Annotated in this window: 47 protein-coding genes, 3 tRNA genes, 1 other RNA gene and 3 pseudogenes; 14 read left to right on the top strand and 40 right to left on the bottom strand. The window is 66.9% G+C overall.

The window, feature by feature from the left end:
- Positions 1 to 426: 426 nt before the first annotated feature.
- From XcodCFBP4690_RS03915 to acnD, 5 genes are all read right to left on the bottom strand, one after another.
- Positions 427 to 5,328, bottom strand: a complete 4,902-nt coding sequence (locus XcodCFBP4690_RS03915; RefSeq protein ID WP_208622685.1) for an alpha-2-macroglobulin family protein — start codon at positions 5,326 to 5,328, stop codon at positions 427 to 429.
- Between the two features lie 759 nt (positions 5,329 to 6,087).
- The gene (locus tag XcodCFBP4690_RS03920; protein WP_104539753.1) at positions 6,088 to 7,080 is read right to left on the bottom strand and encodes a nucleoside hydrolase; all 993 of its coding nucleotides are present in this window, start codon (positions 7,078 to 7,080) and stop codon (positions 6,088 to 6,090) included.
- A gap of 77 nt (positions 7,081 to 7,157) precedes the next feature.
- Positions 7,158 to 9,374, bottom strand: coding sequence for a TonB-dependent receptor (locus XcodCFBP4690_RS03925; RefSeq protein ID WP_104539754.1), 2,217 nt, complete (start codon positions 9,372 to 9,374; stop codon positions 7,158 to 7,160).
- 255 nt (positions 9,375 to 9,629) lie between these two features.
- Positions 9,630 to 10,817, bottom strand: a complete 1,188-nt coding sequence (gene prpF / locus XcodCFBP4690_RS03930) for a 2-methylaconitate cis-trans isomerase PrpF (protein ID WP_104539755.1) — start codon at positions 10,815 to 10,817, stop codon at positions 9,630 to 9,632.
- A gap of 65 nt (positions 10,818 to 10,882) precedes the next feature.
- Positions 10,883 to 13,525: a Fe/S-dependent 2-methylisocitrate dehydratase AcnD gene (acnD, locus tag XcodCFBP4690_RS03935; RefSeq protein ID WP_104539756.1), complete on the bottom strand. Its 2,643-nt coding sequence runs from the start codon at positions 13,523 to 13,525 to the stop codon at positions 10,883 to 10,885.
- A gap of 32 nt (positions 13,526 to 13,557) precedes the next feature.
- Between acnD and XcodCFBP4690_RS22660 the strand changes: the two genes are divergently transcribed.
- On the top strand, positions 13,558 to 13,836 hold the full coding sequence (locus tag XcodCFBP4690_RS22660) for a hypothetical protein (protein WP_167394466.1): 279 nt from the start codon (positions 13,558 to 13,560) through the stop codon (positions 13,834 to 13,836).
- Between the two features lie 20 nt (positions 13,837 to 13,856).
- Here XcodCFBP4690_RS22660 and prpC read toward each other — a convergent pair whose 3' ends face one another.
- Together prpC and prpB are read right to left on the bottom strand one after the other, a co-directional pair.
- On the bottom strand, positions 13,857 to 15,011 hold the full coding sequence (gene prpC / locus XcodCFBP4690_RS03945; protein WP_104539757.1) for a bifunctional 2-methylcitrate synthase/citrate synthase: 1,155 nt from the start codon (positions 15,009 to 15,011) through the stop codon (positions 13,857 to 13,859).
- 75 nt (positions 15,012 to 15,086) lie between these two features.
- Positions 15,087 to 15,983: a methylisocitrate lyase gene (prpB, locus tag XcodCFBP4690_RS03950; protein ID WP_104539758.1), complete on the bottom strand. Its 897-nt coding sequence runs from the start codon at positions 15,981 to 15,983 to the stop codon at positions 15,087 to 15,089.
- Between the two features lie 145 nt (positions 15,984 to 16,128).
- On the opposite strand from prpB, the gene prpR reads away from it, so the two are divergent.
- Positions 16,129 to 17,733, top strand: a complete 1,605-nt coding sequence (gene prpR, locus XcodCFBP4690_RS03955; RefSeq protein WP_410049730.1) for a propionate catabolism operon regulatory protein PrpR — start codon at positions 16,129 to 16,131, stop codon at positions 17,731 to 17,733.
- 132 nt (positions 17,734 to 17,865) lie between these two features.
- On the opposite strand, the gene XcodCFBP4690_RS03960 is transcribed toward prpR, so the two are convergent.
- Positions 17,866 to 18,192 carry a hypothetical protein gene (locus XcodCFBP4690_RS03960; protein WP_104539760.1) on the bottom strand — a complete coding sequence of 109 codons (327 nt, stop codon included), beginning with the start codon at positions 18,190 to 18,192 and terminating at the stop codon, positions 17,866 to 17,868.
- A 301-nt stretch (positions 18,193 to 18,493) separates the two neighbouring features.
- On the opposite strand from XcodCFBP4690_RS03960, the gene XcodCFBP4690_RS22665 reads away from it, so the two are divergent.
- The gene (locus XcodCFBP4690_RS22665) at positions 18,494 to 18,661 is read left to right on the top strand and encodes a hypothetical protein (protein ID WP_167394467.1); all 168 of its coding nucleotides are present in this window, start codon (positions 18,494 to 18,496) and stop codon (positions 18,659 to 18,661) included.
- Between the two features lie 84 nt (positions 18,662 to 18,745).
- Here the strand turns inward: XcodCFBP4690_RS22665 and XcodCFBP4690_RS03970 are convergent.
- The 12 genes from XcodCFBP4690_RS03970 to XcodCFBP4690_RS04025 form a co-directional block, all read right to left on the bottom strand.
- A tRNA-Val gene (locus XcodCFBP4690_RS03970) sits at positions 18,746 to 18,820 on the bottom strand.
- A gap of 166 nt (positions 18,821 to 18,986) precedes the next feature.
- The gene (locus XcodCFBP4690_RS03975; RefSeq protein ID WP_003483889.1) at positions 18,987 to 19,340 is read right to left on the bottom strand and encodes a PilZ domain-containing protein; all 354 of its coding nucleotides are present in this window, start codon (positions 19,338 to 19,340) and stop codon (positions 18,987 to 18,989) included.
- On the bottom strand, positions 19,337 to 20,296 hold the full coding sequence (locus XcodCFBP4690_RS03980; RefSeq protein WP_104539762.1) for a DNA polymerase III subunit delta': 960 nt from the start codon (positions 20,294 to 20,296) through the stop codon (positions 19,337 to 19,339). Before XcodCFBP4690_RS03980 ends, XcodCFBP4690_RS03975 begins: the two co-directional genes overlap by 4 nt.
- Complete coding sequence (gene mltG, locus XcodCFBP4690_RS03985) at positions 20,293 to 21,366, bottom strand: endolytic transglycosylase MltG (protein ID WP_104539886.1); 1,074 nt, start codon at positions 21,364 to 21,366, stop codon at positions 20,293 to 20,295. The genes XcodCFBP4690_RS03980 and mltG overlap by 4 nt, the downstream gene beginning before the upstream one ends.
- Before the next feature lie 60 nt (positions 21,367 to 21,426).
- On the bottom strand, positions 21,427 to 22,782 hold the full coding sequence (locus tag XcodCFBP4690_RS03990) for an aminodeoxychorismate synthase component I (RefSeq protein ID WP_104539763.1): 1,356 nt from the start codon (positions 22,780 to 22,782) through the stop codon (positions 21,427 to 21,429).
- A gap of 205 nt (positions 22,783 to 22,987) precedes the next feature.
- Complete coding sequence (fabF, locus tag XcodCFBP4690_RS03995; RefSeq protein ID WP_104539764.1) at positions 22,988 to 24,223, bottom strand: beta-ketoacyl-ACP synthase II; 1,236 nt, start codon at positions 24,221 to 24,223, stop codon at positions 22,988 to 22,990.
- A gap of 140 nt (positions 24,224 to 24,363) precedes the next feature.
- Positions 24,364 to 24,603 (bottom strand): acyl carrier protein, encoded by a 240-nt coding sequence (acpP, locus tag XcodCFBP4690_RS04000; protein WP_002814322.1) that lies wholly within the window; start codon positions 24,601 to 24,603, stop codon positions 24,364 to 24,366.
- 203 nt (positions 24,604 to 24,806) lie between these two features.
- Complete coding sequence (fabG, locus tag XcodCFBP4690_RS04005) at positions 24,807 to 25,550, bottom strand: 3-oxoacyl-ACP reductase FabG (protein WP_104539765.1); 744 nt, start codon at positions 25,548 to 25,550, stop codon at positions 24,807 to 24,809.
- Positions 25,551 to 25,629: 79 nt separating this feature from the next.
- Positions 25,630 to 26,574, bottom strand: a complete 945-nt coding sequence (fabD, locus tag XcodCFBP4690_RS04010; RefSeq protein ID WP_104539766.1) for an ACP S-malonyltransferase — start codon at positions 26,572 to 26,574, stop codon at positions 25,630 to 25,632.
- A 223-nt stretch (positions 26,575 to 26,797) separates the two neighbouring features.
- Positions 26,798 to 27,775 carry a beta-ketoacyl-ACP synthase III gene (locus XcodCFBP4690_RS04015; protein WP_104539767.1) on the bottom strand — a complete coding sequence of 326 codons (978 nt, stop codon included), beginning with the start codon at positions 27,773 to 27,775 and terminating at the stop codon, positions 26,798 to 26,800.
- Between the two features lie 90 nt (positions 27,776 to 27,865).
- On the bottom strand, positions 27,866 to 28,060 hold the full coding sequence (gene rpmF / locus XcodCFBP4690_RS04020) for a 50S ribosomal protein L32 (protein ID WP_010368401.1): 195 nt from the start codon (positions 28,058 to 28,060) through the stop codon (positions 27,866 to 27,868).
- A gap of 98 nt (positions 28,061 to 28,158) precedes the next feature.
- On the bottom strand, positions 28,159 to 28,668 hold the full coding sequence (locus XcodCFBP4690_RS04025) for a YceD family protein (protein WP_104539768.1): 510 nt from the start codon (positions 28,666 to 28,668) through the stop codon (positions 28,159 to 28,161).
- A gap of 111 nt (positions 28,669 to 28,779) precedes the next feature.
- On the opposite strand from XcodCFBP4690_RS04025, the gene XcodCFBP4690_RS04030 reads away from it, so the two are divergent.
- Entirely contained in the window at positions 28,780 to 29,355 is a 576-nt protein-coding gene (locus XcodCFBP4690_RS04030; RefSeq protein WP_104539769.1) for a Maf family protein, read from the top strand.
- A 113-nt stretch (positions 29,356 to 29,468) separates the two neighbouring features.
- On the opposite strand, the pseudogene XcodCFBP4690_RS04035 reads toward XcodCFBP4690_RS04030, so the two are convergent.
- From XcodCFBP4690_RS04035 to XcodCFBP4690_RS04045, 3 genes and pseudogenes are all read right to left on the bottom strand, one after another.
- Positions 29,469 to 31,053: pseudogene (locus XcodCFBP4690_RS04035) on the bottom strand (hypothetical protein).
- A gap of 245 nt (positions 31,054 to 31,298) precedes the next feature.
- Positions 31,299 to 32,294: pseudogene (locus XcodCFBP4690_RS04040) on the bottom strand (glycosyltransferase family 2 protein).
- An 8-nt stretch (positions 32,295 to 32,302) separates the two neighbouring features.
- Positions 32,303 to 34,144, bottom strand: a complete 1,842-nt coding sequence (locus tag XcodCFBP4690_RS04045; RefSeq protein WP_146091837.1) for a glycosyltransferase family 39 protein — start codon at positions 34,142 to 34,144, stop codon at positions 32,303 to 32,305.
- Between the two features lie 37 nt (positions 34,145 to 34,181).
- On the opposite strand from XcodCFBP4690_RS04045, the gene XcodCFBP4690_RS04050 reads away from it, so the two are divergent.
- Genes XcodCFBP4690_RS04050 through XcodCFBP4690_RS04065 form a run of 4 tightly spaced genes read left to right on the top strand, consistent with a single transcriptional unit; the run spans position 34,182 to position 38,572 of the window.
- Positions 34,182 to 35,135: an AAA family ATPase gene (locus XcodCFBP4690_RS04050; RefSeq protein WP_104539771.1), complete on the top strand. Its 954-nt coding sequence runs from the start codon at positions 34,182 to 34,184 to the stop codon at positions 35,133 to 35,135.
- Positions 35,136 to 35,140: 5 nt separating this feature from the next.
- On the top strand, positions 35,141 to 36,097 hold the full coding sequence (locus XcodCFBP4690_RS04055) for a DUF58 domain-containing protein (RefSeq protein WP_104539772.1): 957 nt from the start codon (positions 35,141 to 35,143) through the stop codon (positions 36,095 to 36,097).
- Positions 36,090 to 38,042 carry a transglutaminase TgpA family protein gene (locus tag XcodCFBP4690_RS04060; protein WP_104539773.1) on the top strand — a complete coding sequence of 651 codons (1,953 nt, stop codon included), beginning with the start codon at positions 36,090 to 36,092 and terminating at the stop codon, positions 38,040 to 38,042. Before XcodCFBP4690_RS04055 ends, XcodCFBP4690_RS04060 begins: the two co-directional genes overlap by 8 nt.
- Positions 38,039 to 38,572 (top strand): Slp family lipoprotein, encoded by a 534-nt coding sequence (locus tag XcodCFBP4690_RS04065; RefSeq protein WP_104539774.1) that lies wholly within the window; start codon positions 38,039 to 38,041, stop codon positions 38,570 to 38,572. Before XcodCFBP4690_RS04060 ends, XcodCFBP4690_RS04065 begins: the two co-directional genes overlap by 4 nt.
- 292 nt (positions 38,573 to 38,864) lie before the next feature.
- On the opposite strand, the gene XcodCFBP4690_RS04070 is transcribed toward XcodCFBP4690_RS04065, so the two are convergent.
- The 4 genes from XcodCFBP4690_RS04070 to dnaX all read right to left on the bottom strand — a co-directional run bounded on the left by XcodCFBP4690_RS04070 (position 38,865) and on the right by dnaX (position 42,346).
- Positions 38,865 to 39,215 (bottom strand): histidine triad nucleotide-binding protein, encoded by a 351-nt coding sequence (locus tag XcodCFBP4690_RS04070; RefSeq protein WP_104539775.1) that lies wholly within the window; start codon positions 39,213 to 39,215, stop codon positions 38,865 to 38,867.
- A 100-nt stretch (positions 39,216 to 39,315) separates the two neighbouring features.
- The gene (gene recR / locus XcodCFBP4690_RS04075) at positions 39,316 to 39,909 is read right to left on the bottom strand and encodes a recombination mediator RecR (RefSeq protein ID WP_104539776.1); all 594 of its coding nucleotides are present in this window, start codon (positions 39,907 to 39,909) and stop codon (positions 39,316 to 39,318) included.
- A 100-nt stretch (positions 39,910 to 40,009) separates the two neighbouring features.
- Positions 40,010 to 40,330 (bottom strand): YbaB/EbfC family nucleoid-associated protein, encoded by a 321-nt coding sequence (locus XcodCFBP4690_RS04080; RefSeq protein ID WP_104539777.1) that lies wholly within the window; start codon positions 40,328 to 40,330, stop codon positions 40,010 to 40,012.
- Between the two features lie 6 nt (positions 40,331 to 40,336).
- Positions 40,337 to 42,346 (bottom strand): DNA polymerase III subunit gamma/tau, encoded by a 2,010-nt coding sequence (gene dnaX, locus XcodCFBP4690_RS04085; RefSeq protein WP_104539778.1) that lies wholly within the window; start codon positions 42,344 to 42,346, stop codon positions 40,337 to 40,339.
- Between the two features lie 222 nt (positions 42,347 to 42,568).
- Between dnaX and XcodCFBP4690_RS04090 the strand changes: the two genes are divergently transcribed.
- Positions 42,569 to 42,661 (top strand) — tRNA-Ser (locus XcodCFBP4690_RS04090).
- A 74-nt stretch (positions 42,662 to 42,735) separates the two neighbouring features.
- Positions 42,736 to 42,832, top strand: an RNA gene (gene ffs, locus XcodCFBP4690_RS04095) — signal recognition particle sRNA small type.
- 231 nt (positions 42,833 to 43,063) lie between these two features.
- Here ffs and XcodCFBP4690_RS04100 read toward each other — a convergent pair.
- From XcodCFBP4690_RS04100 to XcodCFBP4690_RS04130, 7 genes and pseudogenes are all read right to left on the bottom strand, one after another.
- Positions 43,064 to 43,507 (bottom strand): molybdenum cofactor biosynthesis protein MoaE, encoded by a 444-nt coding sequence (locus XcodCFBP4690_RS04100; protein WP_146091838.1) that lies wholly within the window; start codon positions 43,505 to 43,507, stop codon positions 43,064 to 43,066.
- A complete protein-coding gene (locus XcodCFBP4690_RS04105; protein WP_104539780.1) occupies positions 43,504 to 43,749 on the bottom strand; it encodes a MoaD/ThiS family protein in 246 nt (81 codons plus the stop codon). Before XcodCFBP4690_RS04105 ends, XcodCFBP4690_RS04100 begins: the two co-directional genes overlap by 4 nt.
- Positions 43,746 to 44,243, bottom strand: coding sequence for a cyclic pyranopterin monophosphate synthase MoaC (moaC, locus tag XcodCFBP4690_RS04110; protein WP_104539781.1), 498 nt, complete (start codon positions 44,241 to 44,243; stop codon positions 43,746 to 43,748). The genes XcodCFBP4690_RS04105 and moaC overlap by 4 nt, the downstream gene beginning before the upstream one ends.
- A 27-nt stretch (positions 44,244 to 44,270) precedes the next feature.
- Positions 44,271 to 44,432: pseudogene (locus XcodCFBP4690_RS22670) on the bottom strand (DUF4440 domain-containing protein); the annotation flags it as partial.
- Positions 44,433 to 44,647: 215 nt separating this feature from the next.
- Positions 44,648 to 45,679, bottom strand: a complete 1,032-nt coding sequence (moaA, locus tag XcodCFBP4690_RS04120) for a GTP 3',8-cyclase MoaA (protein WP_104539783.1) — start codon at positions 45,677 to 45,679, stop codon at positions 44,648 to 44,650.
- Complete coding sequence (locus XcodCFBP4690_RS04125; protein WP_104539784.1) at positions 45,679 to 46,428, bottom strand: MBL fold metallo-hydrolase; 750 nt, start codon at positions 46,426 to 46,428, stop codon at positions 45,679 to 45,681. The genes moaA and XcodCFBP4690_RS04125 overlap by 1 nt, the downstream gene beginning before the upstream one ends.
- Positions 46,428 to 47,177, bottom strand: a complete 750-nt coding sequence (locus XcodCFBP4690_RS04130) for a 3-deoxy-D-manno-octulosonic acid kinase (RefSeq protein ID WP_104539785.1) — start codon at positions 47,175 to 47,177, stop codon at positions 46,428 to 46,430. The genes XcodCFBP4690_RS04125 and XcodCFBP4690_RS04130 overlap by 1 nt, the downstream gene beginning before the upstream one ends.
- A gap of 20 nt (positions 47,178 to 47,197) precedes the next feature.
- On the opposite strand from XcodCFBP4690_RS04130, the gene XcodCFBP4690_RS04135 reads away from it, so the two are divergent.
- The gene (locus tag XcodCFBP4690_RS04135) at positions 47,198 to 48,247 is read left to right on the top strand and encodes a glycosyltransferase family 9 protein (protein ID WP_104539786.1); all 1,050 of its coding nucleotides are present in this window, start codon (positions 47,198 to 47,200) and stop codon (positions 48,245 to 48,247) included.
- A gap of 219 nt (positions 48,248 to 48,466) precedes the next feature.
- On the opposite strand, the gene XcodCFBP4690_RS04140 is transcribed toward XcodCFBP4690_RS04135, so the two are convergent.
- Positions 48,467 to 48,871, bottom strand: a complete 405-nt coding sequence (locus tag XcodCFBP4690_RS04140) for a DUF6165 family protein (protein WP_104539787.1) — start codon at positions 48,869 to 48,871, stop codon at positions 48,467 to 48,469.
- Between the two features lie 164 nt (positions 48,872 to 49,035).
- Positions 49,036 to 49,126: transfer RNA gene (locus XcodCFBP4690_RS04145), tRNA-Ser, on the bottom strand.
- A 196-nt stretch (positions 49,127 to 49,322) separates the two neighbouring features.
- Here XcodCFBP4690_RS04145 and XcodCFBP4690_RS04150 point away from each other — a divergent pair.
- Positions 49,323 to 50,027, top strand: a complete 705-nt coding sequence (locus tag XcodCFBP4690_RS04150; protein ID WP_104539788.1) for a PP2C family protein-serine/threonine phosphatase — start codon at positions 49,323 to 49,325, stop codon at positions 50,025 to 50,027.
- Between the two features lie 165 nt (positions 50,028 to 50,192).
- Here XcodCFBP4690_RS04150 and dnaQ read toward each other — a convergent pair whose 3' ends face one another.
- The 3 genes from dnaQ to XcodCFBP4690_RS04165 are packed head-to-tail and all read right to left on the bottom strand — an operon-like array spanning position 50,193 to position 52,076.
- Positions 50,193 to 50,927: a DNA polymerase III subunit epsilon gene (gene dnaQ, locus XcodCFBP4690_RS04155; protein ID WP_104539789.1), complete on the bottom strand. Its 735-nt coding sequence runs from the start codon at positions 50,925 to 50,927 to the stop codon at positions 50,193 to 50,195.
- Positions 50,928 to 50,936: 9 nt separating this feature from the next.
- Positions 50,937 to 51,389, bottom strand: coding sequence for a ribonuclease HI (rnhA, locus tag XcodCFBP4690_RS04160; protein ID WP_104539790.1), 453 nt, complete (start codon positions 51,387 to 51,389; stop codon positions 50,937 to 50,939).
- 30 nt (positions 51,390 to 51,419) lie between these two features.
- Positions 51,420 to 52,076 (bottom strand): hypothetical protein, encoded by a 657-nt coding sequence (locus tag XcodCFBP4690_RS04165; protein WP_104539791.1) that lies wholly within the window; start codon positions 52,074 to 52,076, stop codon positions 51,420 to 51,422.
- 12 nt (positions 52,077 to 52,088) lie between these two features.
- Between XcodCFBP4690_RS04165 and gloB the strand changes: the two genes are divergently transcribed.
- Positions 52,089 to 52,856 carry a hydroxyacylglutathione hydrolase gene (gloB, locus tag XcodCFBP4690_RS04170; protein WP_104539792.1) on the top strand — a complete coding sequence of 256 codons (768 nt, stop codon included), beginning with the start codon at positions 52,089 to 52,091 and terminating at the stop codon, positions 52,854 to 52,856.
- Complete coding sequence (locus XcodCFBP4690_RS04175) at positions 52,853 to 54,034, top strand: lytic transglycosylase domain-containing protein (protein ID WP_104539793.1); 1,182 nt, start codon at positions 52,853 to 52,855, stop codon at positions 54,032 to 54,034. Before gloB ends, XcodCFBP4690_RS04175 begins: the two co-directional genes overlap by 4 nt.
- 437 nt (positions 54,035 to 54,471) lie before the next feature.
- On the opposite strand, the gene XcodCFBP4690_RS04180 is transcribed toward XcodCFBP4690_RS04175, so the two are convergent.
- Entirely contained in the window at positions 54,472 to 56,442 is a 1,971-nt protein-coding gene (locus tag XcodCFBP4690_RS04180) for a peptidyl-prolyl cis-trans isomerase (RefSeq protein WP_104539794.1), read from the bottom strand.
- Between the last annotated feature and the right edge of the window lie 25 nt (positions 56,443 to 56,467).

Consider the following 56,467-nt stretch of genomic DNA (forward strand, 5'->3'; position numbering starts at 1 on the left):
AAGCAGGTCGTCGGAGTCGCAACGACCTTCAGTGCGGCGCTTCAAAAGTCCCTCTCCCGGCCGGAGAGGGATTGGGGTGAAGGTACGGAGCGAAGCCACTTGGCCATCGATGACACCAGGCTTCGCACCTACCCTCATCCGCCCCTGCGGGGCACCTTCTCCTCCATGAAGGAGGACAATGTCCCGACGGGAGAAGGAATCGCTTACGGCACCGCTACGTTTGCGACCTTATCCCTCTTCACTCCTGCCGCGGGCGATCAAAGCCCCTCTCCCGGCGGGAGAGGGGTTGGGGATAAGGGTGCGGAGCGAAGCCACTCAGCCATCGATGACATCAGGCTTCGCAGCTACCCTCATCCGCCCTGCGAGGCACCTTCTCCTCCATGAAGGAGGACAATGTCCCGACGGGAGAAGGGCCAACGCATCGCCTTATGGCTGCACCACCGTGATCGTCGCGGGCGCGGTGCGCCCCACCCCGCGCAATTCCGGCCGGTACATGTCTTCCACCAGCGACGGCGGCACGGTGTAGGTGCCCGGTGTGACTGCGCGCACCAGGTAATACAGCTGGGCCTTGCTGCCTTTGGAAAGCGCCAGCGCGGCCACGTAGCGGTCGTCGCGGAACTCTTCGTGCTTGATGTCGGCAGCGCTGGAACGCTCGCTGATGCCGATGCCGTCCACCACCACGTCGGCCCACTGCTTGGCATCGCCCAGGTTGAAGTTTTCGATCTCCAGGCCGGCCGGCAGCAGGTCGGTGAGCAATGCATCGGGCATCGATTCGTTGGCGGTGATGGTGACGCGCACGATCAGCGCCTCGCCTTCCTTCAACGCGCGCGGCGTCCACGGCTTGCCATCGGTGGTGTACCAGCTGCGCTCCACGCTGAGGTGGCGCGTATCTGCCTCCGGTGCGCTGCGCGGGATGCCGGCCACTTCCAGGCTGGCGTACATCGGCGCCTCGCCCTGCGGTGCGAACTGCACACCGCGTGCAAGCGCGGCGCTGTCGAAGCTGCGCCCGAACACGCGCACCGGAGCGATCTGCTGGGCGTCGCCACCAATGGTCAACGTGCCGGACACCTGCTTGCCCTGGCCCACCATCAAGGCCTTGCCCAGGCGCGCCAGGGCGACCTGTTCCTGCGTGCTCAGCCACAGTGGGCCACCGGCGCGGCGTGCATCCAGCGCACGACCCAGCGCCACCGCGCGGGTGTCGTACTCGGGCTTGGACAGGCCACGCTCGTGCAGCAGGGCCATCATCAAGGCATCGTCGCGGATCGCACTGCCGTAGTCGCCGAAATACGGCGGCCGCTCGGAACTGTCCTTGGCAAAGCCGGCCTTGATCGCCGCCTCGCCGCGCTTGGTGTCGCCCTGCAGCAACAGCGCCGCTCCCAGGTGCACCAGCGACAAGCCGGTGAGCGCCTTGTCGCGCTGGTTGTCGTACAGCGCGCGCAGCGTGCCCAGCGGGGCGCGGTTGACGCGTGCCAGCACGTAGCCGGACCAGGCCTGGTTGGCGAACTTCAGATTGTCGCGGCGGTCCTGCCCATAGAACTCGTTGCCGCCGGAGAGCAGATCTTCGCTCAGGCGATTGAGCGCCTTCTGCAGCACGTTGTCGGGCACCGTGAAACCGGCATCCTTGGCGTCGAGCAGGAACTCGGCGATGTACGGCGTCAGCGCCGGATTGACGTAGCCGTCGTCGCCCCACATCGAAAAATGCCCGCTGGCGATCTGCATCGACGCCAGCCGCCCGAACGCGCCTTCCATGCGTTCGCGGCGCTTGGCCGCATCGAGCCCCTGGGTGCCGAGCGCCTTGGCGGTGGCGTCGTCGAGCAACAGCGCCGCATAGCCCTTGCTGGTGGTCTGCTCGGCGCATCCATACGGATACTCCAGCGCACCCTGCAGCGCGCTGGCGAAGGGAATCGGCGGCAGCGGGCTGACCACCATGCGCGCGGTGACCGAGCCGGCCATCAGGCCATCGGCAAAGCCGCTGTCCAGGGTGATCGGCGCCAGCGGATCGAGCACGCGCGTCTGCGCACGCAGCACTTGCGGCCAGCCGGCACGCACCGGCAATTCATAGCTGCGGTCGGCCTTGAAGCCGTTGCCATCCACGCGCACGCGCACCTTGGCCACGCTATAGCCTTCGGTGGCGGTGAGCGGAAAGCTCAGCGTCTGCTTGGCATCCACGTTCAACTTGATGCTGCGCGTCGCCTCGGCAATCGCCAGCGGGCCGATGCCGTCCACGCGCACATTGAACTCGCCGGGCTTGCCGGTGAAGTTCTGCACGTCCAGCGTCACCGTGCTGCGGTCGCCCGGCGCCATCACGCGCGGCATGCTGGCCTCGGCCAGGATCGGCGCACGCACGACGGTTTCCATGTCGCGGTTGCCGTAGCGCGAGTCCGAATACACCAGCGCAGACACCCGCAGGGTGCCATTGAAATCCGGCACCGGCAGTTGCACGCGCGCATTGCCACGGGCATCGAGCTTCACCGAGCCGGAGAACAGGTCCACGGTCTGCACGCGCGCAGTGGGGCGCTTGGCCTGCGGCAGTGCTTCCAGTGCCATGTCGCCACCAAACTTGAGCTTGCCGCTGGCGCCTTCGAAGCTCTCGATCACCCGGCCATAGATATCGTAGGCATCGGTACCCAGGCGCCGCTGCGCGAAGAACTGCGCATTGGCATCGGGCACCGGGAAGCGAGTGATGTTGAGGATGCCCACGTCCACCGCCGAGATGGTCACGTGTGCGGCCTTGCCGGCCAGCTCGGGCACGCTCACCGTCACCGGCAATGGCTGCTCCGGGCGCATCTGCTTGGGCGCCGACAGACCCACTGCCACGCGCCGGGTCTTGCGTTCCATCGGCACGAACGCCACGCCCACCGCGCGTGCGGGCGTGATCTTGCTGGGGGCGGTGCCGCCGCGGAACACCAGCGCGGTGACATACACATCGTGGCGCTCCCAGCTGTCGGTCACCGGAATCTCGAACGTGCTGCCCGGCTTGACGTCGATGTCCTGCACGTACAGCAGCTTGTCGCTTTCCACCAGCAGCACGCCCTTGCCGGCATGCGGCGGGGTCAAGGTGACCTTGAGCGTATCGCCGGCGCGGTAGCCGGTCTTGTCCAGGGCCAGCTTGACCTTGTCCGGGCGCGCGTCCAGGCCGCGATTTTCGTCGTTCCAGCTCCAGCCGGCGCGGAACGGATAGCGCGTGGTCAGCCCGGTGGCCGGGTCGAACACATCCAGGCGGTACTCGCCCCACTCCACCGGGAAATCCAGCTTGGCGTTGCCGCTGGCCACGTCGATGGTGCGCGTGTCCTTGTTCTCGAAGCGGCGGGTGAAGTCGTAGTCCCAATGGTCGTCGGTGTAGTTCCAGTGGTAGTCGCGCAGCTCCCGCACCAGCGTGGCCTTCAGGCCCTTGGCCGGCTGCGGCTTGCCATCGGCATCCACGCGGGTGATCTCGAAGCGCGCGTTGGCATTGGCATCGGCGCCGTCCTTGTCGTCGAACAACGGGCGCACGCCCACCAGCGCCTTGGCCGGCCACAGCACGCGCTTGAGCGTGCGGGTGACGGTACGCCCGCCGGTTTCATACACGCTGCCGGAGACCACCGCGGCAATCGTACTGACCGGTTTGGCCTCGGCCGGCAGCGCGATGTCTTCGCGCAGGATGCCGTCGCCGCCGAACTCGGTATCGATCACGTCCTTGGCCTCGCGCGGCAGCTCCAGCGTGGGGTCGCCGAAGAACCAGCCCGGCAACGACTCCAGCGGGTGCTGCTCCACGCTCACCGCCAGCTTGGCGGTGAAGCGGTTGCCATCGGCCGGCGCGCCGTACAGGTACGCGGCATTGGCCACCAGCTTGAACGGCTGGCCGGCGCTCAAAGTCTTCTGCGTGCTGTCCAGGTCCAGCTTCATGCGCTCGGGCAGAAATTCTTCCACGCGCACGGTCATGCCCTGCACGGCCTCCTTGCTGGCCGGGTCGGTGCGGAACTCCACCTGCCAGCGGCCGGTCGGCGCGTCGGCGGGAATCTGCTGGGTGAACTCGAAATAGCCCTGTTCGCCGGGTTGCAGCTTGGTTTCGCGGAAGGTCTTGCCGTCGGGCTGCTTCAGGCGCAGGAACACCGGCTGCGGCTTGGTGGGCTTGCCGTCGTTATCGCGCAGGATCGCAGAGACGCGCATGGTCTCGCCGGGGCGATACAGGTCGCGCCCGGCCCAGGCGAATACGTCGAACCACGCGCTCTGCCGTCCGGCCACCGCAAATTCGCTCAGGTCCAGCGCCGGCTGGTTGAACGGCAGCATGGACAGATCGGTCTTGCTGCGCGCCACCAGCACATGGCCGGCATCCAGCGTGTAGTTGAGCAGCGCATTGCCGTTGCCGTCGGTAGCGCCCTTGAGGAACAGCTCGCCCTTGGCATCCAGGATGCGGATTTCCACGTTCTTGATCGCCTCACCGCTTTGCAGCGAGGCGGTGTGCACGAACAGCTTGTCCTTGTAGGCGCGCGTATGCAGGCCGATGTCGCTGACGGTGAAGAACGCGGTATCGAATTCGTTGCCGAAGCTGCCGGCGCGCTTCATCACCGCAAAGTACAGGCCCGGCTCCTGCAGCTCCTTGATGTCCTGCGTGGGCAGGTAGGTCAGCACGCGCTCGTTCTGCTTGCCGCCCAGGATGAACCGGTTGACGTAGACCGGGTCGGCCAGCTTGGACAACGGCTCCTTGCCGCTGTACTCGCTCTCCAACTCCCAGCTGCCGCGGCGCCCGCCGCGCTGAAAATGCTGGAAGAACGCCGGCAGCGACTTCTCGCGCACGCGCAGGAATTCCACGTCCACTTCCGGCACGTTGACCGACACCACCGGCAGGCCGCGGCTTTCGCGCGCGGGCAGCACGCTGCCCTGCGAGGCGAACCCGGCCACCGGCTGCAACTGGCCGGTATAGACCTTTTGCTTGAGCGGCTTGCCCAGCCGGCTGCCGTCGGCGGCCAGCAGGTTGGCGTCGACCAGTACCGTGTAGTCCTTGGCGGCCTCGACATACGGATAGCGCAGGGTCTTGCCGTCGTCGGACAGCGACCAGCTGCTGTCGCCGTTGCCGACCTTTTCCTCGAAACGCACCAGCGCATCGAAATCCTGCGTGCCGACCAGCGGCCGGGAGAATTCAAGCGCCAGCGACACGCCATCGCTGGTCTGGTCGGGATAGGCGCGCGCCAGCGCAAAACCGGTGATGGCCTGCGTGTCGCCCTTGATCGCCTCGCCGCTGGCCGCCGGCAGCTGGCCGCTCTCATTGCGCCTGCAGGCCACGCTGCCCAGCGCCACCGCCAGCAACGCCACCCACAGCAGCATGCGCTGCATGCCCGACGCCCTCATCCCTGATCCCCGGCTGTCCATTCGTGCTATCCCATGACTGAGGCGCCCAGTATAGCGACGTGCCTCACCCGCATGCGTGGCGCGGCAGCACAGGCATCGCTCCTCTGGCGCTCCGCGTCCTGGTCTTCAGCGGCCTCGGGCAGGGAGTCCTGGCGGTTGCTGGATCGGCTGCGCGCAGGCGCATCGAGCAGGGCACCTGGACTCGATGCGTCTTGGGTGGGCTGAAAGGGATTTCCCAACAGCCCCTCATCCGCCCTTCGGGCACCTTCTCCCGCACGCGGGAGAAGGGGGGCCAGGCTGGATGGACGTCTATCTGGCCCGCACGCGCGTCATTGCCCCAAGTGGCCAGCAACGCCACCAAGCTCATGCCTCTCCCTTCCCCCATTTGACGGGAGAAGGTGCGCGAAGAGCGGATGAGGGGGTGGTTCAAGGAAATACGAAGGCTCTCAGCAACGCCGCGATGCTCGTGCCCTTCCCTTCTCCCGTTCGCGGGAGAAGGTGCCCGAAGGGCGGATGAGGGGGCGGTTCACGGGAATACCAAGGCTCCCAGCATCGCCGCGATGCTCGTGCCCTTCCCTTCTCCCGTTCGCGGGAGAAGGTGCCCGAAGGGCGGATGAGGGGGCGGTTCAAGGAAATACCAAGGCTCCCAGCAACGCCGCGATGCTCGTGCCCTTCCCTTCTCCCGTTCGCGGGAGAAGGTGCCCGAAGGGCGGATGAGGGGCAGTCCACGCCGCCACGCCGGAGTTTGCAGCAGGCATCTCAGCGCAGCAGTTGTCGCATGTACAACGCAATCAACGCCGGCTTGTCCAGGCGCAGGCACGCCTGCACGTTCGGTGCGCCTGGCACTTCGCGGGTGTAGCCCTGCGCGTCCACGTCCAGGTGCAGCGGGGTGGTCGGACATAGCTGCGGCTGCAGCAACCAGGCCACCGGCACCACATCGAACACCGTCGGGGTGGCGCTGGCCCAGGGCTGGTCGGTGTTGCGCCATTGGTAGTAGAGCTGGGTCAGCGCATCGGTCAGACCGTCGCCATGCGCGAACAGCGCGATACGTTCGGGCTCTTCCAGCCCGACCTGGGTGGCATCCAGCGGTAGCAGCACGATGGGTACGCCCGCAGCGAACACCCGTTGCGCCGCAGGCACGTCGGCCAGGATGTTGTATTCCGGTGCCGGCGCACTGGCCGGGCGATACGCGGACTTGCCGTAGCCCGCCCGCGCCGAGCCGCCCATCGCCACGATGCGCTTGAGCTTGGCAAAGCCGGCCGGATCGCGTTGCTGCGCCAACGCGGCATCGGTCATCGGGCCCAGCACCAGCAAGGTCACTTCGCCCGGATGACGCCGCGCCTGCTGCAGGATCATCGCCGCCGCATCCGGCAACCCGGCCGGCAGCTGCCCCTTGGCGGCCCAGCGCGCTTGGCTGAAGGCAATCGTGCTGGTCGTGGGTGCCCCCACCGCCAACGCAATCTCGCCGCGCCCGGCCTGCTGCAGCAAGCGCTGCAACAACTGCGCACGCAAGCGGGTGTCGCCCCAGGCCGAGGCAATACCCAGCACGTCCAGCTGCGGGCTGCGCAACAACAGGCCCAACGCGAAGGCATCGTCGATGTCGTCGCCGATGTCGGTGGAAACAACCACCTTCTCGGCCGCCAGCGGCACGGCTGCGCGCGGTTCGGCCGGTGCAGGACGTTGCGCCCACGCAACGCCGGACACGCACACCATCGCCACCATCACCCATACCCGTTGCCGGATCCGCTGCATGTCCTCACTCCTGCCGCCATAAAAAAAACCGCCGGCAGGATCGCCGGCGGCTGGATGCTGCTACACGCCGGCGCCGATCAGAAATTGGCGCGGAACTGCGCACCGACGATGCGCGGGTCGTTGATGAAGCCGGTGAGGTTGTTGAAGTCGATCGCACCGGTCACGCGGATCTGGTTGGTGCAGTTGCGGCAGAACACCGACAACTCGTACGCACCGGCACCCCAGTTGTAGCCGATCTTGGCGCCGCCTTCGACCAGCGGCGGGCCGGTGAATTCCTTGGAGTCGTACAGGAAGAAATTCACCTCGCTGCGGTAGGACCAGTCGGTGTAGAAGAACAATTCACCGTCCTCGCCCATCGGGATGCCGTAACGCAGCGTGGCGTTGGCCATCCACTTGGAGGCCTGGGGCAGGTCGTTACCATCGATCAGCGCGCGGCCGGCCGCGTTGAGCGGGTCGGTCACGGTGCAGGTACGGCACACGCCCACCGACAGGCTGGGATCGTCGATGCGGGTCCAGTTATAGGCGCCGCCGGCGGTCACGCGCAGGTTCTGGGTGAGCAGCGCCTCGAAATCGAACTCGGCGCCGCGCGCCTTGGTCTTGTCGGCATTGAGCAGGCGCACGTCGTTGGACGCGCCGCCCACCGCGGTGAGCTGCTGGTTCTTGACCCGAAAATCGTAGATGTCGAAGCTCAGGCGCGCACGGTTGTCGAACAGGTCGGACTTGATGCCGATCTCGAACGAATCCACCGTCTCCGGCTCGGCCACGGTCAGCGGTGCGGTGGCCGACGGCACGCCGAAGCTGGCCCCGCGGAAACCGCGTGCCGCGCGTGCATACACATTGACGTCGTCGTTGATGGAGAACGTGGCCGCCAGGTCGCCGGTGACCTTGGAGTTGTCGGTCTCGCCGCTGGACGGGGTCTGCAGCACGACGCGATCCAGCGCCAGCACGTCGAAGGTCTTCTTGTCGTAGGTGTAGCGGATGCCGGCGCGCAGGTTCAGCCGGTCGGTGGCCGCGTAGTTCAACGAGCCGAACGCCGCCCACGAGGTATTGCGCTGGCGGGTCAGCTGGTAGCTGGCCAGGGCGCCGCCACCGAAGGTGTTGTAGGTGTAGTTTTCGCCTTCCACATCGTCGTGGAAGTAGTACAGGCCAGCCTGCCAGTTGAGCGGGCCCGCGTACTGCGATTCGGCACGCAGTTCCTGGCTGTACTGATCCAGGCTCTTGATGCCGCCGGCGGTTTCCACCGGGAACGGAATGACGCCCGGGCCGGACGGCGGCGCGAACACCGCGCCGAAGCCGCCGTCGATGTCGCCGCGGCTGTAGTACTTGCCAATGCCTTCGTAGGCGGTGATCGAGTGCAGCGCGATGTCGCCCAGGTCCCAGGTCAGGTTGGCGCTGCCGCCGTAGGTCTGCAGTTCCTGAGTGTTGGCGCCGTCGATGAAGGATTTTTCCGCATCGAAGCCATCCACCAGCTGATTGGTGCCGGGCTGGATGATGTTGGCGCGGAACAGCCGCGCGGTGCCGTCCAGGTGGCGCGCATGCGCATTGAACAAGGCGCTGAAATCGTCGCTGGCCTGGTACAGCAACTGCAGGCGCACGGCCGAGTCGGTATAGCCTTCCAGGTCGCGGCCGTCGCGGTTTTCCACCCAGTCGTCGCGGCGCTGGCCCAGTGTGGACAGACGCGCCGCCCAATGCTCGCCCATGGCGATGCTCAAACCGCTTTCCAGGGTCATGGTGCCGTAAGTGCCGTAGGACAGGCTGGCGTAGCCGTCGTTGGCGCCGATGGTCGGCTTGACCGAATTGAACTTGACCACGCCGGCCGGCGTGTTGCGGCCGAACAGCGTGCCTTGCGGGCCGCGCAGCACCTCCAGGCCTTCCAGATCGAAGATCGGGAAGCCCTTCAGGAAGGCGTTTTCCTGCACCACGTCGTCATAGATCAACGACACCGGCTGCGAGGCATAGGTGTTGAAATCGGTGTTGCCGTAGCCGCGGATGTACACGCGCGGGAACACGCGGCCGTTGGACGATTCGATGTTCAGGCTGGGCGCCTTGCCGGCCAGCACGCGGATATCCGAGCCACTGGTGGCGATGGCATCCAGGAATTCCGGCCGCAGCACCGAGGCGGACACCGGCACGTCCTTGGAATCTTCCGAACGGCGCTCGACGGTCACCTTGACCGCATCCAGGCGCACGACACCGTCGTCGCTGGGCGCCTGCTGCGCGGCAGCGTGGAGCGGGAGGAAAGAAGCGACGGCAACGGCAAGCGCGCTGATCTTGAACGACCGGCTGGCTGACATGGGAAGACTCCGGATTCTGGTGGCGGGGCGGCTGCCTGGCCTGCATGCCGCGGTGCAACAGAATTAACACGATTTACACAATTATGGCAGAGCCCGTACGAAAAAGTTTTCATAATTCGACGTTGCGTTCGAATTAATGCAACACCCCAGTGCAATTCGTGCGCCAGGTCGATGCCAATCTCCCGGCCGCACGTTCGCGTGACGGCGTCCGTAGCGGTCGCTCGTCCGCATCGGCGACGCGCGGCCGCCGCTCACTCACTGCGGCGCGGGCACCCGCACCCAGCCTTCCATCAGCACCCGCGCACTGCGGCTCATCAGCGCCTTGGTGACCTGCCACTGCCCATCGACCCGTGTCGCCTCGGCCCCCACCCGCAAGGTGCCCGATGGATGCCCGAACCGCACTGCCGAGCGTGCCGCGCCGCCGGCCGCCAGATTGACCAGCGTGCCCGGCACGGCCGCCGCGGTGCCGATGGCGACCGCCGCGGTGCCCATCATCGCGTGATGCAGCTTGCCCATCGACATCGCCCGTACCAGCAGGTCGATCTCGGCCGCATGCACCGGCTTACCGCTGGAGGCGACGTAGTCCGCAGGCGGCGCGACGAAGGCCACCTTGGGCGTGTGCTGGCGCGTGGCCGCCTCTTCCAGTCGCGCGATCAAGCCCATGCGAACCGCACCGTGGGCGCGCAAGGTCTCGAACATGGCCAGCGCACGCGGGTCGCCATTGATGGCGTCCTGCAGTTCGGTGCCGGTGTAGCCCAGGTCGCGCGCATTGACGAAGATGGTCGGAATGCCGGCGTTGATTAGCGTTGCATCGAGCCGGCCAAGGCCGGGAATGTCCAGCTGGTCGATGAGGTTGCCGGTGGGAAACATCGCCCCGCCCTCGCCTTCGGCATCGTCGGCCGGGTCGAGGAACTCCAGCTGCACCTCGGCCGCCGGAAAGGTCACCCCGTCCAGTTCGAAGTCGCCGGTTTCCTGCACCTGGCCATCGCTCATCGGCACGTGCGCCACGATGGTCTTGCCGATGTTGGCCTGCCAGATCCGCACCGTTGCCACGCCATCGCGCGGCAGCGTTGCGGCATCGACCAGGCCGCTGGCAATGGCAAACGGCCCCACTGCCGCCGACAGGTTGCCGCAGTTGCCGCTCCAGTCGACGAACGCGCTGTCGATGGACACCTGCCCGAACAGGTAGTCCACATCATGATCCGGCCGCGCGCTGGTGGAGACGATCACGCTCTTGCTGGTGCTCGAGGTCGCCCCGCCCATGCCATCGATCTGTTTGCCATAGGGATCGGGGCTACCGATCACCCGCAGCAACAGCGCATCGCGTCCAGCGCCGGGCTGCTGCGCCGCTGCGGGCAGATCCTGCAGCCGGAAGAACACGCCCTTGCTGGTGCCGCCGCGCAGGTAGGTGGCAGGGATGCGGATTTGCGGAAGATGGGTCATGGGTGAGAGCCCGGGAGTGGGTATTGGGGATCAGCGCGGCGATATGACGCCGGTAGCCATTGACGTTAGTGCGCTCGCGCTGCCGATGTCGCTTGCAACGAATCTCGATTCCCGACTCCCGATTCCCGGCTCTCCAGAAAATCCTGCGCAAACCGCTGCAGCACGCCACCGGCGTCGTAGATCGAGACTTCCTCTGCAGTGTCCAGCCGGCAGGTGACCGGCACCTGCAGCAGCTCGCCATCGCGCCGATGGATCGACAGCGTCAGCGTGGCGCATGGCGTACGCTCGCCGGTCACGTCGAAGGTCTCGCTGCCATCGATCCCCAGGCTCTTGCGATCGGTTCCAGGTTTGAATTCCAGCGGCAGCACACCCATGCCGATCAGGTTGGTACGGTGAATCCGCTCGAAGCCCTCGGCCACGATCACTTCCACGCCCGCCAGCCGCACACCTTTGGCGGCCCAGTCGCGCGAGGAGCCCTGCCCGTAATCCGCGCCGGCAATGATGATCAGCGGCTGCTTGCGCGTCATGTAGGTTTCGATCGCTTCCCACATGCGCAGCACCTGGCCCTCTGGCTCCAGCCGTGCCAGCGAGCCGGCGACGACCCGCCCATCGACCACCGCCATTTCATTGACCAACTTGGGGTTGGCGAAGGTGGCGCGCTGCGCGGTGAGGTGGTCTCCGCGGTGGGTAGCGTAGGAATTGAAGTCTTCCTCCGGTACGCCCATCCGCGCCAGATACTCGCCGGCCGCACTGCCGGCCAGGATCGCGTTCGATGGCGAGAGATGATCGGTGGTGATGTTGTCGCCCAGCACCGCCAGCGGCCGCATGCCGCGCAGGGTGCGTGCACCGGCCAGCGCGCCCTCCCAATACGGCGGGCGGCGGATATAGGTACTTTGCGGGCGCCAGTCGTATAGCGGGCTCACGCGGAGCCCCTGCCCCACGCTGCGCTTGAACATCGGGTCGTACACGCTGCGGAAATGCTCCGGCTTGACGCTGCGCGCCACCACCGCATCGATCTCCGCATCGCTGGGCCACAGGTCCTTCAGCGTCACCGGCACCCCGTCCGCATCGATGCCGAGGACATCCTTCTCGATATCGAAGCGCACCGTGCCGGCGATGGCGTAGGCAATCACCAGCGGCGGCGAAGCCAGGAACGCCTGCTTGGCGTAGGGATGGATGCGGCCATCGAAATTGCGGTTGCCCGACAGCACGGCGGTGGCATACAGATCGCGCTCGATGATCTCCTGCTGGATCGCCGGATCCAGCGCCCCGCTCATGCCGTTGCAGGTGGTGCAGGCGAACGCCACGATGCCGAAACCCAGTTGCTCCAGCTCACCCAACAAGCCAGCGTCTTCCAGATACAGCTGCACCGCTTTCGACCCCGGCGCCAGCGAGCTCTTCACCCATGGCTTGCGGGTCAGGCCGCGCGCATTGGCATTGCGCGCCAGCAGGCCGGCAGCGATGACGTTGCGCGGATTGGAGGTGTTGGTGCAGGAGGTGATCGCGGCGATGATCACCGCGCCATCGGGCATCTGCCCCGGTACCTCGTCCCGTTGCCCCGCGATACCGCGTTGCGCCAACTCGGTGGTCGCCACGCGCTTGTGTGGGTTGGAGGGCCCGGCCATGTTGCGCACCACGCTGGACAGATCGAACTGCAGCACGCGCTCGTAGCGCGCGGTCGCCAGGTCGTCCGCCCACAGGCCGGTGTGGCGTGCGTAGGTTTCCACCAGCGCCACCTGCGCATCGTCGCGGCCGGTCAGGCGCAGGTAGTCGATGGTCTGCTGGTCGATGTAGAACATCGCCGCTGTGGCACCGAATTCCGGGGTCATGTTGGAGATGGTGGCGCGGTCGCCGATGGTCAGCGCACTGGCACCGGCGCCGAAGAACTCCAGGTAGGCCCCCACCACGCGCTGCTGGCGCAGGAACTCGGTCAAGGCCAGCACGATGTCGGTGGCGGTGATACCCGGCGCCGGCCGGCCGGTCAGCTTCACCCCGATGATGTCCGGCAGGCGCATCCACGAGGCGCGCCCCAGCATCACGTTCTCCGCTTCCAGCCCGCCCACGCCCACCGCGATCACGCCCAACGCGTCCACATGCGGGGTGTGGCTGTCGGTGCCCACGCAGGTATCCGGAAACGCCACGCCGTCCAGTGTGTAGATCACCGGCGACATCTTCTCCAGATTGATCTGGTGCATGATCCCGTTGCCTGGCGGAATCACTTCCATGTTCTCGAAGGCGCGCTTGGTCCATTCGATGAAATGGAAGCGATCGGCATTGCGGCGATCTTCCACATCGCGGTTCTTGGCGAACGCCTGCTTGTCGAACCCCGCATATTCCACCGCCAGCGAGTGGTCCACGATCAGCTGCACCGGCACCACCGGATTGACCTGGGCCGGGTCGCCACCCTGCTCGGCGATGGCATCGCGCAGGCCGGCCAGGTCCACCAGGGCGGTCTGGCCAAGGATGTCGTGGCAGACCACACGCGCCGGAAACCACGGAAAATCCAGCTCGCGCTTGCGCTCGATCAACTGGCGCAGGTAGGCCTCCAGCATCTGCGGTTCGGCGCGGCGCACCAGGTTTTCGGCGTGCACGCGTGCGGTGTACGGCAATGCCGCATACGCGCCGGGCTGCAACGCATCGATGGCGGCGCGTGCATCGAAGTACTCCAACGACGTGCCCGGCAAGGGCTTGCGGTACTGGCTATTCATGGCTGGCGATATCACAAAGCGGGCGGGGTCTGTTGCTGTTGCTGTTGCTGTTGCTGTTGCTGTTGTTGCTGTTGTTGCTGTTGTTGCTGTTGTTGCTGTTGTTGTTGTTGTTGCTGTTGTTGTTGTTGTTGCTGTTGCTGTTGTTGTTGCTGTTGTTGCTGTTGTTGCTGTTGTTGCTGTTGTTGCTGTTGTTGCTGTTGTTGCTGTTGTTGCTGTTGTTGTTGCTAGTGCTGTTGCTCCCATTCACGACGCATTGCATGCCGCTCTCCCTTCTTCCGCCGGGCGGGAGAAGGTGCCCGAAGGGCGGATGAGGGGAACTTGCAAGCAGCCGTCAGCCGCGCTGATCCAGCGGCACGAACACCTGATCCTCCGGACCCGTGTAATTGGCCGAAGGCCGAATGATCTTGCCGTCCACGCGCTGCTCGATGATGTGCGCGCTCCAACCAGCCGTACGCGCCAGCACGAACAGCGGGGTGAACATCGCGGTCGGCACCCCCATCATGTGATAGCTCACCGCACTGAACCAGTCCAGGTTGGGGAACATCTTCTTGATGTCCCACATCACGCTCTCCAGACGCTCGGCGATGTCGTACATCTTGCGGCTGCCCTGCTCCTCGGAAAGCTCGCGCGCCACGTCCTTGATCACCTTGTTGCGCGGATCGGACACCGTATACACCGGATGCCCGAAGCCGATCACCACTTCCTTGCGCTCCACCCGCGCCTTGATGTCGGCCTCGGCTTCGTCCGGCGTGTCGTAGCGCTTCTGCACTTCGAACGCCACTTCGTTGGCGCCGCCATGCTTGGGACCACGCAGCGCGCCAATACCACCGGCAATGGCGCTGTACATGTCGCTGCCGGTACCGGCGATCACGCGGCAGGCGAACGTGGACGCATTGAACTCGTGCTCTGCGTACAGGATCAGGCTGGTGTGCATCGCACGCACCCACGAGTCCTTCGGCGCAAAGCCGTGCAGTAAGTGCAGGAAGTGCCCGCCGATCGAATCGTCATCGGTCTCCACCTCGATGCGCTTGCCGTTGTGGCTGTAGTGATACCAGTACAGCAGCATCGAACCCAGCGACGCCATCAGCTTGTCAGCGATGTCGCGCGCGCCCGGATGATTGTGGTCGTCCTTTTCCGGCTGCAGGCAGCCCAGCACCGACACGCCGGTGCGCATCACATCCATCGGATGCGCCGACGGCGGCAATTGTTCCAGCGCCGCCCTCACTGCCGCCGGCACGCCGCGCAGCGAGCGCAGCTTGGCCTTGTAGCCGCGCAGCTCGCCGCTGTTGGGCAACTTGCCGTGCACCAGCAGGTAGGCGATCTCCTCGAACTCGCTGGTGGTGGCCAGGTCGAGTATGTCGTAACCGCGGTAGTGCAGGTCGTTACCGCTGCGCCCCACGGTGCACAGGGCCGTATTGCCGGCGGCAGTGCCGGACAGGGCAACGGATTTCTTCGGCTTGAAACCAGGATTGACGGTGTCGTTCATGCAATGAGCTCCCAGACTATGTCGTATCGCGGTGTGACTGACGAGGTGGCAACGAAGGTGATCAGCAGAACGCGATCATGCGCCTTTGCGTGCAAACAAGGCATCCAGCCGCTGCTCGTAATCGTGATAGCCGATGCGTTCGTAAAGCTCTTCGCGCGTCTGCATGCTGTCCAGCACGGCCTGTTGATGCCCATCGCGACGGATCGCGGCATAGACCGCCTCGGCGGCCTTGTTGGCCGCACGGAAGGCCGACAACGGAAACAGCTGGATCGCCACGCCGGCCTGCGCGAGCTGGTCACGGGTGAATAACGGCGTCTTGCCGAACTCGGTGATGTTGGCCAGCACCGGCACCTTCACCGCATCGACGAAGCGCCTGTAGGTCTCCAGGTCGTAGGCGGCCTCGGCAAAGATGCCGTCCGCGCCGGCCTCCACGCAGGCGATGGCGCGCTCGATGGCAGCTTCCACGCCTTCCATCTGGATCGCGTCGGTGCGCGCGATCAGGAAGAACGCTGGATCGGTCTTGGCATCGGCCGCCGCCTTGACCCGGTCCACCATCTCGCCCTGGCTGACGATCTCCTTGCCCGGCCGGTGGCCGCAGCGCTTGGCGCCGACCTGGTCTTCGATATGGCAGCCGGCCGCACCGGCCTTGATCAGCGATTTGATGGTGCGTTCGATGTTGAATGCGCTTGGCCCGAAGCCGGTATCCACGTCCACCAGCAGCGGCAATGCGCAGACGTCGGTGATGCGACGCACGTCGATCAGCACGTCCTCCAGCGTGTTGATGCCCAGGTCCGGCAAGCCGAGCGAACCGGCCGCCACCCCACCACCGGACAGATAGATGGCCTGGTAACCGGCCCGCTGGGCCAGCAGCGCATGGTTGGCATTGATCGCGCCGATCACCTGCAGCGGCGACTCGGCGGCCAGCGCTGCGCGAAAGCGCGTGCCGGCGGAGGTGGTGGGCGAAGACGTCATGGCGATTCCTGCGGTGAGATGGGGGGACAGGCGCAAAGGCCGTGCCAACGGCAAATAGTTGATTTTGCTATCGCAAGCCGCCTTTAATGTTGCAAGAACGCAACATCCAGCGCAGCATGCAACACAACTGAAACATGGCTTGCCAGTGCCCAGGACCTCACCGAACGACTCCATGGAGTCCACCCCACCCACCATCTGGACCGTCAGCGTCTCGCGGCTGACCGGCCTGCTGGCCGACGTCATTCCCGAATTCGACCAGCGTGCGCGCATCGAGCAGATCAACCTGGGCTTTGCCGACGCGGTGGAGGTCATCAGCCAGCGCCTGCGCCGCGAGCGCTGCGATGCGCTGGTCGCCGGCGGCTCCAACGCCGCCTACCTGCGCAGTCGCCTGCCATTGCCGCTGGCGCCGATCCAGGCCACCGGCTTCGACCTGATGGAGGCGCTGGCGCGCGCGCGCCGCATCGCCCCGCGTATCGGCGTGGTGACGCATGCCAGCGACGTTCCGTCGTTTCATGCCTTCCAGACCAGCTTCGACCTGGACATCGAACACCGCCGCTTCGTCACTGCCGAAGATGCGCGCGACTGCATCGCCGACCTGCGCACGGCGGGTATCCAGGTCATCGTGGGCACCGGCATGGCGATCGATTTCGCCGAACAGGCCGGCCTGCCCGGCGTCTTGCTGTATTCGGCCGCGTCGGTGCGCCAGGCGCTGGAGCAGGCCATCGCATTGGGCAGCGCCTCCACCAGCCTGCCGCCGCGCACTGCGCGCAGCGGCACGCGCCGCGTGCGCCGCAACGACGCCCTGCTTGGCGAGGACGCCCCCATGCTGCAGGCACGCGACCTGGTGCAGTTGTACGCCCCCCACGCGGGGACCGTGCTGATCAGCGGCGAGACCGGCACCGGCAAGGAACTGGTCGCGCGCCAGCTGCACGCCGGTAGCCGGCGTCGCGGCCGCTTCGTCGCCATCAACTGCGGCGCCATCTCCGAATCGCTGCTGGAAGCGGAATTGTTCGGCTACAGCGATGGCGCCTTCACCGGCGCACGTCGCGGCGGCCAGACCGGCCTGATCGAAGCCGCGCACGAGGGCACCTTGTTTCTCGATGAAATCGGCGAGCTTCCCACGCCGATGCAGACCCGCCTGCTGCGCGTCCTGGAGGAGCGCGAGGTGCTGCGTGTCGGCGCCACGGTTCCAGTGGCGGTGGACGTACGCGTGGTCGCCGCCAGCCTGCAGGAACTGCACGCCCTGGTCGAGCAGGGCCGCTTCCGGCGCGACCTGTTCTATCGCCTGGCGGCATTGCGCATCGCCCTGCCCCCGTTACGCAACCGCCCCGACGCCATTGCGCTGCTGCTTGCGCATTACTTCCAGCAATTGGGCAATAGCACCTCACCCCTGTCCGAAGACGCCCTGCAGCGGCTGCAACAGCACACCTGGCCCGGCAACGTGCGCGAATTGCGCAACCTGGTCGAACGGCTGTGCATCCATTGGAAAGCGCAGCCAGGCAATCGCCTGAGCCTGGAACAACTGCAGCGCTGGGCGCCCGAACTGTTCGAAGGGCATCCCCATCAACAGACCGCTCCGGTGACGCAAACGGACCTGTCCACCTCGCGCATGCAACTCACCGCCGCAGCGGTGCGCATCGCGCTGGATCGCGCCAACGGCAACCGCGCCATCGCCGCACAGGCACTGGGCGTTTCGCGTACCACGCTGTGGCGCTGGATGCAGGCAAACCGACGCACAGCAGACTCGTAGTCATCAGCTCGCGCACGCAGTCACGCGTACGACGCTTCTCCAGCAGCGTCGTCGGCAAGCGATGCGCCTGCACATGCATTGCCTCCCTGGGCAACCACGCCTGCAACGGCACCGCAGCGCCCCGCCTCGGCGTCACTTGACCCGCGTGTATTCGGTATCGCCAGTGCTCAAACGCCCGGTCGCCTCATCGATCGCATAGTTGACGGTGCCGCTGCCACTGGACACCTGCAGCACGCCCTTGGTCAGCAGCGCCGGGTAGTTCCTGGTCTTGGCGCCATTGCCAAACAGTTCCGGCGTGGTGTCGCGGATGATGAAGCTCTCGCCATTGTGCTCGATGCTCAGCACATGCTTCTGCGACTTCACGTCCACCCACTTGCCCACGTACTGCTCGCCGACATCGCGCGCGCAACCAGCCAACAGCAACATCGCAACCAGCGCACTTCCCAGCAGCGTCTTCATCGCCACTCCATCTCGAACGGGGGCCTTGCAGGATGGCAACTCCTTGTCGAGCTCGCAACAACCGGGGACCAGCTGGGCGATGGGCAACGCGCCGGGCCGCAGCCACCATTCAGACCGCAACGCCGTGCACGACGAGACCTGCGGCCGACCATTGATCCTGATTGCCAATCTGCGGTAATGCGCGCTCCTGCCATTACCGAGCGACCCGATGACCGTCCATGCGTACCCACGCCTGCAGGCACTGCAGGCGATCGCCACTTGCATCTACGGACGTCGCTGGCGCGCACCCGCGGCACGCGCGATGGGGGTTTCGCTGGAAACGCTGGAAAGCTGGTTGCACCAGCGCACGATCATGCCCACCGGCCATATCGAACTCATTGTGCGGCTTGGACGCATGCACGCCAGGCGCTGCATTGCGCACTGCGATGCCATTGAAAGGATTGAGCGCGACCCACTGCTCGACTCCTAGCAGACAGAAAACGCGGGCACAAAAAAACCGGCGCATGGCCGGCTTTTTCTTCGCGTCGAAATCCGTGGACCCGCTGGATTTCAATGGTGGGCGGTACAGGGATCGAACCTGTGACCCTTGCCGTGTGAAGGCAATGCTCTACCGCTGAGCTAACCGCCCGGTGACGCGAGCCGCACATTATAGGGCAGCGGCAGCCATCGTCAATAGTTGTTTACCGGGCCCTGTCATGCGACGACACAGCGGCTGCATCGCCTGACCCGACTACGGCGGCGCAGCGGATGGGCCTTGCGCCTTGCGCACCACCCCGCCACGCCAACGCCCCATTTCACATGGTGTGCGTGGGCTTGTCCGAGGTGGTCAGGCCGGCCAGCAGGGTTTCGATCTTGTTGCGCACCGCCTCGCCTTCCGGGCCGTCCGGGAACTGCACGCCGATGCCGGCGGCGCGGTTGCCCTGCGCACCGGCGGGCGTGGTCCAGATGACCTTGCCGGCCACCGGCAGGCGCTCGCTGGAATCGGGCAGGGTCAGCAGCAGGAACACCTCGTCGCCCAGCATGTAGCGCTTGGGCGTCGGGACGAAGATGCCGCCGCCTTTGACGAACGGCATGTAGGCGCTGTAGAGCGCCGGCTTGTCCTTCAACGCCAGCGACAAAATGCCTTGGCGTGCATTCATTGCACTCATCGAGTTCCCCTAGAACGTGCCTGGCGCTCTCCCTCGCGCCAGGCCAGCAGCAATTCCGTCACTGCCAGGTCGGCGCGGACGGTGGTGCGCAACAGATCGCGGGTGCGATTGGCGGCGTCGAACCAGGTCGCCAGCTTGTGCAACCGCGGCGGATCGGTCAAGCCGGCCGATGCCTGCGCCAAGGCCAGGTCGGCGGCATGGCGCAGCCGCTGATCGGCCTGGCCGTCGTTGGTCCAGCGCTGCGCGACATCCACCGCGCCGGCGCGACCACTGGCGATCTGCTCCAGGTCCTGCGCCACCGCGCGTCGCACCGCCAGGCCGTCCTCGCGCACCCACTGCATGGCCAGGCCGGGATGACCGCGCGCGGCATCCAGCGCTTCCTGCGCGGCGCGCGCCTGGACACCTTGCGCCAGCAGCCACTGCAGCGCCTCCTGCGCCGGCGGCAGCTTGAATTCCAGCCGCTGGCAGCGACTGCGGATCGTGGCCGGCAGGCGTGCCGGCTGGGCGCTGATCAGCCACAGATAACGCCCCGGCGAGGGCTCTTCCAGGGTCTTGAGCAGGGCATTGCAGGCGGCGCGATTGATTGCATCGGCCGGGTCGACGATCACCACCTGGGCGATGCCGTATTGCGGCGTCAGCGCCAGCTTCTGCGAAATCTCGCGCACCTGCTCGATGATGATCTCGGTGCGCAGTTTGTCGCCGGTGCGGTTGGGAATGAAGGAGATCAGCTGCAGGTCCGGATGGGTGCCGGCGGCGATCAACTGGCGCGTGCGCTGCGCCAGCGCCGGGTCTGGCGAACTGGCCAGCACGTGCTCGGCCAGCGCCAGGGCCACCTCGCGCTTGCCCAGGCCTTCGGGGCCACAGATCAGCAGCCCGTGCCCGAGCCGGCCGGCGTCCAGTGCCGCCACGGTCTGGTCGAAGGCGCGCTGCTGCCAGGGCGAAAACGCGGCGGTCATGGCGTGGGCTCCTTGTGCGGCATCTCGGGCAGGCGGCGGCGTTGCAGGTAGCGCGCCACCGCGGCGTTGTGCTCGGCCAACGTGGCCGAGAAGGCGTGGGCACCAGTGCCGTCGCCCACGGCCACGAAGTACAGCGCATCGCCGGGAGCCGGGCGCACCGCCGCCAACAGCGCCTCGCGGCCGGGCATGGCGATCGGCGTCGGGGTCAGACCGGTGCGCGTATAGGTGTTGTAGGGCGTGTCGGTGGTGAGGTCGCGGCGGCGGATATTGCCGTCGTAGCTGCTGCCGATACCGTAGATCACAGTTGGGTCGGTCTGCAGCTTCATGCCCAGCTGCAGGCGGCGCAGGAACACCCCGGCGATCAGCGGCCGCTCGCTGCCCAGCGCGGTTTCCTTCTCGATGATGGACGCCAGGATCAGCGCCTGCTCCGGCGATGTCAGCGGCAGGTCGGCTGCGCGCTGTTCCCAGGCCTGCGCCAGCGCCTTGTCCATCGCCGCGTGCGCGCGCTTGAGCACATCCAGATCGCTGTCGCCGCGCTGGTAGAGATAGGTCTCCGGCAGGAAGCGCCCTTCCGGGTGCTGACCCGGGAATCCGAGCCGCGCCATCAGCGCTGCATCGTCCAGGCTGCCGATGGTCTGCTGCAACGGCGTGGCGGTGGCCAGCGCGGCGCGCAGCTGGCGGACATTCCAGCCTTCCACCAGGGTGAAGCGGTACTGGATCACCCGTCCCTGACGCATGCGCGTCAGCAGCTCGCGCGGCGACAGCGCCGGCGCCAGTGCGTATTCGCCCACCTTGAGCTTGCCGGCCGCACCCACCTGGCGCGCCAGCAACTGCCATTCCAGATCCATGCCCTGGGTGATGCCGGCCGCGCGCAGCTTGCGCAGCGTGGCCTTGAGCGAATCGCCGGGCGCCACCACTACGCTGGGCGCGGCGGCCTTGGCCGGCGTGTCGGCGAACTGCAGGTAGTGCCGCCATGCCACCAGCGCGGCAATCGCCACTAGCGCCACAAGCAGCACTGCCGTGCCCAGCACGGCCAGACATCCGCGTTTGCCAGTCACCGCCACACCCACCTCGTCATTGCCCCAGCGCCGCGCAGGATACCGCGCGCCGGTGATGTCCCGTTGAAGCACTCATGGCGGATCCAGCGCGCGCAACACGCCGCGCGCCTTGGCGCGGGTCTCGTCCAGCTCGCGCTGCGCATCCGAATCCACCACGATGCCGGCCCCGGTGCGGAACCGCACCTGGTTGCCGGCCACCTCGGCGGTGCGGATCAGGATGTTCAGGTCCATGTCGCCATCGCGATTGAGCCAGCCGAACGCGCCGGTGTAGGCGCCGCGCGCGGTCTGCTCCAGCTCGGCGATGATCTGCATGCAGCGCACCTTCGGGCAGCCGGTGATGGTGCCGCCGGGAAAGACCGCCGCGATCACCTCGCCCGGGGTGACCCCGGCCCGCAGGCGGCCACGCACGTTGCTGACGATGTGGTGCACGTGCGCATAGCTTTCCACTGCCATCAGCTCGTCCACCTCCACCGTGCCCGGGGCGCAGATGCGGCCCAGGTCGTTGCGCTCCAGGTCGATCAGCATGACGTGCTCGGCACGTTCCTTGGGGTGCCCCACCAGTTCGCGGATCCGCGCCGCATCGTCGTCGCCGGCAAAGCGCGCGCGGGTGCCGGCGATCGGGCGCGTCTGCACCGCATCGCCCTGCACCGACACCAGACGCTCGGGCGAGGAACTGGCCACTGCCCGCCCGGCCGCAGCGAATACACCGGCAAACGGCGCGGGGTTGGCTGCGCGTAGCCGCGCATGCAGCGCCGCCGGGTCGACCGCGTCTGTGAATGTGGCCTGCCAGGCGCGCGAGATATTGGCCTGGAACACATCGCCGGCGCGCAGGTAATCCAGCACCCGCTGCACCGCGTCGGTGAACCGCTCGGGCGCGTCTTCATCGACCGCCAGCGGCCCGACCCAGGCCGGCAACGGCGGCAACGCAGCGCACGCAGCGATGTCTTCGACGATGCGCGCCAGCAGATCATCGCGGCCCGGTTCGGCCAGCGCGACGCAGCGGCCCTGCACACGATCGCGCAACACCGCCGCCGGCGCGCGCAGCGCCAGTGCCGAGGGCAGGCCATCGGTGCGCGTGGGCAACTGCAGGATCGGCTCGACCTGGGCGGCCAGTTCGTAATCCAGCAGCACCGCCCAACCGCCGCGAAATGGCCATGGGCTGTGCGCGTCATGTGGCACGCGCTCGGCCTGCCAGGCGGCGTCCAGCGCGGCCAGGAAGCTGCCTTCCAGCACCCTGTCCTCGCCATCGCGGGTGCGGCCATCGGCATCCAGGCGCAGGCTGGCGCCCTCGGCCAGCAACAGCACGTCCCAGCGCCCATGCTCGGTGCCGGAGGCGGTCGATTCCAGCAGCGCCGGATAGCGCTGCGGCGCCAGCCGGTGTAGCGCCAGCAGATCGATGTCCGCGTGCAATGATCTGGTGAGCGTCATCGGTCCGGCATGGGGAGGGTGCGGGAGTTCGCGGCGCTGCCGGGACTGCAGCGCACGCGGGAGTGGATCGGGAATGGATCAACGATCGATCGGGAAACGACGGATCGGCAACAGATCGAACGACAACCGGGGGCGCCGGCGTGAGTGCCGCGCTTCGCCGTGCAGGCGCGTGCGGCACGGCGGCGTGCAGCGCCACCTGCGCGGCTCAGATGCGCTTGAACACCAGCGTGCCGTTGGTGCCGCCAAAACCGAAGCCGTTGGACATCACCGCATCCACCTTGGCCTCGCGCGCCACGTTCGGCACGTAATCCAGGTCGCAGCCTTCGCTGGGCTCGTCCAGGTTGATGGTTGGCGGAATGATGCCGGTGTGCAGCGCCATCACCGAGAAGATCGCCTCCACCCCACCGGCCGCGCCGAGCAGGTGGCCGGTCATCGACTTGGTCGAGCTGACCATGGTCTTGTAGGCGTGATCGCCCAGCGCGCGCTTCATCGCCAGCGTCTCGGCCAGATCGCCCAGTGGCGTGGAGGTGCCGTGCGCGTTGAGGTAGCCGATCTGCTCGGGATTGAGCTTGGCGTCGCGCATGGCGGCGACCATGCTGCGCGCCGCGCCTTCGCCGTCTTCGCTCGGCGCGGTCATGTGGAAGGCGTCGGAGCTGGCGCCGAAACCGACCAGCTCGGCATAGATGCGCGCACCGCGCGCCTTGGCGTGTTCGTATTCCTCCAGCACCAGCACGCCGGCACCGTCGCCCAGCACGAAACCGTCGCGCTGTTTGTCCCACGGGCGCGAGGCGGCAGCGGGATCGTCGTTGCGGGTGGACATGGCCTTCATCGCGCAGAAACCGCCGACCGAGCTCGGCGAGGACCCGCGCTCGGCGCCGCCGGCCAGCATCACGTCGGCATCGCCGTACTGGATCATGCGCATCGCCGTGCCGATCGAGTGGTTGGAGGTGGCGCAGGCCGATACCGCCGAGAACGTCGGGCCCTTCAGGCCTTTGATCAGGCTCACTTGGCCCGGCAGCATGTTGATGATGGTGCTGGGCACGTAGAACGGCGAAATCTTGCGCGCGCCGCCCTCATGGAATTTGATGGTCTGCTCTTCGATGCCGAGCAGCCCGCCGATGCCGGAGCCGAGGATGGCACCGATGCGTTCGGCATTGCTTTCGTCGATTTCCAGGCCGGAGTCGTCCAGCGCCATGAACGAGGCGCCGACACCGTAGTGGATGAACGAATCCATCTTCTTGACGTCCTTGGCGGACACAAAAAGCGTGGGGTCGAAATTCTTGATCTCGCCGGCGATCTTGGTGGTGAACTGCGAGGCATCGATCTGCGTGATCGGGCCGATGCCGGAGCGCCCGTGGATGATTCCATCCCAGCTGCTGGCCAGATCATTGCCCAGCGGCGACACCATGCCCATGCCGGTAACGACAACACGACGACTCATTGCAGATCTCCTCACCACGGAACGGACGGTGCTTGCGGTTAGCGGGTGACGCTTGAAAAACACAGGGCCGCATCAGCGGCCCCATGGATGTCTGACGCAGCAGCGGCATGACGCGCGCCACCGCCGTCAGGAACAACGCATCAGCTCTTGACGTGAGCCTTGACGTAGTCGATCGCCTGCTGGACCGAGGTGATTTTCTCGGCCTCTTCGTCCGGGATCTCGCACTCGAACTCTTCTTCCAGCGCCATCACCAGCTCGACGGTGTCCAGCGAGTCGGCACCCAGGTCATCGACGAACGATGCGCTGGTGGTGACTTCCTCTTCCTTGACGCCGAGTTGTTCGACGACGATTTTCTTGACGCGTTCTTCGATGGTGCTCATTGGGGATATCGCTCCAGCTGGAGTAGTGGTGGTTCGAGTTTTAGGATCCCCGCACATGGATGTGCGGTGCTCCTGTGAGGGACTCACAAACGCCATCGCCGCTGCGATGGCCGCGTTGGATAGTGTAGTGGAAGCGCCCGGGCCTTGCATTGCAACACAAGTCCCGGCCGATCAGCCACTTAGCGCCTCCCGGCGGCGCACGCTCACGGCATGTACATACCGCCGTTGACGTGCAGGGTTTCACCAGTGATGTAGCGGGCGGTCGGCCCCGCCAGGAACGCCACCGCATTGGCGATGTCCTCGGGCGCGCCCAGGTGGCCGAGCGCGATCTGCTCCAGCAATGCCGCCCTGGACTCCTCCGGCAATGCCTTGGTCATGTCGGTATCGATGAAACCGGGCGCCACCACGTTCACGGTGACCCCGCGCGAGCCGATTTCCTTGGCAAGCGACTTGGAGAACGCGATGATGCCGGCCTTGGCCGCGGCGTAGTTGGTCTGGCCCGGATTGCCGGTCACGCCGACCACCGAGGCGATATTGATGATGCGGCCCTTGCGCGCCTTCATCATGCCGCGCATCACCGCCTTGGAGGTGCGGAACACGCTGGTCAGGTTGGTGTCCAGGATGGCCTGCCAGTCGTCGTCCTTCATCCGCATCAACAGATTGTCGCGGGTGATGCCGGCGTTGTTGACCAGGATCGAGATGGCGCCGAATTCCTTGCCGATCGCATCGATCAGGCCGTCGACCGCGGCGGCATCGGTGACGTTGAGTTCGCGGCCGTGGCCGCCGCCTGCGGCCAGACGCTCGCCGATGGCCGCCGCGCCGGACGCCGAGGTGGCGGTGCCGATGACGGTGGCGCCCTGGGCGGCCAGGGTGTCGGCAATGGCCGCACCGATACCGCGACTGGCGCCGGTGACGAGGGCGATTTCGCCCTGAAGAGGCTTGCTCATGACTACTGTTCCTCGAAGGGGGACGTCGCGATCATCGCCGCGAACGTCGAGGGGGCCGGCATACCGCGTGTGCGCTGGATCAGTGCGTCCACGCGTCGAGCGCGCCGGCGTAATCGGCGGGTGTGGCCAGCGAACGCGCGTCCAGGCTCTTGTCGATCCGCTTGATCAGCCCGCTCAGTACCTTGCCGGGGCCGCATTCGGCGACGCGGGTGATGCCCCGGGCGGCCAGCGCCTGCACGCAGCCGGTCCATTGCACCGGCAGGTACAACTGTTCCACCAGCGCCTGGCGGATCGCCTCGCTGCCGTCGTGCACGCGCGCGTCTACGTTCTGCACCACCGGGATCTGCGGCGCCTGCCAGCGCAGCCCGGCCATCGCTTCACCCAGCTGATTGGCCGCATCGCGCATCAGCGGGGTATGCGAAGGCACGCTCACTGCGAGCTTGACCGCCTTGCGCACGCCGCGCTCGGCCAACAGCGCCAGCGCGCGGTCCACCGCTGCGGCATCGCCACCGATCACGATCTGGCCCGGCGAATTGAAGTTGGCCGGCACCACCACCTGGCTGCCGGACGCCTGCGCACAGACCTCCTGCACCACCGCATCCTCGGCCCCCAGCACCGCCGCCATCGCGCCGACACCGGCCGGGGCGGCCGCCTGCATGAACTGGCCGCGCAGGCGCACCAGGTGGGCGCCGTCGTGCAGCGACAAGGCGCCGGAGGCAACCAGGGCGGTGTATTCGCCCAGGCTGTGGCCCGCCAGCAGCGCCGGGCGTTCGCCGCGCTGCGCGTTCCACAGCCGCCACACCGCCACGCCCGCGGCCAGCAGCGCCGGCTGGGTGTACTCGGTACGGTTGAGCATCTCTTCCGGGCCGCCCTGCGACAGGGCCCACAGATCGACACCGGCGCCATCGGAGGCCTCGACGAAGGTCTCGCGGATCTGCGGGTGCAGTTCAGCCAGTTCGGCCAGCATGCCCAGGGACTGGGAGCCCTGGCCGGGAAACACGAAAGCGAGCGTAGATTCGGTCACGCGATGCTGCCTACAAAAATCGAGCCGGGATGATACGTGCGAAATCGCCCGGCCGTCTGTACTGCCGCGTATGCAGGGGCCACCGGAACGTGACCAGACGTCGCAACGCCGGACACCGGTTCGGTCCCGAACGGGCACGCAACCGCATCCGCCACGCAGGTGCGCGGCAGTCCGGAATCGATATCGAAAGCGCTGCCGGCGAACGCGGCAGCGCTCGAAGGCCTCAGTAGCGCAGCAGCGCCGAGCCCCAGGTGAAGCCGCCACCGAAGGCTTCCAGCAACAGCAACTGCCCACGCTGCACGCGGCCGGAGCGGACCGCCTCGTCCAGCGCCAGCGGCACCGAGGCCGAGGACGTGTTGCCGTGGCGATCCACCGTGACCACCACCTGCTCCATCGGCAGCTCCAACCGCTTGGCGGTGGCCTCGATGATGCGCAGGTTGGCCTGATGCGGAATCAGCCAGTCCAGGTCGTGCTTGTCCAGGCCGTTGGCGGCCAGGGTCTCATCGACCACCGAATCCAGCGCCTTGACCGCGTACTTGAAGACGTCGTTGCCCTTCATCAGCAACGCACCGCCGCCATTCTTGCCTTCGCCGAAGCCGACCGACACGCCGACCGGGTCCCATAGCAGCTCCTTCTTGCTGCCGTCGGCATGCAGGTGGGTGCTGAGGATGCCGGTCTCTTCGTCGGCCTTGAGGACCACCGCGCCGGCACCGTCGCCGAACAGCACGCAGGTGGTGCGGTCGGTCCAGTCGACGATGCGGGTCAGGGTTTCCGCGCCGACCACCAGCACGGTCTTGGCGTCGCCGCTGCGCACGAACTTGTCGGCCACGCTGAGCGCGTAGACGAAGCCAGAGCAGGCCGCATTGACGTCCATCGCGCCGCAGCCGACATTGCCCAATCGCGCCTGCAGCAGGCAGGCCGTGGACGGAAAGATCAGGTCGGGCGTGGTGGTGCCGACGACGATCAGGTCGATCTCGTCGGCGGTCACACCGGCCGCTTCCATCGCCTTGATCGAGGCGAAGTACGCCAGATCGCTGGTGGTCTGGTCGTCGGCAACGATGTGACGCTCACGGATACCAGTGCGCGAGAAGATCCATTCATCGCTGGTGTCGACGATCTTCGACATGTCGTCGTTGGTCAACACCTTTTCGGGCAAATAGCTACCCGTGCCCGCGATTCTGGAATAGATCCGCTTGCTCATACTGTTTCCTGGTGCAAGAGCCGCGGTGACCGGCGGCTCCGGAAGAATCGAGGGTCACCCGGCCGCGCGTGGCGCGGCGGGCGCCACGGATCAATCTTCTTGGACGGCCGACGACTTGGTCGTGATCACCTTCTTGCCACGGTAGTAACCGTCGGCGGTGATGTGGTGGCGCAGATGGATCTCGCCGCTGGTCGGGTCGGTCGACAGCTGCTTGGCGGTCAGGGCATCGTGCGAACGACGCTGGCCGCGGCGGGACGGGGTGACACGGGATTTCTGCACAGCCATGGGATTGCTCCAACTTTAGTTCGATAACTTGATCTGTTGAGTCGAACAGCACGCTCTACGCCCGCGTCGACCTGTCTTACCGCCCTTCACAGCGGCGGTTACTGTTTCTTCAACGCTGCCAGCGCCGCGAACGGACTGGCCTTGTCTTGCTCTTCTCGGGTCGGAACCCACTCGGCCTCGACCGCCTCGCTTCCCGGCGCCATCGGCACCACCGGTACCGACAGCACCAGTTCGTCCTCCACCAGATCCATCGCCCGCAGCATGCCGTCTTCGGGCACCAGCAAGGCCTCGTAATCGGGCGGCAACGCGGCCTCTTCGTCCTCGTCGCGGATCAGTCCAAGACGCTGCCTGACCTGCACCGGATACAGAAACCGCTGCAAGGTGCGCTGGCAGGCCAGTGGCAGCTCGACATCGATGCTGAGCTCGACATAGGCGACCTTGAGCAAAGCGTCCTGGTCGAATTGGAGCGAATAGACGCATTCGCCCTCTGTATCGACCAGACTTCCCTGCAAGCGAGTCATCGCAGAGAGCGGGATGCGGCCATCGAAGCGCCTGCGCGCTGCGACCATCCGCCAAGCATCCAGCATTTCGGGTACGTTCGCGGACATAAGCCGCAGAATGTTAAAGACCCGCCGAGGCCATGTCAAATGCACCCATTCACAGATCCTGCGACCCGTGCCGGCTGGCAAACTCCCCCCTGCCCGTCCTTCGTCATGCCCATGATGCCACGCCTGATCCTCGCCTCCACCTCCGTCTACCGGCGCGAGCTGCTCGCCCGCCTGCAACTGGAGTTCAGCACCGCCCGCCCGGACGTCGATGAGCAGGCGCGGCCGGACGAGAGACCTGAAACCCTGGCCAGCCGCCTGGCCGCCGAGAAGGCCGCGGCCGTGGCAGCCGGCGCGCCCGACGCCTGGGTGATCGGCTCGGACCAGGTCGCCGACCTGGACGGACAGAGTCTGGGCAAGCCCGGCACCCTGGAGCAGGCGCGTGCGCAACTGGGCGCCATGGCCGGGCGCACGGTGCGCTTCCACACCGCCGTCAGCCTGACAGGCCCACAACGCAGCTTTCACGCACTGGATCTGACCGAGGTGCAGCTGCGCCCACTGACGCCTGACGACATCGCGCGTTACCTGGCCGCCGAGCCGGCACTGGACTGCGCAGGCAGCTTCAAGTGCGAAGGCCTGGGCATCAGCCTGTTCGACGCCATCCGCACCAGCGACCCCACCGCACTGATCGGCCTGCCGTTGATCGCGCTGGCTCGGTTGCTGCGGCAGGCGGGGTTCGTGCTTCCTTGAAACCCGCTGCGGACGCAGCTTGCGACAGAAGCGCCGGCCTGGACGAACATCACGCCGGCATCGCCGCCGAGCCACCCGCGGCGATACCCCGCTCTCGCACCTGCCGATCCTTGCTACGGATGCGCCAGTGCGCAGAACTGATAGGGATAGTCGGCCTGCCCGACCTGCGAGGACAAGGTGCGGCAGCTCGCCGGATCCAGCGTCAGTCCATACGCGGCAAGACGCTGCTGCGCAGCCTCGCGCACCGCGCGGTCCGCAGCGACCGTATCCAGCGCCTTGCCCTTGGGCACCGTGAGCAGGCAGCGCCCCGGCGGCACCTCTTCCAGCCCGGCACGCAGCCCGCGCGCGATCAGCCACCGCAGCCGCGTGCACTGCGGCTGGACATCCCAGCCCAGCTGTTGCGCCAGCTGGTTCATTCGATCGACCCGCAACTGCTGCTTGTCGCGCGCCGCACCCAACATCGCATAGAGCCGCGGCCGCTCGGCGATCAGCGCGCGCACTCGCTGGCGATACTGATCTGTTTCGGAGATGTTGGTGGCCACCCCGATGTAGCGCGCCTGCCGTGGCAGCAGCGGCACGCGCCAGGATTGCGGCTCATCGCCAACCAGCAACACGGTCGCGGCAGCCGCATCCCCGAGGTCCGGCTGCTCGACCCGAAAACTGTCGCGCGCCCAGGACTCGTGCCCCCCAATCCTTCCATCCCACTACCGCCACCAGCGCGCACAGACCGATCAACCAGGCGGCCTTGCGCTCAGGCTGAGCGGTGAAGGCGCGTCGGCACACGATCCACAGCACCAGCGGTGCCAGCAGCTCCAGCACCACCAGGTAGCGATGAATGCTGAAGACCGCCTGCCACAGCGCGTAGGCGACGCCGAAGAAGACCAGCAGCACGACAGCGGAGCGATCGAGGCCATCTGTCCGCACCGGACGCCGCAGCACGCTGCGCCCAACTGCGAGAACGGCCACGACGTACAACACCGCCCAACCTGCCTGCACCAGACCGAGATCACCGATCCGCTGCGGCTTGAGCGTGAACAGCAGCGGCCAGATCAGCTGTTCGCCCAGGTTGCGCGGCAGCCAGCGCACATCGGCAATCGACACCGGCGCCGCCAGCGGCGACTGGAAGATGCCGTTGAATTGTGGAAACAGCGGGTTGCCCAGCTGTTGCCACACCTGCCAGTACCACGGGCCAGCCACCAGCGCCAACACCAGCAGCGCCGTGCCCGACACCACGGCGAGCGCGGTCACGCGCGAACGCCCAGGCCCGCCATCGCAGAGCATCGCCGGCGCCAAGGCCAGCGCGTACAGCGCATTGGTGAGCTTTAGCGACACCGCCAGACCGATCAGCGCGCCGGCCATGCCCCATATCCGCCCAACACGCGCACCGCCGCGCGCCCCGGCGTGTGCCCACAGCACGGCGGCCACGGCCCCCAGCACCGGAATCGCACTGGCGGTATCGCCCATGGTGGCGCCCAGTTCGGACAGGAACACCGCACTGCACATGCCGGCCAACGCGAGCAGCGGCGCCCACTGCGCGCGCCGGGGATGGTTGGACAGGACCCGCCACGCCACCGCCGCCACCGGAATGAAGACCAGCGCGTGCAAGGCACCCAGCAATGCTCCCACCAGTGGCGCCGGCAGCCGCAGCATCAACCCGGCATGCAGCACATCCAGCAGCGGGCTGAAGTAGCTCTGCATCTGCGCAGGTGCCAGATCCACGCCCAGGCGGCCATTGACCCAGGCATCCCCGATGTAAAGGTGATAGTTGCGCAGATCCCAGTTGGCATCCTGGCCGAGACAAAGCGACAGCAGTGCGCCGAGCAGTACCACTGCACACGTCGCCGCGATGACATGGCGCGGCGAATGGAAGCCGAAACGATGGTCCGCCCAGTGCAAAAAGCGCTGTCGGCGGGTGATGGATGCAGCGGCGGTCGCAGTTGCCATCAGATCGCGTCCCCGGCGCGCAGCATCGCACGCAGAGTTCCCACGCCCGGCTCGGCGAGATAGGCCAGATGCTTGGCTTCGACCCGCCCCCGCGTGACCGTGTCCAGGATCAGCCCACAGGCCAGCAACAGAAATCCCAGCAGCATCAGCGCCACGCACAGGATCGCCGTTGGAAAGCGCGGCACCAGCCCGGTCTGCAGGTACGTTTCAAACAGCGGGATCGCCAGCACGATCGACAGCGCGGCACTGAGCACGAAGCCGATCGAGAAGAACAACAATGGCCGTTCGGCCTTGAACAGCTTGGCGATGGTGGTGAGGATGCGCCAGCCATCGCGCCAGGTGTTCAGTTTGCTATGCGAGCCTTCAGGGCGCACCCCGTAGGCGATCTGCACCTCGGCCACCGGCATGCGCAGTTGCAGGGCGTGCACGGCCAGTTCGGTTTCGGTCTCGAAACCCTGCGCATGCGCGGCGAAGGATTTGACGTAGCGCCGCGAGAACACCCAATAGCCGGACAGCATGTCGTCGAAGCTGCGCCCGAACAGCAGTCCCGCGCACCGCGTCAGCAACACGTTACCGAGGCGATGACCGGGCCGATACGCAGCCTGCTACTGGTCGCGGCGCGCGCCGACCACCATGTCCAGCCGCTCGTCGACGAGCTTGCGCACCAGGATGGGCGCAGCGGCGGCATCGTAGGTCGCATCGCCATCGACCAGCACATAGATGTCGGCCTCCACATCGGCAAACCCACGCCGCACCACATTGCCCTTGCCCTGCAGCGCGACGCGCCATACCTGCGCGCCGGCATCGGCTGCGATCGCCGCAGTGGCGTCGCTGGAATTGTTGTCCAGCACATGCACGACCGCGCCCGGCAGCGCCGCGGCGAACGCGCCGACCACCTCGGCCACGGTCGCCGCCTCGTTGTGGCACGGCACCAGCACGGCGATGCGAATCCCGGACGCAAGCGCGGGATGGGGAGAGGAGACGGTATCGGTCATCGCGGGATCTAGGGTGCGGAAACGGTGACGGGTTGCTCCCACCAGTCCTCGACGCTGCCGTCGCGGCCATGCAGGCGCAGTCCCAACCAATGCGTGCCGGGCGGCAACGCCTGCGTGTCGAGCGTGGCGGAGAAGCCGACATTCGGATGCTGCGGGTCGGTGGAGATCTTCCAGTACGGGCGCACGTCCAGCACGCTGCCATACTCGGCGTTCGACACCGGCCGCCCGTCGAGCAGCAACTCCACGGCTGCCAGCCCGATGCCATCCTTGAAAGCCCAGCCGCGCACCTGCACCCGACCGGCGACGTTCGCATCCGGCAGCGGCGTATCGATCCAGGCCATCGCCGGGGCCACGCATGGACCGGGTGCACGCTGGGCCGGCAGTGCGAACAGCAGGAAGCGCTGGTAGCCATGATCGGTGGAAACCACGGTGGGCGGCGGCAATGGCCCGACCATGTCGCAGACGGCGTGATAGCGCGCGAGCAGATCGCGGTAGCGCTGATCGCTGGGCGACAGCACCAGCAAGCGCGGTCCGTCGCGCCTGCCGTCGCTGAGCAGGCCCCACTGCTGCAGTTGCGCGCTGCGCCCATGCTTGTCGTTCAACTCGGCGTACAGCACCTCGATCTGCGCATTGCGCAACTGGAAACCGAGCTCGGCGCCGACCTTGAAATTCCCCGCCAGCACGCGCGTGCCCGGCGGCATCTGCGCCAGCTGGCGCTTGACCGCGCGCGCCAGATCGTTCCAGCCGGCAAAATTGCGCGGGTAGTATTTTTCGCCGGCCGCCTGCGCGCGAATGGAGGGCACCGACACCGCCAGGTAGTACCCATACGCGCCCAGCGTGCCGAGCAGCGCAAGCAGCCAGGCGGCACGCCGCAGCGGATGCGGCCAGCGCATCAGGATCATCGGCACCGGCACCAGCAGCGCGAGATAGCCGGGCAGCGGCCAATGGAAGCTGATGCGTTCGGCATCGCTGAAGAAGCCGAGCACGAAGATCGCCACGGTCGAGATGCCGCCCAGCAGGCCGAAGTAGCGCCATTGCGCGCGCGACCCGCCGCCGCTGCGGGTGCCGGCCAGGCCCACCTTGAGCATCGCCCAGGCCAATAGCGGCGTCACCGCCACCGCCTGGATCAGCAGGAACCACAGACCGCTGATCTGGAAACGCCATGGATGCCGATCGACCAGCTGGAAGCGCAGCCCGGCCTCGTCATGGTCGGTGTTCCAGAACAACAACGGCAGCCAGCTCATCGCACCTACCGTCAGCGCCATCCAGATGCGCGGGTCGCGCAGCACCGCGCGCCCCTGCGGAATGCACAGCAGCGCAATGCAGCCCACCCCGATCACGCCGACAAAGCGGTAGTGGCTGAGCGCGCCGATGACCAGGCCGATGGCGAGCTCCAGCGCACTGGTGGCATCCACCTCGCGCAACAGGCGTGCGCCGGCGTCCATGCACAGCACCGCGGCCAGGGCCATCGGCACGTCCGGCACCGCCAGGATGCCCAGCGTGGCCGACAGCGGCATCAGCAGGGTCAGGCTGCCCGCCTGCCAGCCCAGGGTGGAGCCGAACCAGCGCGTGGCGATGTGCGCGATCAACCACGGCAGCAACGCGGCGATGGCCAGGAACGGCAGCCGCAGCGCCAGCAGGTGATGCCCACCGAATTCGACACCCAGTCGCGTCAGCCAGGCGGTCATGCCCGGCAGATCCGAATACGCCGCCGCCAGGTGCTGGCCTTCCTGCCAGTAGAACGCCTCGTCCACGAACAACGGCAAGCGTGCGGCGATCAACAGCTTGACGGCAGTGGCCAGTGTCCACAGGATCACGAAGGTGCGATGTGCGCGTTGGTCCCCCTGCATTGCCCTGTGCACTCTTCTTTTCACCTACGGAATTGTGATGTCGACACCGCTGCGTTCCACGGAAATGCTAACCGATGCGCTGCGCCAATCGCTGCGGCGCGCACAAGACCAGGTCAATTCGCTGCTGCTGGGCAAGGCGCAGGAAGTGCGGCTGGCGTTCGTGGCCCTGCTGTCCGGGGGACATTTATTGATCGAGGACCTGCCCGGCCTGGGCAAGACCACCCTGGCCCACGCCATGGCCTCCAGCCTGGGGTTGGGCTTCCAGCGCGTGCAGTTCACCTCGGACCTGTTACCGGCCGATGTGCTGGGCGTGTCGGTCTACGATGCCGCCTCGCGCCAGTTCCAGTTCCATCCCGGCCCGGTGTTCACCAACGTGCTGCTGGCCGATGAAATCAATCGCGCCCCGCCGCGCACGCAGAGCTCGCTGCTGGAAGCGATGGCCGAACAGCAGGTCACCCTGGATGGCGTCACGCATGCCTTGCCCGAACCGTTCTTCGTGATCGCCACGCAGAACCCGGTGGACCTGTCGGGCACGTTTCCCCTGCCCGATTCGCAGCTGGATCGCTTCCTGCTGCGGCTGAGCCTGGGCTACCCCAGCGCCGATGCCGAGCGCGCCCTGTTGTCGGGGACCGACCGGCGCGAATTGATCGCCCAGGCCGCACCGCAGCTCAGCGATACCGACGTGGTGGCGTTGCGCGCAGGGGTCGGCCAGATCCACACCAGCGATGCGTTGATCGCCTATGTACAGGCGCTGCTGCTGCGCAGCCGCCAGCATGCCGGGGTGCGGGTAGGGCTGTCGCCGCGTGCCGGCATCGCACTGCTGCGCGCCGCCAAGGCCTACGCGCTGCTGCTGGGGCGCGAGCATGTGCTACCGGAGGATGTGCAGGCGCTGTTCGTCGCCGTGGCCGGACACCGGCTGGTACCGGAAGCCGAATCCTCGTCCGGACCGGCGCTGGCCAAGGCGCTGCTGCACAGCGTGCCGGTGGACTGAGACCGGTGCGTGCGTCATTGCGCGGCGTTGGCCGCCGACTCAGCCTGCTGGCCCGCCCGCGGGGCGCCGAAGCCTTGCCGATCGTGCTGGACCGGCGGCGCATCTATGTGCTGCCGACCCGCTTCGGCCTGTTCGTCGCCGCACTGCTGCTGGCGATGTTGCTGGGTGCGCTGAACTACAACAACAACCCGGCGCTGCTGTTGGCGCTGCTGCTGGCCACCGCCGGGATCGCCAGCAGCATCATGGCGCACCTGCAGTTGTCGGCGCTGCGCGTGGAAGCGGTGTCGGCCGAACCGGTGGTCGCCGGCGAACCGCTGCGCATGCGGGTGTCGCTGGCCCGCCGCGATACCCGCCTGCGGCGTGGCCTGCGCCTGGATCATCTGGACAGCAGCGGCTTCTGTTCGCTGCTCGACCACGACAACGCCGAGGTCGACCTGCTGGTGCCCACCACCCGGCGCGGCTGGCAGGACATCGAACGCATCCGCCTGTCCAGCACCCAGCCGCTGGGACTGGTACGTGCGTGGTCCTGGGTGTGGCCGGAAACGCCGCTGCTGGCCTACCCCCGGCCCGAGGATCACGGCCCCACCCTGCCGGACGGTGCCGGCGCGCCCAACCAGACCCGGCTGCACGCCCAGGGCGAGGAACTGCACCAGCTGCGCCCGTACCGCGCCGGCGATGCCCCACGCACGATCTCCTGGAAGCATTCGGCCCGCCGCGACACCCTGCTGGTGCGCGAGTACGAACAGCCCCTCGGGATCGAAGTGACCCTGGACTGGCGCACGCTGCACGCACTGCCCTACGAACGCCGCATCGCGCGGCTGGCACGCTGGGTCAACCTGGCCGAACGCGACGGGCGCCGCTATCGCCTGTTGCTGCCCGGCCAGCCGCCGCTGGGGCCTGCGCAAGGGCCCTCGCACCATCATCTGTGTCTGCGCGCCCTGGCACTGCTTCCCCATGACTGAGACGGCCCTTCCCATTTCACAGGCCAGCCGTGGCTGGGTGCTGGCCACCAGCTGGCTGGCGCTGGCGCCGCTGCTGCTGCAGCTGCCCGGCCTGCTCGCCGCCACCATCGCGGTGGCCGCGGTGCTGGTCGGGGCGATGAGCTGGCGCGGCAGCCTGATGGCGCCGCTGCGGCTGTTGCTGGTGATCGCGATGCTGGCGGCGGTGTACTGGCAGATCGGCATGCGTTTCGGCCGCGATACCGGCTGCGCGGTGCTGGCCGCGATGCTGGCGATCAAGGCCTCCGAACTGCGCACCCTACGCGATGCGCGCAGCCTGCTCGGCTTTGCGTTGTTCGCACCGTTCGCTGCATTCCTGCTCGACCAGGGGCCGACGACGATGGGCCTGGCGCTGCTGGCCGTGCTCGGCGCCCTGCTCAGCATGCAGCGGCTGGCCGACGAAGAGCACCGCACCCCCACCCCCACCCTGCGCCTGCAGTTGCGCGGCATCGGCAAACTGGTGGCGATCGGGGTACCGCTGGCGCTGGCCACGTTCTGGCTGCTGCCGCGCCTGAGCGCACCGCTCTGGGGCGTGCCCGAGCGCGCGCTGTCGCGCCCCGGCCTGTCGGACAACATGTCGCCGGGCGAATGGATCGACCTGATGGCCGACGACAGCCCGGCACTGCGCGTGCAGTTCGCCGGCAAGGCGCCGCCTCCGCAGCAGCGTTACTGGCGCGGGCCGGTGATGTGGGATTTCGACGGCCGCAGCTGGCAGCGCGCACGCTGGACCGGTCGCGGCCGCCCCGCCACGGTGACTTCCGGCCCGCAGACCTATCGCTATCGTCTGGATTACGAGCCCACCGACCGGCGTCAGTTGGTCTCGCTGGACCTGCCGACCCAGGGCGTTGCCAATGCCGATCTCTCGCCCGACTACGAACTGTTCGCGCAGCGCCCCTTGAGTGCGCTGACCCGCTGGGAGCTGCAATCGGCACCGCCGGCACGCTTCGACATCGACCTGCCCGAGCCGTTGCGCAAACGCGCGCTCGCGCTGCCGCCCGGCTTCAATCCACGCACGCTCACCCTGGCCCGGCAATGGCGCACCGAAGCCGGCAGCAACGACGACGCCATCGTGCAGCGGGCACTGCAGTGGATCACACGCGAATTCGCCTACACGCTGGACACGCCATTGCTGGGCCGCAACAGCGTCGACGAATTCCTGTTCCAGCAGAAGGCCGGCTTCTGCGAGCACTTCAGCTCGGCGTTCGTGGTGCTGATGCGCGCGGCCGGCATCCCTGCACGCGTGGTCACCGGCTATGCCGGCGGCACCTACAACAGCTTCGGCAACTATTGGGTGGTGCGGCGCATGGATGCGCATGCCTGGACCGAGGTGTGGCTGGCAGGCCGCGGCTGGGTGCGCGTGGACCCCACTGCCGCCGTGGCGCCGGAGCGCATCTACGACACGCTGGAGGATCGCCTGCAGAGCGGTGGCGGCAACGACTTCGCCCAGCTCGGCGCCTGGGCCAGCCTGGGCCAGGTCAGCGACTGGCTGCGGCGCGGCTGGAACGACCTGGTGCTGTCCTTCAATGCCGACCGCCAGCAACGGCTGCTGCAACCGTTCGGCATCGAGCGCCTGGATCCCACCCAGCTGGCCGCCCTCTTTGGCGTGTTTGCCGTCGGTGCCCTGGCCTGGATGGGCTGGCTGCTGGCGCGTGGCGAACGCGAACGCGATCCGCTGCTGCGCGCCTGGCACCGGGTCAGCCGCCGCTACGGCAAGCTGGGCCTTGCCCGGGAACCGCACGAACCGGCCATCGCCTGGGCGCAACGCGTGGCCCGCACACACCCGGACACGACACTGTTGGCACTCAGCCAACGTTTCGCTGCCGCGCGATACGCTGGCGCTGATTCGGACAGCGCCTCACTTCTGAAAGACTTGCAGCAGCATCGCCCGCGAACCGGAGCTTCCTCATGAGTACCCGTTTTCTGATTCCCATTGTCGCTGTGCTCGGGCTCGCAGCCTGCGCTACCGCGCCCAAGCCGCTGCAGGGCCAGTTCCCCACGGTCAGCCCGAGCGATTCCACTGCCAGTGCGCAACTGGGCACTTCGGTGCGCTGGGGCGGCAAGATCATCCAGACCAAGCCCAGCCAGGGCCAGACCTGCTTCGAGCTGATCTCGCGTCCGCTCAACGCCAGCGGGCGCCCGGATCGCAATGCCGTGGATGCCAGCGATGGCCGCTTCCTGGCCTGCCGTGCAGGCTTCTACGACCCGGCGGTGTTCGAGCCGGGCCGTGAGGTCACCTTCATCGGCAAGATCGAGGGGTATGAAACCACCAAGATCGGCGAGTACGACTACAAACTGCCCAAGGTGGCGGCCGACGTGGTCTACCTGTGGCCGGAAGTGCGCGATGTGGAGGTGATTCCGGCCTACCCGTATGGCCCGTGGGGCGATCCGTGGGGTCCGCGCTGGGGTGGCGGCTGGGGCTGGGGCCGCGGCTGGTGGTAATCCACCGCTGAGTCAGACCTGATGCAAAACGCCGCTCTTGAAGGAGCGGCGTTTTGATTTGTGCGGGTCAAACCGTCTGTATCAGCGCGTTTGTGCTCACTGCTTATTCGCCATTTCGCCTGTCCCGGCGCTGCGCGGGCGCAACAAGCCTGCAACCGCGACGGCGCGGCTGCAGTGTGAGTGCCTACTGACGTGCATGGCCTGGCAACCGCAGCACTGACAATCGACCATGCCCAACTCCTGACGCTGGACAGCCTGTTAGGTCACATTGGTTGCGACGTCCTGCGCTCCATCAGGGCGTACCGAATCGTCCCAGTGGCGCGCCGGCCAGCAGGTGCAGATGGATATGGAACACCGTCTGCCCGGCGTGCTCGCGACAGTTCATCACGATGCGGTAGCCATCCTGCGCCAGGCCCTGCTCACGTGCGTATGCGGCGGCGGCGAGCGCCAGCTTGCCGATCAGCAGGGTCTGCTCGGGCGGCACATCGTCCAGGGTGGGAATCGCGTGCTGTTTGGGAATGAACAGCACATGCACCGGTGCCTGCGGCGCGATGTCTTCGAAGCCCAGCACGTCGTCGTCTTCGTAGACGATGGTGGCCGGAATTTCGCGGCGGATGATCTTGCCGAAGATGGTGTCGGTCATAGACGGGATTCGAGAGTTGGGATTCGGGATTGGCCAAAGCTTACCGCGCGCGTCAGCCTGCTTTAGCGAATCCCAAATCCCAACTCCCCAATCCCAGCCCTCAAAGCACCTCACTGCGCGTGCCGAAGGCATGCGACAGGGTGCCACGGTCCACGTATTCCAGCTCGCCGCCCAGCGGCATGCCCTGGGCGAGCCGGCTGGGGCGCACGCCGTGCTGGCGCGCCAGCTGCGCCAGGTAGTGCGCGGTGGCCTCGCCTTCCACGGTGGCGTTGGTGGCGATGATCATTTCGGTCACTTCACCGGCAGCCAGGCGCTCGCCGAGCCGGTCCAGCCCCAGCTCGCGCGGGCCGATGCCATCCAGCGGCGACAGGCGTCCCTGCAGGATGAAGTACAGGCCACGGTAGCCGGTGGCGTGCTCGATCGCCAGGCGATCGGCCGGCGATTCCACCACGCACAGCTGCTGCCGATCGCGGCTGCTGCTGGCGCAGATCGCACAGATGTCCGATTCGGTGAAATCGCGGCACTGCACGCAATGCCCGACCTTTTCCACCGCATTGCCCAATGCCTCGGCCAGGCGACGCCCACCCTCGCGCTCGCGTTCGAGCACGTGATACGCCATGCGCTGGGCGGATTTCTGGCCCACGCCCGGCAACACCCGGAAGGCCTCGATCAGTTGTTCGAGCAGAGTGGACATTGGGCGGCCGGGATTCGAGAGTTGAGATTCGGGATTCGCAAACGCAGAAGCGAGCCTCGCTTCTAGCGAATCCCCAATCCCGACTCCCGAATCCCCTCGATCAGAACGGCAACTTCATGCCCGGCGGCAGCTGCATGCCGGCGGTGGCCGAGCCCATGCGCTGCTTGGATTCGGCGTCGATCTTGTTGGAGGCGTCGTTGAAGGCGGCGGCGATCAGGTCTTCGGCCATCTCCTGGTCGGAGAGGATGCTCGGATCGATGCGCACCTTGCGGCATTCCTTGGCGCCGGTCAGCGTCACGCTGACCATGCCGCCGCCGGCAGTGCCGGTGACTTCCAGCTTGGCCAGTTCTTCCTGGGCGCGCTGCAGGTTCTCCTGCATCTTCTGCGCCTGCTGCATCAATTGGGCGATATTTCCACGCATGGGTCGTTACTCGTCGTAAGGGCGGATGGAATCGGGAACCACCCGCGCGCCCTGCTGCTGGATCAGCTGCTGCACATGCGGGTCGTTCATGAAAGCGTCTTCGGCGGCGCTCTGGCGCTCGCCTTTCTGCCGGCTGGCGCGCTCGTGCAAGGTCTCGACATCGGCACTGCCGGTCTCGATGACGATGCGGGGCGTGTTGCCCAGCACCGGTGCCAGCGCCTGGGCCAGGTTGGCGATGGAACGCTCGGACGTGAGGTATTCGAAGCCCGGCGCCAGCGCCAGGCGCAAGACGCCATCGCCGTGACCGATAAAGGCCGCGTTGGCCGCGAGCTGGCGCGACGGGCCGTTCAGGCCACTGCGGGTGACAAGGTCCAGCCACTGCTCGGCATCGGCAATCTGGCCGTCATCGATCAACGCCACCGGAGTGCTGGCCGGTGCGGTGGATACCGACGTGGAGACCGGTAACGGTGCAGCCAGCGGCACGGCCACCGCAGTCGCATCGGATGCGGCTGCAGGATCTACGGCCTCGACAGGAGGCGCCATGGCCGCTTCCGGCGCAACCACCACCGCTGCCGAAGCGATCGCCGGCGCGGTGGCGTCGGACGCAACGGCCACGGTCGAAGAAGGCGCAGGCGCTGCGGGCGTCCTGACCGGCGCATCGTCCACCGCCCAGGGCGGGGTGTCGTCGGTGCGCGCCGTCGCTGCGCCGACAGGCGCTGCCGAGGCCGGCAGCGAGACCACCGGCGCCGCCGCAGCGGCGGCCGGCGGTGCAGCAGGCACAGGTGGCGCAAATGCCGCTTCCATGGCCTGCGCCGGCTCTGTTGCGGGCACGGCGGCGGCGGCCGGCGCAGCCGCCTGCACGCCGGCGCCCGGCGCACGCGTGCCGCCGCCGACCGTGGCTCCACGGCCATCGTCGCTGCTGCCGGCCGGCACCGCTGCCGCCGGCCGGAAGGCCAGCATCCGCAACACCGCCATTTCAAAGCCTGCGCGCGGGCTGGGCGCCAGATACAGATCGCGACGCCCGTTGAGCGCCATCTGGTACCACAGCTGCACCACTTCCGGGCGCAGCTGCGCAGCAAACGGGGTCGGGTCGATACCGTCGCCGACGAACGCCACCGACGGCACCAGCTGTTGCACCTGCACGCGGTGCAGGGCCTCGGCCAGCGCTTCCAGCACGCCACTCCAGTCCGGCGAGAATTCGGCCAGCGCGGCCACGACCTTGAGCAACTGCGCGCCATCGCCATCGGCCAGCGACTGCAGCATGGCGCCGACCTGGGTGCGGTCCACCGTGCCGAGCATCGTGCGCACCACGTCCTCGCGCAGCGCACCGCCGGCATAGGCGATCGCCTGGTCCAGCAGCGACAGGCCATCGCGCAGCGAGCCGTCGGCCGCCTTGGACAGCTGCACGATCGCCGACGGGTCCGACTCGATCTGCTCGGCGGCCAGGATGCGGGTCATCTGGCCCTGGATCTGGTCTTCGTCCAGGCGCTTGAGGTTGAACTGCAGGCAGCGCGACAGCACCGTCACCGGCAGCTTCTGCGGGTCGGTGGTGGCCAGCAGGAACTTCACGTGCTCGGGCGGCTCTTCCAGCGTCTTCAGCAACGCGTTGAAGGCCGCCTTGGAGAGCATGTGCACTTCGTCGATCAGGTAGACCTTGAACTTGCCGCGCGAGGGCATGTACTGCGCGTTCTCGATCACCTCGCGCACGTCGTCCACACCGGTGTTGGAGGCGGCGTCGATCTCCAGCAGGTCGATGTAGCGCCCGGCATCGATGTCCAGGCAGGCCGGGCAGGTGCCGCACGGGTCGGCGCTGGTGCCGGTCTCGCAGTTCAGCGACTTGGCGAAGATGCGCGCGATGGTGGTCTTGCCCACCCCGCGGGTACCGGTGAACAGGAAGGCGTGGTGCACGCGCCCGCTATCGAGCGCATTGCTGAGCGCACGGACCACGTGTTCCTGGCCCACCAGCTCGGCAAAACGCTTCGGGCGCCACTTGCGGGCGAGAACGAGATAGGACATCGGGCAACCGGCTTCTTCTGAACCGATATTGTGCCATGCCGTGTCAAGCCGATCGTTCAGCGGTCGCCGCCCGTCTTCACGCCGCCGGCCATGCCGCCACGCCCTGCCCAGCAGGCCCCCACTGCACGCGGATGCGCTGCCGCCTGGCGGGTGTCCTTGTTAACGGCGCGCGTGACGGCTAGAATCCCGCTCCTGCCTTCGACCTGGTCGTCCGGCAGGCCCGGAGAGGTGTCCGAGTGGTTGAAGGAGCACGCCTGGAAAGTGTGTAAGCGTCTAAACCGCGCTTCGGGGGTTCGAATCCCCCTCTCTCCGCCAGATTCACGATGTGCGCGATGACACCGTCGCAGCAGATCCCGGGCCATGCCACTGGCCCACGTCTTATGGTGGCCCCGTCGGTCCCTCGCGACGCTAGATCGAAAATCCCGCCAGGGCCGGAAGGCAGCAACGGTATCGATTGATGCGGGCGCCGAGGTCAACCGGCGGGGACACCACCCCAACTTTGGACAGACACCACGCGAAACAGCCGGAACCCTGGCTTGCATGCGATTGGTCAAGCGGCAAGCAGCAGTCGTCTCGCGCAGCGCTGTGCGCCCGTGTGCAAAGCCAAGCAATCATTCGCACTCGCCGTGGCGACGGCGACGCATTCCCACGACGTCAGCGTCCTACGGCGCGCCGCGCCGGCCTCACGCATCAGCCAGCCTTGCGCTCGCGCCTGCCCTACTGCGATTCCGGATGCAGCCAACCCGCATCGCCTTCGAGGTAATGCTCGTGCTTCCAGATCGGTACGCGCGCCTTGACCTCGTCGATGATGAAGCGGCATGCATCGAAGGCACCGCCGCGGTGCGCCGCACTCACGCCCACCCACACCGCCATATCGCCGATACGCAGTTCGCCAACGCGGTGCACGCAGTGCGCGTGCACGATGGAAAACCGTTGCATCGCCTCGTCCAGCACACGCTGGCCTTCGGCCTGCGCCAATGCGGCATACGCCTCGTAGCGCAGCCCGGCCACACTGCGACCGTCATTGTGATTGCGCACCCAGCCTTCGAAGCTGGCAAAGGCACCAGCATGCGGATGTTCCATCCCGGCACGCAACCGATCGAGCGGCAACGGGACATCGGACAACGCAAACACCGCGGCAATCTGCTCGCTCATGCTCAACCTCCCGACACCGGCGGAATGAACACCACTTCGCTGCCGTCGCGCAGCGCATCGTCCCAGCGCGCGAACGCGCCATCCACGGCCACCCGCAATTGCGCCGGTGTCCAACGCAGGCCGTGCCGCGCATCGAGCTCGGTGTACAGGCCACGCAAGCTCTGCGCATCGGACTGCACGCGTTCGTCGGCCATGCCCGCCGCCTCGCGCAGGCTGGCGAAATACAACACCGTCACCGTCGCACTCATCGCGCCGCTCCGATATCGCGCTTGCCACCACGCTTGGACACCAGCCTGGTCGGCCCGATCGTCATGGCATGCGACAAGGCCTTGCACATGTCGTACACCGTCAGGGCCGCCATGCTGGCGCCGGTGAGCGCCTCCATTTCCACCCCGGTGCGGTGCACGCAACGCACCGTGCACTGGATGTCCAGCACCTGCTCGCCGGCCCAGTCGATCTCGAACCGGCAGGCATCGATCGGCAACGGATGGCAGAACGGAATCAGCTCGTGGGTGCGCTTGACCGCCATGGTGCCGGCGATCACCGCGGTTTCCACGATGCCGCCCTTGGCGCTACGCAAGCCATTGGCGCGCAACTGCGCCGCAACCGCTGCCGGAAAGCGCACCCGGCTGGTCGCCGTGGCGCTGCGCGCGGTGACGGCCTTGTCCGAGACATCCACCATGGTGGGAAGCCCGGCGGCGTCGATGTGGGTCAGGCGGGCGGAACGGGATTTGGCAGACATGGGAGGCGACGCGAAAACAGGCAGGCAGGATGCGGCATTCTCGGTGAACGGGGTGCCTTGATGGAACAGCGAGTGGCATGCGTCAGCGTTCCTGCGCCACGACAAACTGCGCAAGGCCTGCCGCTCAACACCCTGACGGCGATCCATCGACCGCTGACGCAGCTGCGCAAGATTCGATGCAAGCCGCATGCACTCAGAGCCATCGGCGTGGCACTCGGCAGCGACACCGGGGGCGCGCCAGACCTCGATCACCGCGCTGTGCGTGTACCGACGGCCCCGACGCACCGAACTCGGCAAACGCCGGTTCGGGCAGCGCTTCTACCACCCGCACATCGGCACACGGCTGCGCAGATCGAGCCGACGCAGTTCCAACGCGCACGACTGAGCCAGCAGCAGGTTCTCGCTCATCCGCCGATCAAAAACATCTCGACCGGCTTGCCGCGGCGTGGCACCGAGGCCCGCACTTCGCTGTAGCGGTCGCCACGTACGCTCCAGCGCTGACGCAGATGTGTTGCCAGCGCTGACTCGCCATTGGCCAGGGCCGGTTTGAGGTCATGGCCCTGGCTGGCGAACAGACAGGTGTACAGATGTCCGTCGGCGGACACGCGTGCACGCTGGCAATCGCCGCAGAACGGCACGCTGACCGAACTGACGAAGCCCACTTCACCAGCACCGTCGACAAACGCATGGCGCTGCGCCACTTCACCGGTGTAATTGGCGTTCAGCGCCACCAACGGCCAACGCGCGTGGATGCGTTCGCGTAGTTGTGCGGACGTCACCACCGCATCCGGCGTCCAGCCATTGCAGCTGCCCACGTCCATGAATTCGATGAAGCGCAGCACGTGCCCGGTGCCGCGGAAGTGCTCCACCAGCGGCAGCACCTGATCTTCGTTGATACCCCGCTGCACCACGCAATTGATCTTCAGCCGCTGGAAACCGGCCTGCTCGGCGGCGGCAATGCCGGCCAGCACCTGCGCAATCTCGCCGCGGTCGCCGCTCATGCGCCTGAACAACGCAGGTTCGAGCGCATCCATGCTGACGGTGATGCGGCGTAGCCCGGCCTGCCGCAGCGCAACGGCCTGCCGCGCAAGCAAGGTGCCGTTGGTGGTCAGCGCCAGATCCTCGATGCCCTCAATCGCGGTCAGCCGCGCAATCAGGCTCGCCAGGTCGCGGCGCAGCAGCGGCTCGCCGCCGGTCAGGCGCAGCTTGGTGACGCCGACCGACACGAACGCACGCACCAGCGTCTCCAGCTGATCGAAACTCAACCGCTGCTGTGAGTCGAAGCCGTAATCATCGGGTACGCGGTCGGCCGGCATGCAGTAGCCGCAACGGAAGTTGCAGGCCTCGATCACCGACAGGCGCAAGTCGCGCAGCGGGCGGCCATAGCGGTCCTGCATGGGGGCACCGGCCAGCGTCGGCAGTGTCAGGGCGCCCATCAGCGCACCACGGCGGCGGTCGGGTCCGCCAGCGCCAGATATTGCCCAGGCACGGCCACGCGATGACCACGCGCGCGCAGCACGTCGCCGTCGGCTTCGCTCGCATAGTGGTACAGCAGCATGCGGCTCAACAGGTCCTGCGGGTACTCCCGCTCCAAATCGTCCACGCCAGTATGCGACGGGTTGCCGTGAACGCCGCAGTCATGCGCAATCAGCTCGTTGTCGCACGCATAACGCTTCAGCATCTCCGGTATGGGCCGGGTGTCTCCGGTCCACACCAGCGCGCCCTGCAGGCGCAGTCCGTAGGCGGTCTCCGGCCAATGGTGGCGCACCGGAAACACCTCCAGCCGCACGCCGTCGTGCCAGAACGCATCGCCCACCGGTACCAGCTGGAACGCATCCCAGAAGTTGGCCCCACCCTCGGCCAGCACATTCGGATAATCGGCGATGCGCCGCTGCAACAACGGGACCACCGACGCCGGCACATACAGGCGCGTGCGCCCACGTCGTTCAGAGAAGTAACTGTCCACGAACAGCCGCTCCAGCCCGCCGACATGGTCCAGATGCACGTGGGTGATGAAGACCGCCTGTGGCAACTGGCCGTAATGCACCTGATAGGCAGTCAGCCCCTCGCTCCCGCAATCGATGGTCAGCCACGGCGCACCGGCACGCTCGAGCGTGGCCATCGGCGAACCGAGCGCCACCGCCGACGCATTGCCGACTCCCTGGACACGCAAGCCCCATTGCATCAGTAGCCCCGGCCCCAGGCCAGTTCGTAGGCGCGGTGCAGGCGCTCGTAGTCCTTGTCGACCTCCTCGCGGCTGCGGCTGCCACGCAGCTTCAGCAGCGAACGATGCAGACGCTGGAGGTTGCGCTCGCGCCAGCGCGTAGCCGGGATGCGCAGCACGCCGCGGTCGAAATCGATCAACCAGCCATGCCCGCCGGCATCGAACAGGATGTTGTGGGCGTTGAGATCGGCGTGATCCAGCCCGGCGCGATGGAAGCGCGCAATCAGCTGGCCGGTGGCCTCCCACGGCGCACCGCGCCCGGCCACCTGGGCGTGATCGGCCAGCGAGCGCACATTTTCCAGCCGCTCCATCAACAGCGCCGCGCGATAGCCCAGGCCTTCGCGCAGATAGCAGGCAGCCAGCGGTCGCGGCACCGGCAGCTTGCGCTTGATCAGTTCGCGCATCAGCCGGAACTCGGCAAAACTGCGCGTGCGCCCGGCGCCTTTCCACAGGTAGTGATCGCGGCTCACGCGCGCCGCCATGCCGCCACGCAGGTATTGCCGCAAGACGCTGCGACCGAACGGCGCATCCACGAACCACGCCCCGCCGCGCCCCCCCTCATCGACCGGCCGCGCCCTGTCGCCCCAGCGCTGCGGCGAAAACAGCCCGGCGTCGGCTTGCCGCAGCCGTTCGCGGTCGAACAGAATGGCGCCATAGCCGCGGCCCTCGCGGTACGGCGTCAGCGCTTCGGTGGCGTCGAAAGAAACCATCTATCGAGTCTAACAACACCATGGCTGTAACGCCTGCATCGCTGTGTCTGCTGCGACTGTCCGCCCTGGGCGACGTCACCCATGTGGTGCCGCTGGTGCGCACGCTGCAGGCGGGCTTTCCGCAGACGGCGCTGCACTGGATCATCGACAAGGCCGGGCTGAAGTTGCTCGACGGCCTGCCCGGCGTGCATTTCCACGCCTACGACAAACGCAGCGGCGTGGCCGGCATGCGCGCATTGCGCCGGCAACTGGCGCCGCTGGGTCGCTTCGATGCCCTGCTGCAGATGCAGGTGGCGTTGCGCGCGAACGTGCTCTCGGCCTTCGTGCCGGCGCGCCGGCGCATCGGCTACGACCGCAGCCGCTCCAAGGACCTGCACGGCCTGTTCGTCAACGAACGCATCGCCGACCGCCCCGGTATCCACGTGCTGGACGCCATCGGCAGCTTCGCCGAACCGTTGGGCCTGCAGCAGACCCGGGTGCGCTGGGACCTGCCGGTGCCCGAGGATGCGCACGCCTGGGCGCAGGCGCAGTGGCAGGACGATGGCCGACCGGTGCTGATGATCTCGCCCTGCTCCAGCCACGCACGACGCAACTGGTATCCGGAGCGCCACGCCGCGCTGGCCGATCATGCGGTCGCGCAAGGCTGGCGCGTGGTCCTGTGCGGGGGGCGTAGCGATCTGGAGCGCAGCACCGCCGACGCCATCGTCGCCAGTGCGCGCGCGCCGCTACTGGACCTGGTCGGCAAGGACACGCTCAAGCAGCTGCCCGCCCTGCTTGCCCGCGCCGATCTGGTGGTGACGCCGGATTCGGGGCCGATGCACATCGCCAACGCGATGGGCACCAAGGTGCTGGGACTGCATGCGGCCAGCAATCCGCGGCGCAGCGGCCCGTATTCGGACGTGCGCTATTGCGTGGACCGCTACGACGCGGCTGCGCGCAAGTTCCTGCACAAGCCGGCCGACCAGCTGCGCTGGGGCACCAAGATCGAATTCGATGACGTGATGGCGCTGGTCACCGTCGAAGATGCGATTGCCGCCTTCGAACGCTACCGCGCCGACCATCCCCGCTAGGCGCCAGACCGCGCCTGTGAGCGCTCGGGCCGTCGGCCAGGCACTGCCGTCGGTTCCACCCTTCGCACCGGCACCATGCGCAGATGCCAGCGACCGGCCCTGAATCACAGCCGCGGGCATCGCGCCGCGACAGGCGCCGCCCCCTCCCCGCATGCACTCGCTGCATCCACGACAGTGCACGCCAACCGGACGGCGGCGCGACCGGTCGGGACAAGGCTCTCAGGCGTTGGGCGCGCGATAGTCCTGGTAGGACTTCTCTTCCACATACGAAGAGCCCAACGCCAGGTTGATCTGCTTCTTGATCCGCGCACGCTCGTCGTTCTCGATATACACGCTGCGCGCGAGCTGCACGAAGGTGTCGTCGAAGGTCTGGGCCTGCTCCTTGAGCCGGATGTCGTCCTCGATCACCCACAGCCGCTCGTTGACGGCCTTCAGTTCGGCGCGCAGCCGCACGATGTCGTGGCCGGCGGCCGGGTGCGCCATCCAGCTGTTCTCCAGCGCGGACAGCTCGTTGCGCACGTTGGCCAGCTTGGCCGCGTCGCTCATGCGCTCGGACTTGATCTGCAGGATCGCGATCTTGTCGAGCAGCTCACCAAAGGACACGGGCACCAGGATCTCGGACATGACAGGCCTCCAACGGGAATCGAGCGGATTGTAGTCATCGCCGCAGGCAGCGATGGCCACACATAAACAAAAGCCCCCTTGCGGGGGCTGATGCGAGTCTGGCGACAGAAGAAAATACCGCCGGCGAAACCCACGCGGCACTGGCACACCTGTTCGCCTCAATCTGGCGGAGAGGGGGGGATTCGAACCCCCGAGGCGCTATAAACGCCTGCCTGATTTCGAGTCAGGTACATTCAACCGCTCTGCCACCTCTCCAGATGGTCCCCAGTGTCCTGGGGCCGTGCATCATACGGGCACACGGCCCCGGCCACAAGCGGCCCGGGCCGGCGCCAGGTAGCGCCAGGACCGGCCGGGCGTGAACCGGTCCTGCGCCGTTTGCCGGCCGCGTGTTGCTGCTGGCCGGGCGGGCCGCGATGATGGAGGCGCATCTTCTCCCTGGCGACCCGGCCCCATGCTCGAATTCGGACACCTTACCCACGTTGGCCTGCGCCGTGACCTCAACGAGGACACCTACTACGGCGACAGCGAACTGGGGTTGTGGCTGGTGGCCGATGGCATGGGCGGGCACGCCTGCGGCGAGGTCGCCAGCGCACTGGCACGCGAAACCATCGTGCGCGAAGTGCGCGCCGGCACGCCGCTGGCACAGGCGATTCGCATCGCCGACGAGGAAATCATCAAGACTTCGCGCCGCTGCAACGACACCTTGCCGATGGGTACCACCGTGGTCGCCGCGCGCGTGCTGGGCCAGCGCTTCGAGGTGGCCTGGGTCGGCGACAGCCGCGCCTATCTATGGCGCGACGGACGCCTGGCCCAGCTGAGCCAGGACCACAGTTATGTGCAGGAACTCATCGCCCAGGGCACGCTCACCAGCGAGCAGGCGCGCGCGCACCCGCATCGCAACGTGGTGACCCAGGCGCTGGGCGTCACCGACCCGGCGCATCTCAACGTCGCCACCATGCAGGGCGAACTCAAATCCGGCATGCAGCTGTTGCTGTGCAGCGACGGGCTGACCGAGGAAGTGGATGATGCCGCGATCGCGGCAACCCTGTCGCAGGCCGATTGCAGCGCGCAGGAGTGCGTCGAATGCCTGGTTGCCGCAGCACTGGATGGCGGCGGCTCGGACAACATCACCGCCATCCTGGTGCGTAGCTACTGAGGCGCGCGCCCCATCCTGATACATAGCGACTGAGTCGCGCTTCGCGCTGCTGAAGCACTTCGACAGCCGATTTGCCTCTCGATCCGCGCCGTGCGCGTGTCGAGAGTGGCAGGACTAGGCGGGCCTGACGACATCGCCCGCCATTCGCCTATTGCTTATCGTCGCCTAGCCGGCGGCCGCGGCCTCTTCGACCGGCGGATCCCATAGCGCACGCCCGGCCTTCTTGCGCAGCTGTGCCAGGCGCGCCTCGTGCGCCTGCGTCTCGGAGGCAGTCACCGCCACGCGCGGGCGCGGCAACAGCAACGCCGGATCAAAGGTGATCGCATTGTCGCCATCGCTGGCATGCTGTCCGGCATCGGCGCTGGCAAAGCCGATTTCTTCCTGCCCGGAGGTCAGCGCGATGTACACATCGGCCAGGATCTGCGCATCGAGCAAGGCGCCGTGCAACTGGCGGTGCGAATTGTCCACGCCCAGCCGCTTGCACAAGGCATCCAGCGAATTGCGCTGCCCCGGATAGCGTTCGCGCGCCATCATCAAGGTGTCGACCACGCTGGCGCGGTCGATGATGCGGCCGTAGCCGTCGCCCAGCAGCGCGAGTTCGTTGTCGAGGAAGCCCAGGTCGAACGCGGCGTTGTGAATGATCAGCTCCGCGCCGTCGATATAGGCGAGAAATTCCTCCACCACATCGGCAAACAGCGGCTTGTCGGCCAGAAATTCCAGGGTCAGCCCGGTCACTTCCTGCGCGCCGGGTTCGAAGTCGCAATCGGGTTTCAGGTAACGATGGAAATTGTTGCCGCTAGGACGCCGCTCCAGCAGCTCCACCGCACCGATTTCCACGACGCGATTGCCCTTGCGCCATTCCAGGCCGGTGGTTTCTGTATCGAGAATGATCTGACGCATTGAATCCTCTTACGCGGTTGCGCTGCCACTGCGCTGGGCAATGGCCTGGTTGCGGGCGAGCACGTCGACGCGTTCGTTGTCCGGGTCGCCATTGTGGCCCTTCACCCAGCGCCAATCGATGCGGTGCCGTTGCGTGGCCGCATGCAGCCGCTCCCACAGTTCGCGGTTCTTGACCGGATCGCCGCCGGCCGTCTTCCAGCCACGCCGTACCCAGCCGGACATCCACTCGGTAATGCCCTGGCGGACGTATTGCGAGTCGGTATGCAGCACGATCTGGCACGGTTCGGTCAGCGTTTCCAGCGCCATGATCGCGGCCATCAGCTCCATGCGGTTGTTGGTGGACACCGCTTCGCCGCCGGCCAGTTCCTTCTCGCGGCCGTTGTAGCGCAACAGCGCCGCCCAACCGCCCGGACCGGGATTGCCGAGGCAGGAGCCGTCGGTATGCACTTCAATTGATTTCATCAGATTCCAGGATTGCAACGTTACTGAGGATCAGATCGTGGCCACCGGCTGCGGCCAGCGCGACGGCAGCGCAATCGGGGTCGGCGCGATCGGGGCGCAGGCGCGCTTTTCCACTTCAAGCAGATACACCGCGCGCCAGGGCGCGCGACCGGGATCGGGCGAGCCACGCCCGGCACGCCAGATCGGCCCGAGGTAGCGCTCGGTTTCGACACCTTGCAGGCCGGCGCGCTGCGCCAGCACCCGCCAGCGATCCGGGCGCAGCGCCACCGGGCCGCGGCGCGCCCAGTGGAAGCGGTAAGGGCTCAACGGATTGAGCGTGAACAGCCATAGCCGGCCACCCGGCATCAACAGGCGCTCGCACTCAGCCAGAAAATCCGCCGCCCCGCCAACCACGGCATGCTGCACCACGATGGCCTGCAGGCTCTCGGTCGGTAGCGGAAACGGCATCGCACACCGGGCATCGCCGGCAAACCGCCCGGCATTGCGAAACAGGCGCAGGCCGCGGCCCTGCAGGCCCTCGCGCGGCGGCAGATCGCCGCTGGGCGTGACCCACAGCCAGGGCTGGGATGGTCGCGCCTGCAGCGCCTCCAATGCCAGTCGGCGCTCCAGCTGCAGCAGGCTGCGCCCCGCCCCCGTATCAAACCAGGTCGAGACACCAGCTTGACGGGAGAATGGCGTGGCAGGCATGGTCCCAATTCTATGCGACTGATCGCCCTGCCCGCATTCGACGACAACTATATCTGGGCATTGGTCGCCGCCGATGGCCGCGCCATCGTGGTCGATCCCGGCCAGGCCGAGCCGGTGATCGCCGCCGCAGAACGCGGCGAGCTGGTCCCCAGCGCGGTGCTGCTGACCCACCACCACGCCGACCATATCGGTGGCGTAGCAGCGCTGCAGGCGCGTTGGCCGCAGCTGGAGTTGTTCGGCCCTGCCGACGAACGCATCCCTGCAACCGCCCGCCAAGTGGGACAGGGCGAGCGCTTGCGTCTGCTTGGAACCGCATTCGAAGTGCTGGAGGTTCCCGGCCACACCCGTAGCCATATCGCCTTCGTGACCGACCGCCACCTGTTCAGTGGTGATACCCTGTTCAGCCTAGGCTGTGGACGCATGTTCGAAGGTACCGCTCCGCAGATGTTCGACTCGTTGCAGCGCCTGGCCCGATTGCCCGGCGAAACGCTTGTGTGTTGCGGCCACGAATACACCCTGGCCAATGCGGCCTTTGCGCTGCACGTCGATCCCACCAACGCTGCCTTGCAGCGCCGTCAACAGGAAGCCCAGGCCATGCGTCAAGCAGCCCGTCCTACCCTGCCGATTTCGCTCAAGAGTGAACTGGCCACCAATCCGTTCTTACGTACCAGCCGCCCTGAAATCCGCTCCACGGTCACACCACGCGCAGCCGGTGCAGCTTCCTCTGAAGTAGACGTTTTCGCCGAACTTCGGCGCTGGAAAGACGAATTTCGCGCATGAGGCGCCTGGTTTTTGCAGTGCTGGCCGCCTGCGCGGCCACCGCGCCAGCGGCCGCCTCATCCACCGATGCCAGTCGCCCGACGTCGACCGAGAGCATCTCCCCCTCGACCAGCGCACCCAGCATGCGCAACGGGCGCGAGATCTTTTCGGCGTTTCTGGAAGGCCGCGCCGACCCCGGCTGCGACAGTGAGCATAGCGACACCCGCTGGGAACAGCATTTCTCGCGCGCCCCCGCGCGCCTTGCCGACGACGCACAGGACGTCCTGCCGTTGTTCGGCTATGTCGTCGACGAGTTGCGTGCCGCCGACATGCCCACCGAATTTGCGCTGATCCCGTTCGTCGAGAGTGGCTACCGCCCCGGCGCGCGCAATGGCAGCGGCCCGGCCGGACTCTGGCAATTCATCGCCACCACCGCCCGCAACCACCATGTCCCGGTCGGCGCGCAGTACGACGGCCGCCTATCGGCGGTGGATTCCACCACCGCGGCGGTGCGCTATCTCAAGACGCTATACGGCATGTTCGGCGGCGACTGGCGACTGGCGCTGATGGCCTACAACGCCGGCGAGTACCGGGTGTTGCAGGCGATGCGCAGCGCCGGGATGAATGCCCAGAACGCGCGTCCGGCGGAACTGCCCGGCATGTCCAGGGTCACCTACGACTATGTCGAAAAACTGCACGCGCTGGCCTGCGTTCTCGATCATGCGCAGCAGCAGGGCAGTCTGTTGACGTCCCTGGACCGCCAGGTCCCGGTCCTCACCGAACATGCGCTGCCTGCCGGTACCAGCCTCAACACCTGGGCCGGGCAACGCGCGATCGAACCGCAGCTGCTGGCCCGCCTCAATCCGGCCGTGGCAAGCGCCCGTGCCGCGCCCAAGGGGGTGCATGTGCTTGCGCCCATCGCTCCGGCGCAGCCAGGATCCAGCACGGCGGTTGCCGCCGCCCAGACAGCTGCTGCCGACCCGCAGACCAGCGCAGCCACAGCGGCGTTCGCCAGCGTTGCGGTCGCCAAGCCATCCCGCGCCCCCGCCAGAACCCACACCGTCCGCAATGGCGAATCGGCCTGGGCCATTGCACGCCGCTACGGCATTACGGTCGCCACGCTGCTCGCCAGCAATGGCCTGGACAAGCGCGCCGTCCTCAAGCCCGGCATGGTGCTGTCGTTCAACGATACGCCCTGACGTCCGCACAGGTCGTCGCACCCGATCGTTCCCGGTGGCCCAGCGCCTCACCGCACATGCCCATCGCACCGCCCCGGCTTGCATATCTTCCGTAGGAGCGTGGCCCTGGCCGCGATGGGCTTTACAGATAGAGCCCTCACGGCCAGGACCGTTCCTACGACGGCATCGCGGTCGAGGTGGTCAGTCAATCGCGCCAGGCCGCCCTGCCCGGCACAGGTTTGCCGGCCGGAAGAGCGCCCGCAGTCGTGCCGCCCCGACGGGGTATACCCTTTGCCGCGTGCGCCCTTTCGAATTCGTGAGCGCCGGGCTGTCATGCGTCGATTCGTCCAGACCGTGCAGCCCATCAGCGCGCCCCCGTGCCAGTCGGACCAGCAGTTCAGGCAAAGAAAAAGCCCGGTTGCCCGGGCTCGTTCCTGACAGCAATCGTCAGCGCGGCGTTACAGCTGCGCTTCCTCGATCTGGATCTTGTAACGCTTGCGCATTTCCTTGACGTAGGCCTGCGCGGCGTTGTTTCCGTCGATCTGGCTCAGCTGCTCGCGCAGCATGGTCTGCTGTTCGGCCGGCATCTGCTTCAGGTCGCCCGGCGTTGCCTTGCTGATGACGAACACCGCAAAGCGCCCGCCGTCCAGCTCCACCTTGCCGACCGAAGGCTTACCCTCGCTTGGGCGAGGAGCGCTGAAAATTGCGCGGTTCGCCGCTGGCGTGGGGATCAGCGCGGTGCGCGGCAGCCCCGGAATCGGCTGCAGCTGCAGCTTCTCGCTCTCCGCCAGCGCCTGCAGGGTTTCGCCCTTCTGCACGCGGGCCAGCAGGGCGTCTGCAGCGGCGGCAGCGGCCTTCTCGGTGCGATCCGCATGCACGGCGGCAATCACCTTGTCGCGCACCTTGTCCAACGGCAACGCCTGTTCGGCGGTGTGGTTGGTCACGCGCAACACCACGCTGTGGTTGGGCGCGATGGTGATCGGATCGCTCACCGTCCCGTCCTGCACCAGCGTTTCGGAAAATGCCGAGCGCAGTACCGCCGGATTGGCGGCAATGCCGCTGGCAGTGGTGCGCGAGAACGGGCCCAGGGTCTGCACCGGCAAACCGACCTGCTTCGCAGCCGGCTCCAGGGCGGTGGGGTTCTTGTAGATCTGATCCACCAGCTTGCCGCTGACATCGGCAAATGCCTTGTCGGCATCGGCCTTGAGCTGCTCGGCCGCGAGCTGGTCGCGGACCTGCTCGAACGACTTGCCCTGCCCGCCCTTGACCTCGCGCAGCTGGATCACGTGATAACCGAATTCGCTCTTGATCGGCCCGACCACCTCGCCCGCCTTCATCGAAAACAGCGCGTCTTCGAACGGCTTGACCATCGTGCCCTTCTCGACCCAGCCCAGATCGCCACCGGCATCCTTGGAGCCAGGATCCTGCGAGTTGGCCTTGGCCAACGCGGCGAAGTCGGCGCCCGGCTGCTTGGCATCGGCGGCCAGCTTGGCGGCCTTCGCCTCTGCTGCCTTCTGCGCAGCAGCATCGCTGCCGGCAGTGATCAGGATGTGCGATGCCAGACGCTGATACGGCTCGACAAAGCGCGCCTTCTCTTCTTCGTAGCGCTTGCGCAGCGTGGCTTCATCGGCCGCCGTGGCCGGCGGCATCGTGGCGGCGTTGAGCTCCACGTATTCGATGCTTACCGTCTCCGGCTGACGGAAATCCTGCGTGTGTGCGTCATACCACTGCTTGATCTGCGCATCGCTGACCGGGGCAGTGTCGGCCGCCGGCGCCGGCAACATCGCCAGCTCCACGTCACGGGTTTCGCCCATCAGCTTGAGCAGGCGCTCGAATTCGGTCTTGGTCGCAAAACCCGATTCGGCCACGGCCTGCGGAATCACCGACTGCTGCAGGCTGTCGCGAACCAAGGCATCGAACTGCGCAGGGGTGCGCGGCGGAGTGCCCTGCGCCAGGGCGGCGCGGTACTGATCCGGACTGAACTTGCCATCGACCTGGAACGCCTGGATGTTGGCGATGTAGTCGCGCACCGTCGCATCGCCGATCACGATCCCGGCATCTTCCGCGCCCAACCGCACGACTTGCTCATCCACCAGCTGGTCGAGCACCTGCAGCTTGTTCTCGCGGGATTCGAACGCGCGCGGATCGAAATTCTCGCCCTGGCGCTGACGTTCCTGCATGCGCGCCTGTTCGAAACGCGCGCGGAAATCCTGCGTGCTGATTTCATGGTGCTGCCACAGCAGCGAGACCGGCCACCACGTCGGCGCAGACTTCCACCATGTCGGTGGCGCCTGCACCTTGGCCACGTTATTGGCGCCAATGCCGCCCAGGTAGCTGTTGTCGATGACGAACAGGAACGGAATCATCAGCAACCCCAGGATGGCGGTAGCGATCCAGCCTGACGTCTTGTCGCGAAGTTTCTGCAGCATTGGCAAATCACGGCCTGTGGGCGAG

This window comes from Xanthomonas codiaei, from assembly GCF_002939785.1.
Taxonomy (GTDB): domain Bacteria; phylum Pseudomonadota; class Gammaproteobacteria; order Xanthomonadales; family Xanthomonadaceae; genus Xanthomonas; species Xanthomonas codiaei.

Coding starts and splice junctions, on each gene's coding strand:
- XcodCFBP4690_RS04045 (WP_146091837.1), bottom strand. CDS start 34,144: ATGCAGGGGGACCAACGCGCACATCGCACCTTCGTGATCCTGTGGACA.
- prpC (WP_104539757.1), bottom strand. CDS start 15,011: ATGAACGACACCGTCAATCCTGGTTTCAAGCCGAAGAAATCCGTTGCC.
- fabG (WP_104539765.1), bottom strand. CDS start 25,550: ATGAGCAAGCCTCTTCAGGGCGAAATCGCCCTCGTCACCGGCGCCAGT.
- XcodCFBP4690_RS22665 (WP_167394467.1), top strand. CDS start 18,494: ATGGGGGTTTCGCTGGAAACGCTGGAAAGCTGGTTGCACCAGCGCACG.
- moaC (WP_104539781.1), bottom strand. CDS start 44,243: ATGTCTGCCAAATCCCGTTCCGCCCGCCTGACCCACATCGACGCCGCC.
- XcodCFBP4690_RS04070 (WP_104539775.1), bottom strand. CDS start 39,215: ATGACCGACACCATCTTCGGCAAGATCATCCGCCGCGAAATTCCGGCC.
- XcodCFBP4690_RS04175 (WP_104539793.1), top strand. CDS start 52,853: ATGAGGCGCCTGGTTTTTGCAGTGCTGGCCGCCTGCGCGGCCACCGCG.
- XcodCFBP4690_RS04105 (WP_104539780.1), bottom strand. CDS start 43,749: ATGAGTGCGACGGTGACGGTGTTGTATTTCGCCAGCCTGCGCGAGGCG.
- XcodCFBP4690_RS03980 (WP_104539762.1), bottom strand. CDS start 20,296: ATGACCGCCGCGTTTTCGCCCTGGCAGCAGCGCGCCTTCGACCAGACC.
- dnaX (WP_104539778.1), bottom strand. CDS start 42,346: ATGTCCTATCTCGTTCTCGCCCGCAAGTGGCGCCCGAAGCGTTTTGCC.
- XcodCFBP4690_RS04140 (WP_104539787.1), bottom strand. CDS start 48,871: ATGTCCGAGATCCTGGTGCCCGTGTCCTTTGGTGAGCTGCTCGACAAG.
- XcodCFBP4690_RS04150 (WP_104539788.1), top strand. CDS start 49,323: ATGCTCGAATTCGGACACCTTACCCACGTTGGCCTGCGCCGTGACCTC.
- dnaQ (WP_104539789.1), bottom strand. CDS start 50,927: ATGCGTCAGATCATTCTCGATACAGAAACCACCGGCCTGGAATGGCGC.
- prpF (WP_104539755.1), bottom strand. CDS start 10,817: ATGACCCATCTTCCGCAAATCCGCATCCCTGCCACCTACCTGCGCGGC.
- XcodCFBP4690_RS03960 (WP_104539760.1), bottom strand. CDS start 18,192: ATGAAGACGCTGCTGGGAAGTGCGCTGGTTGCGATGTTGCTGTTGGCT.
- XcodCFBP4690_RS03915 (WP_208622685.1), bottom strand. CDS start 5,328: ATGAGGGCGTCGGGCATGCAGCGCATGCTGCTGTGGGTGGCGTTGCTG.
- recR (WP_104539776.1), bottom strand. CDS start 39,909: ATGTCCACTCTGCTCGAACAACTGATCGAGGCCTTCCGGGTGTTGCCG.
- XcodCFBP4690_RS04125 (WP_104539784.1), bottom strand. CDS start 46,428: ATGCAATGGGGCTTGCGTGTCCAGGGAGTCGGCAATGCGTCGGCGGTG.
- acnD (WP_104539756.1), bottom strand. CDS start 13,525: ATGAATAGCCAGTACCGCAAGCCCTTGCCGGGCACGTCGTTGGAGTAC.
- XcodCFBP4690_RS03920 (WP_104539753.1), bottom strand. CDS start 7,080: ATGCAGCGGATCCGGCAACGGGTATGGGTGATGGTGGCGATGGTGTGC.
- fabF (WP_104539764.1), bottom strand. CDS start 24,223: ATGAGTCGTCGTGTTGTCGTTACCGGCATGGGCATGGTGTCGCCGCTG.
- prpB (WP_104539758.1), bottom strand. CDS start 15,983: ATGACGTCTTCGCCCACCACCTCCGCCGGCACGCGCTTTCGCGCAGCG.
- gloB (WP_104539792.1), top strand. CDS start 52,089: ATGCGACTGATCGCCCTGCCCGCATTCGACGACAACTATATCTGGGCA.
- XcodCFBP4690_RS04065 (WP_104539774.1), top strand. CDS start 38,039: ATGAGTACCCGTTTTCTGATTCCCATTGTCGCTGTGCTCGGGCTCGCA.
- XcodCFBP4690_RS03975 (WP_003483889.1), bottom strand. CDS start 19,340: ATGAGTGCAATGAATGCACGCCAAGGCATTTTGTCGCTGGCGTTGAAG.
- rpmF (WP_010368401.1), bottom strand. CDS start 28,060: ATGGCTGTGCAGAAATCCCGTGTCACCCCGTCCCGCCGCGGCCAGCGT.
- XcodCFBP4690_RS04130 (WP_104539785.1), bottom strand. CDS start 47,177: ATGGTTTCTTTCGACGCCACCGAAGCGCTGACGCCGTACCGCGAGGGC.
- XcodCFBP4690_RS04015 (WP_104539767.1), bottom strand. CDS start 27,775: ATGAGCAAGCGGATCTATTCCAGAATCGCGGGCACGGGTAGCTATTTG.
- rnhA (WP_104539790.1), bottom strand. CDS start 51,389: ATGAAATCAATTGAAGTGCATACCGACGGCTCCTGCCTCGGCAATCCC.
- moaA (WP_104539783.1), bottom strand. CDS start 45,679: ATGGGCGCCCTGACACTGCCGACGCTGGCCGGTGCCCCCATGCAGGAC.
- XcodCFBP4690_RS04025 (WP_104539768.1), bottom strand. CDS start 28,668: ATGTCCGCGAACGTACCCGAAATGCTGGATGCTTGGCGGATGGTCGCA.
- XcodCFBP4690_RS04060 (WP_104539773.1), top strand. CDS start 36,090: ATGACTGAGACGGCCCTTCCCATTTCACAGGCCAGCCGTGGCTGGGTG.
- XcodCFBP4690_RS04180 (WP_104539794.1), bottom strand. CDS start 56,442: ATGCTGCAGAAACTTCGCGACAAGACGTCAGGCTGGATCGCTACCGCC.
- XcodCFBP4690_RS03925 (WP_104539754.1), bottom strand. CDS start 9,374: ATGTCAGCCAGCCGGTCGTTCAAGATCAGCGCGCTTGCCGTTGCCGTC.
- XcodCFBP4690_RS03990 (WP_104539763.1), bottom strand. CDS start 22,782: ATGACGCTCACCAGATCATTGCACGCGGACATCGATCTGCTGGCGCTA.
- XcodCFBP4690_RS04050 (WP_104539771.1), top strand. CDS start 34,182: ATGTCGACACCGCTGCGTTCCACGGAAATGCTAACCGATGCGCTGCGC.
- XcodCFBP4690_RS04135 (WP_104539786.1), top strand. CDS start 47,198: ATGGCTGTAACGCCTGCATCGCTGTGTCTGCTGCGACTGTCCGCCCTG.
- XcodCFBP4690_RS04165 (WP_104539791.1), bottom strand. CDS start 52,076: ATGCCTGCCACGCCATTCTCCCGTCAAGCTGGTGTCTCGACCTGGTTT.
- XcodCFBP4690_RS04080 (WP_104539777.1), bottom strand. CDS start 40,330: ATGCGTGGAAATATCGCCCAATTGATGCAGCAGGCGCAGAAGATGCAG.
- XcodCFBP4690_RS04030 (WP_104539769.1), top strand. CDS start 28,780: ATGATGCCACGCCTGATCCTCGCCTCCACCTCCGTCTACCGGCGCGAG.
- acpP (WP_002814322.1), bottom strand. CDS start 24,603: ATGAGCACCATCGAAGAACGCGTCAAGAAAATCGTCGTCGAACAACTC.